The sequence below is a fragment of the Robinsoniella sp. RHS genome (assembly GCF_001029355.1).
In the GTDB taxonomy this organism is placed as follows: Bacteria; Bacillota; Clostridia; order Lachnospirales; family Lachnospiraceae; genus Robinsoniella; species Robinsoniella peoriensis.
Genome location: NZ_JNGB01000016.1, coordinates 173015 through 230685 on the forward strand (window position 1 = coordinate 173015; position 57671 = coordinate 230685).

The 57671-nt window shown below is 39.7% G+C and carries 43 protein-coding genes and 1 pseudogene (1 of these 44 cut by a window edge); 6 read left to right on the forward strand and 38 right to left on the reverse strand.

Annotated features, from left to right (window positions below; translation table 11 throughout):
- Positions 1-171, reverse strand: the 5' portion of a protein-coding gene (gene nadA, locus RHS_RS09190; RefSeq protein WP_047833004.1) for a quinolinate synthase NadA. The gene continues 738 nt to the left of window position 1, outside the view; 171 of the gene's 909 nt are visible here — the first part of the coding sequence; it begins with the start codon at positions 169-171; its stop codon lies off the left edge, out of view.
- Between the two features lie 222 nt (positions 172-393).
- Between nadA and RHS_RS09195 the strand changes: the two genes are divergently transcribed.
- Genes RHS_RS09195 through RHS_RS09205 form a run of 3 tightly spaced genes read left to right on the forward strand, consistent with a single transcriptional unit; the run spans position 394 to position 2284 of the window.
- Complete coding sequence (locus RHS_RS09195; protein WP_242849195.1) at positions 394-765, forward strand: GntR family transcriptional regulator; 372 nt, start codon at positions 394-396, stop codon at positions 763-765.
- Positions 762-1634 carry an ABC transporter ATP-binding protein gene (locus tag RHS_RS09200; protein ID WP_047833005.1) on the forward strand — a complete coding sequence of 291 codons (873 nt, stop codon included), beginning with the start codon at positions 762-764 and terminating at the stop codon, positions 1632-1634. Before RHS_RS09195 ends, RHS_RS09200 begins: the two co-directional genes overlap by 4 nt.
- Positions 1634-2284, forward strand: coding sequence for a hypothetical protein (locus RHS_RS09205; RefSeq protein WP_027296833.1), 651 nt, complete (start codon positions 1634-1636; stop codon positions 2282-2284). Before RHS_RS09200 ends, RHS_RS09205 begins: the two co-directional genes overlap by 1 nt.
- Positions 2285-2364: 80 nt before the next feature.
- Here the strand turns inward: RHS_RS09205 and RHS_RS09210 are convergent, their stop codons facing one another.
- The 21 genes from RHS_RS09210 to RHS_RS30665 all read right to left on the reverse strand — a co-directional run bounded on the left by RHS_RS09210 (position 2365) and on the right by RHS_RS30665 (position 31455).
- A complete protein-coding gene (locus tag RHS_RS09210; protein WP_395021886.1) occupies positions 2365-3252 on the reverse strand; it encodes an alpha/beta hydrolase in 888 nt (295 codons plus the stop codon).
- A 57-nt stretch (positions 3253-3309) separates the two neighbouring features.
- Complete coding sequence (locus RHS_RS09215; protein ID WP_063837266.1) at positions 3310-4407, reverse strand: glycosyltransferase family 2 protein; 1098 nt, start codon at positions 4405-4407, stop codon at positions 3310-3312.
- A 149-nt stretch (positions 4408-4556) separates the two neighbouring features.
- On the reverse strand, positions 4557-4901 hold the full coding sequence (locus RHS_RS09220) for an EamA family transporter (RefSeq protein ID WP_047833007.1): 345 nt from the start codon (positions 4899-4901) through the stop codon (positions 4557-4559).
- Positions 4894-5259 (reverse strand): transporter, encoded by a 366-nt coding sequence (locus RHS_RS09225; protein WP_044296660.1) that lies wholly within the window; start codon positions 5257-5259, stop codon positions 4894-4896. Before RHS_RS09225 ends, RHS_RS09220 begins: the two co-directional genes overlap by 8 nt.
- Complete coding sequence (locus tag RHS_RS09230) at positions 5249-6454, reverse strand: ATP-grasp domain-containing protein (RefSeq protein ID WP_047833008.1); 1206 nt, start codon at positions 6452-6454, stop codon at positions 5249-5251. The genes RHS_RS09225 and RHS_RS09230 overlap by 11 nt, the downstream gene beginning before the upstream one ends.
- Positions 6455-6538: 84 nt before the next feature.
- On the reverse strand, positions 6539-7684 hold the full coding sequence (locus RHS_RS09235) for an acetyl-CoA carboxylase biotin carboxylase subunit family protein (protein ID WP_047833009.1): 1146 nt from the start codon (positions 7682-7684) through the stop codon (positions 6539-6541).
- Between the two features lie 176 nt (positions 7685-7860).
- Positions 7861-8985, reverse strand: coding sequence for an RNA polymerase sigma factor RpoD (rpoD, locus tag RHS_RS09240; protein ID WP_027296827.1), 1125 nt, complete (start codon positions 8983-8985; stop codon positions 7861-7863).
- 62 nt (positions 8986-9047) lie between these two features.
- Positions 9048-9506 carry a signal peptidase II gene (locus tag RHS_RS09245; protein ID WP_027296826.1) on the reverse strand — a complete coding sequence of 153 codons (459 nt, stop codon included), beginning with the start codon at positions 9504-9506 and terminating at the stop codon, positions 9048-9050.
- Positions 9507-9510: 4 nt separating this feature from the next.
- Positions 9511-10986: an ATP-dependent Clp protease ATP-binding subunit ClpX gene (clpX, locus tag RHS_RS09250; RefSeq protein ID WP_081999006.1), complete on the reverse strand. Its 1476-nt coding sequence runs from the start codon at positions 10984-10986 to the stop codon at positions 9511-9513.
- 146 nt (positions 10987-11132) lie between these two features.
- Positions 11133-12251, reverse strand: coding sequence for a S1C family serine protease (locus tag RHS_RS09255; protein WP_395021904.1), 1119 nt, complete (start codon positions 12249-12251; stop codon positions 11133-11135).
- Between the two features lie 73 nt (positions 12252-12324).
- Positions 12325-12909: a hypothetical protein gene (locus RHS_RS30660; RefSeq protein ID WP_395021890.1), complete on the reverse strand. Its 585-nt coding sequence runs from the start codon at positions 12907-12909 to the stop codon at positions 12325-12327.
- A 255-nt stretch (positions 12910-13164) separates the two neighbouring features.
- The gene (gene glmS / locus RHS_RS09260; protein WP_027296824.1) at positions 13165-14991 is read right to left on the reverse strand and encodes a glutamine--fructose-6-phosphate transaminase (isomerizing); all 1827 of its coding nucleotides are present in this window, start codon (positions 14989-14991) and stop codon (positions 13165-13167) included.
- Positions 14992-15014: 23 nt separating this feature from the next.
- A complete protein-coding gene (locus tag RHS_RS09265) occupies positions 15015-15953 on the reverse strand; it encodes a glycosyltransferase family 2 protein (RefSeq protein ID WP_027296823.1) in 939 nt (312 codons plus the stop codon).
- A 4-nt stretch (positions 15954-15957) separates the two neighbouring features.
- Positions 15958-17385 carry an LCP family protein gene (locus tag RHS_RS09270; RefSeq protein ID WP_395014211.1) on the reverse strand — a complete coding sequence of 476 codons (1428 nt, stop codon included), beginning with the start codon at positions 17383-17385 and terminating at the stop codon, positions 15958-15960.
- Between the two features lie 25 nt (positions 17386-17410).
- Positions 17411-18811: an undecaprenyl-phosphate glucose phosphotransferase gene (locus tag RHS_RS09275; protein WP_027296822.1), complete on the reverse strand. Its 1401-nt coding sequence runs from the start codon at positions 18809-18811 to the stop codon at positions 17411-17413.
- Between the two features lie 100 nt (positions 18812-18911).
- Positions 18912-19874 (reverse strand): glycosyltransferase family 2 protein, encoded by a 963-nt coding sequence (locus RHS_RS09280; protein WP_027296821.1) that lies wholly within the window; start codon positions 19872-19874, stop codon positions 18912-18914.
- Positions 19875-19967: 93 nt separating this feature from the next.
- On the reverse strand, positions 19968-21977 hold the full coding sequence (locus RHS_RS09285) for a glycosyltransferase (protein WP_047833010.1): 2010 nt from the start codon (positions 21975-21977) through the stop codon (positions 19968-19970).
- Positions 21970-23154: a dTDP-4-amino-4,6-dideoxygalactose transaminase gene (gene rffA, locus RHS_RS09290; protein WP_047833011.1), complete on the reverse strand. Its 1185-nt coding sequence runs from the start codon at positions 23152-23154 to the stop codon at positions 21970-21972. Before rffA ends, RHS_RS09285 begins: the two co-directional genes overlap by 8 nt.
- 4 nt (positions 23155-23158) lie before the next feature.
- The gene (locus tag RHS_RS09295) at positions 23159-25897 is read right to left on the reverse strand and encodes a YfhO family protein (protein WP_047833012.1); all 2739 of its coding nucleotides are present in this window, start codon (positions 25895-25897) and stop codon (positions 23159-23161) included.
- A gap of 31 nt (positions 25898-25928) precedes the next feature.
- Entirely contained in the window at positions 25929-28373 is a 2445-nt protein-coding gene (locus RHS_RS09300) for a glycosyltransferase (protein WP_047833013.1), read from the reverse strand.
- Between the two features lie 37 nt (positions 28374-28410).
- Complete coding sequence (locus RHS_RS30665; RefSeq protein WP_395021894.1) at positions 28411-31455, reverse strand: glycosyltransferase family 2 protein; 3045 nt, start codon at positions 31453-31455, stop codon at positions 28411-28413.
- On the opposite strand from RHS_RS30665, the pseudogene RHS_RS30670 reads away from it, so the two are divergent.
- Positions 31433-31504 (forward strand): annotated as a pseudogene (locus RHS_RS30670) (hypothetical protein); the annotation flags it as partial. The gene RHS_RS30665 and the pseudogene RHS_RS30670 overlap by 23 nt on opposite strands.
- A 26-nt stretch (positions 31505-31530) precedes the next feature.
- On the opposite strand, the gene RHS_RS09310 reads toward RHS_RS30670, so the two are convergent.
- From RHS_RS09310 to RHS_RS09375, 14 genes are all read right to left on the reverse strand, one after another.
- On the reverse strand, positions 31531-32451 hold the full coding sequence (locus RHS_RS09310) for a bifunctional 2-polyprenyl-6-hydroxyphenol methylase/3-demethylubiquinol 3-O-methyltransferase UbiG (RefSeq protein WP_027296817.1): 921 nt from the start codon (positions 32449-32451) through the stop codon (positions 31531-31533).
- 83 nt (positions 32452-32534) lie between these two features.
- On the reverse strand, positions 32535-33830 hold the full coding sequence (locus RHS_RS09315; RefSeq protein WP_047833014.1) for an ABC transporter ATP-binding protein: 1296 nt from the start codon (positions 33828-33830) through the stop codon (positions 32535-32537).
- Positions 33831-33845: 15 nt separating this feature from the next.
- Positions 33846-34652: an ABC transporter permease gene (locus tag RHS_RS09320; protein WP_027296815.1), complete on the reverse strand. Its 807-nt coding sequence runs from the start codon at positions 34650-34652 to the stop codon at positions 33846-33848.
- A gap of 13 nt (positions 34653-34665) precedes the next feature.
- Positions 34666-35217 (reverse strand): dTDP-4-dehydrorhamnose 3,5-epimerase, encoded by a 552-nt coding sequence (gene rfbC / locus RHS_RS09325; protein WP_047833035.1) that lies wholly within the window; start codon positions 35215-35217, stop codon positions 34666-34668.
- 165 nt (positions 35218-35382) lie between these two features.
- Positions 35383-36252, reverse strand: a complete 870-nt coding sequence (gene rfbA / locus RHS_RS09330) for a glucose-1-phosphate thymidylyltransferase RfbA (RefSeq protein WP_027296813.1) — start codon at positions 36250-36252, stop codon at positions 35383-35385.
- Between the two features lie 64 nt (positions 36253-36316).
- Positions 36317-37393 carry a dTDP-glucose 4,6-dehydratase gene (gene rfbB, locus RHS_RS09335; RefSeq protein WP_027296812.1) on the reverse strand — a complete coding sequence of 359 codons (1077 nt, stop codon included), beginning with the start codon at positions 37391-37393 and terminating at the stop codon, positions 36317-36319.
- Positions 37394-37562: 169 nt separating this feature from the next.
- Positions 37563-40310, reverse strand: a complete 2748-nt coding sequence (locus RHS_RS09340; protein ID WP_047833015.1) for a YfhO family protein — start codon at positions 40308-40310, stop codon at positions 37563-37565.
- A 140-nt stretch (positions 40311-40450) separates the two neighbouring features.
- Complete coding sequence (locus RHS_RS09345; protein ID WP_047833016.1) at positions 40451-43177, reverse strand: YfhO family protein; 2727 nt, start codon at positions 43175-43177, stop codon at positions 40451-40453.
- A gap of 116 nt (positions 43178-43293) precedes the next feature.
- A complete protein-coding gene (locus RHS_RS09350) occupies positions 43294-44892 on the reverse strand; it encodes an MBOAT family protein (RefSeq protein WP_044296669.1) in 1599 nt (532 codons plus the stop codon).
- Positions 44893-44895: 3 nt separating this feature from the next.
- Complete coding sequence (locus tag RHS_RS09355) at positions 44896-45129, reverse strand: acyl carrier protein (protein ID WP_044296670.1); 234 nt, start codon at positions 45127-45129, stop codon at positions 44896-44898.
- Position 45130: 1 nt separating this feature from the next.
- Positions 45131-46015, reverse strand: coding sequence for a formyltransferase family protein (locus RHS_RS30675; protein WP_377139529.1), 885 nt, complete (start codon positions 46013-46015; stop codon positions 45131-45133).
- On the reverse strand, positions 46008-47531 hold the full coding sequence (locus RHS_RS09365; protein ID WP_044296671.1) for an amino acid adenylation domain-containing protein: 1524 nt from the start codon (positions 47529-47531) through the stop codon (positions 46008-46010). Before RHS_RS09365 ends, RHS_RS30675 begins: the two co-directional genes overlap by 8 nt.
- A 235-nt stretch (positions 47532-47766) precedes the next feature.
- The gene (locus RHS_RS30680; RefSeq protein ID WP_395021898.1) at positions 47767-49506 is read right to left on the reverse strand and encodes a hypothetical protein; all 1740 of its coding nucleotides are present in this window, start codon (positions 49504-49506) and stop codon (positions 47767-47769) included.
- A 57-nt stretch (positions 49507-49563) separates the two neighbouring features.
- Positions 49564-50505 (reverse strand): glycosyltransferase family 2 protein, encoded by a 942-nt coding sequence (locus RHS_RS09375; RefSeq protein ID WP_047833017.1) that lies wholly within the window; start codon positions 50503-50505, stop codon positions 49564-49566.
- A gap of 181 nt (positions 50506-50686) precedes the next feature.
- Here RHS_RS09375 and RHS_RS09380 point away from each other — a divergent pair, with 181 nt between their 5' ends.
- A complete protein-coding gene (locus RHS_RS09380; RefSeq protein ID WP_047833018.1) occupies positions 50687-51607 on the forward strand; it encodes a sugar phosphate nucleotidyltransferase in 921 nt (306 codons plus the stop codon).
- A 129-nt stretch (positions 51608-51736) separates the two neighbouring features.
- Positions 51737-54556, forward strand: coding sequence for a lectin like domain-containing protein (locus RHS_RS09385; RefSeq protein ID WP_047833019.1), 2820 nt, complete (start codon positions 51737-51739; stop codon positions 54554-54556).
- Positions 54557-54772: 216 nt separating this feature from the next.
- Here RHS_RS09385 and RHS_RS09390 read toward each other — a convergent pair whose 3' ends face one another.
- Together RHS_RS09390 and RHS_RS09395 are read right to left on the reverse strand one after the other, a co-directional pair.
- Positions 54773-56596 (reverse strand): hypothetical protein, encoded by a 1824-nt coding sequence (locus RHS_RS09390; protein ID WP_047833020.1) that lies wholly within the window; start codon positions 56594-56596, stop codon positions 54773-54775.
- A 74-nt stretch (positions 56597-56670) separates the two neighbouring features.
- On the reverse strand, positions 56671-57621 hold the full coding sequence (locus RHS_RS09395; protein WP_047833021.1) for a glycosyltransferase family 2 protein: 951 nt from the start codon (positions 57619-57621) through the stop codon (positions 56671-56673).
- Between the last annotated feature and the right edge of the window lie 50 nt (positions 57622-57671).

Sequence of the window (57671 nt, forward strand, 5' to 3'; positions counted from 1 at the left end):
GCAAAGTACCAGCACTTTTTCTTTTATCTTGGTGGCAATTTCACTCAGATAATAAGAATCTCCTACATAGTCTGCAATTTCCTGAACCTCATCATTTACATAATAGTGTGCGAGGATCACAGCATCTTTTTCCTTTTTTAATTCCTGGATTCTTAATTGCTTCTCGTTCATCTTGACCTCCCTTTTGTATATGTTTCGATGAATTAGTATACCACAAAACTTTACAGGTGACAAGACAGTTGTCATAACTTTTTGGGGCAGCCTGTAAAAGAGGATATAATACAAGTAATACCTACCTCCCTTAAACAAAAGATTTTTGAATATTACAATTGACTTTAAACCGTGTCTATGGTATAGTCACAGTAAGAACGGAGGCGATTACGATTGAATATTATGATCTCACCTATTTCTGAAATTCCGATTTATGAGCAGATAAGGGAACAGGTAACGGAGCAGATCTTAAGTGGTAGAATTCCACCAGGTACCCAGCTTCCCTCCATCCGTATGCTGGCAAAGGAATGCAAAATCGGAATCATTACGGTGAAACGGGCTTATGAAGAGCTTTGTAAATCCGGAATAGCCGTCAGTATTAATGGAAAAGGCGTCTACGCCGCAGAACTGGATGCCTCTTTCATTAAAAATTCCTATCGTATGCAGCTGAAAGAGCAGCTGAAAGACGTTTATCACTACGCAAAAACAATCAGTTTTAGTAACGAAGATTTTATGAATCTGGTTCGGGAACTTGTAGAGGAGGAATCTATATGACATCATCCGCACTTATTTTAAATGACCTTGAAGTTCGCTTTTATGAAAATGATTTTAAATTATCGGACATCAATCTGGAGATAAAAACTGGTACTATTACCGGCCTGATCGGCAGAAATGGTGCCGGTAAAACTACTTTACTGAAAGCAATCATGGGACTTCAAAAATACCAAAAAGGGACCATCACTTATTTTGAAACTGACAAAAGCCTTAAGAATCCCCTAATCAAGGAGCGGCTTAGCTTTACCTCAAATGCCCTCGCTTATAACCCGCGGTTTTCTCCGGATCAGATCGCAAATGCAGTTGCACCCTTTTATAAGAATTTCAAATATGATTTGTTTGAAAAATATTTAGATCTGTTTCATTTGAATGAGGATCAGAGACTGGCAAACTTCTCCACAGGTATGCAGCGGAAATTTCAGGTCTTGCTGACTATTAGCTGTAATCCTGATTTACTGATACTGGATGAACCTACAGCAAACCTGGATACCGTGTCTAAGGATGATATTTTAGATATGGTGATGGATTTTATGCAGGATGAGGAGAAATCCATTCTTTTCTCCACCAATCTGACTGTGGATGTGGAACGGATTGCAGACTATGTTGTTTTTATGGAAAAAGGCAGAATTATATTTGCAGAGGAAAAAGATACACTACTGGAACAATACCAGCTATTCCACTGTCCAACGGAATGTATGACACCGGAATTCAAAAAAAATATTGTGGGTATGAAAGAAACCGCTTTTGGATATGAAGGTTTGATATCATCCAGCCATTCCGATATTGCCGGAACGAATACAGATGAAATACGATTTGTAAGAGCGGGATTCGATGATTTTATGAGATATTTTTCAGAGGAGGGTGCGTAATGGTAAAGGATATTTTAGCCTATCAGAAAATGGAGCGGGTTGCAGATGTGGGGCATACGCAAATTTTATCCTATATTTTGGTATGTTTTCTACTGGCGCAGACATTTTTCTTTGGAAATGGAGTTTTCTCCCTTACTTTATGGGTATTTATATATACAATACAGAAACTGAGAAGAGTTTACTTCGAGGAGCATTCCATTATGCGGTACGCTCCGCTGCATCAAAAAAGTATTGTACAAAACTTGCTGATTAAGGGCTATTTGTATATTTTACTTACATGTATATTTGACCAAACAGTTTTTACATTTGATTATCTAATATACATGTATTCACAGAGTTCACTGCCCGGTTTGATCAGTTCCTTACTCTTTTATTACTTTTCCTTTATTTTTGCCTGGTATGTTGCACTGATGATACTAACGATAGATAATAAGATTGTTCGCTACACACTTTTTATTGGTGAGGTAATATGTCTAATCATTGCCGTTACAGTAATTTATCCTACCCTTCACCAAAAATCCGGAGACTTAATTCTATTAATAGCCCAGTCTCCTTACTTTTACATTTACCCAATTATTACAGGCATTCTGGCGATTGGTACATCGGCTGCTGCCATCTGGCTTTTTACTTCAAAAATATATCAGACGTAAGTTATGTCTGACAGACCCTTTATCGTAGAGGTCCACAAGCAAATACACCCAGCTTGTGGACCATTTTAATTTCTATGCTTTTACTTAATATACTTTTTGGCAAATTTATCAACTGCATCCCAATAAGTCTTGCTGTCGGTTTTTCTGGCTTCACCGTGAGCTGCTCCGGGTATCACAAGCTTTTCTTTTTCACATACTGCTGCTTCATAAAGCTTATCCAGCATTGCAAAGGGTACAAAGGTATCCTGATCACCATGAATAAACATCGTTGGGGTATGGCTCTTTGCTACCTGCTTTACTGCACTTGCTTCTCCTAAAAAATATCCGGCACGGATTTTAACTACCAGAGAGGACACATTCAGTACCGGGAATGGAGGCAGCCCAAACATTTCATTTAGCTGGTGATCAAACTCATCCCAGACGGAAGTGTAACCACAGTCTTCCACCACTGCTTTTACCTGGGCGGGAAGATCTTCTTCTCCGGATGTCATCATCACCGTTGCCGCTCCCATAGAAACTCCCATCAGAAGTATCTGTGCATCTTCCTCTTCCGATATGATGGTATTCATCCATTTAATGATATCTCTTCTCTCCGGCCAGCCCATACCGATTAATTTTCCTTCACTCTGTCCATGGGCTCTGGCATCCGGTATTAAGACATTATAATTATTTTCATAGAAATGTTTTCCATAAATGGCCATATCAGCTGCTTCGCCCTTGTAGCCATGGCAGAGAACGACGTATTTGTTGGAAGGCTTTTTTGCATCTACTTTATATGCATGAAGCTTTAAGGAATCATCACTGGTCATCCAGACATCCTCGGCTTCCCCGGAAAGCCAGGATCCGGCAGCATCCTTTTCATCATCATCCGGCGTTTTTTCCATCTCATCATCAGATTCAACTCCATTGGTAACGCTGGGATTTAAGGCATAATCGCAAAAATAATTGCCTATGAATCCAAGAACCACTACTATCACCAGTACAAGAACAGTAACAATCCCAATGATCAGTTTCTTTTTTTGTTTTCATTCTGTTTCTCCCCGGTCTGTGGTTGCCGCTACTTCGTTTTCCTGATATTCTTTCGTTTCTATTTCTGTCCGGACTTGTGACCTCATTTCCACATCTACTTGTGGTTTTATTTCCGGTTTTATTTCCAGTTTCATTTGCTGTTCCATCTCAGGTTTTATTTCCGGTTTTTTCGCTGTCACGTTGATTGTCTCACGGACGACATATTGGGGGGTTTTATTCAGATTCAGCATAATTTTCCCAATATACTCTCCCACGATCCCCAGCATAAACAGTACGATGCCAAAGAACAGGAACATGGCGCACATAAGGGAAGACCAGCCCAGAACCATCGTTGGATCTAAGATCCGGCGCACAAACACAACCAATGCCCCGATTACACCGATAACTGCAAAGATGCCTCCCAGCAACATGGAAATCCGCAAGGGGATTACCGTATAATTAATACAGGATAAGAATAACCGGAATAACTTTTTGAAGGTGTAGTTGGAAGTACCCACCTCACGGCTGAAATGTTCGATATCCACATTTGCAATGTGGTTTGTGGTACGGTAAAACAATACCTGCAGGTATAAATTATAGTTGTCATATTTGATAATTTCATCTCTGACATATTTCTTGGCAAGCCAAAAACTGCATGCCGTAATGCCCTTTGGTCTTTCGATCATATGCCATACAATAAAATCACTGATTTTGCTGGTCAGATTTTTAAGCCAGGAAAATTTCCGGGTCTGATATCTGCCATAGACCAGATCATAGCCTTCATTCATTTTCTCGATAAACTTATGGATCTGGGACGGATGCGTCTGCATATCATCGTCCATTCCCATTATCAGTTCGCCGTTTGTATGCTGAAGGCCAGCCATGATCGCATTATGCTGTCCAAAATTCTTAGCCAGATCAATTCCTTTCACAAAAGAATATTTATCGGCACAGCGTTTAATGGATTCATAAGTTTTGTCTTTTGAATAATCATTAACCAGTACGAATTCACACTCGTAACCATCTATTTTTTTAAATTCCTCTACGCATAAATCCACTACCTTCTCAATGGTATCCTGGGAATTATAGCAGGGAATCACAATCGATATTAACATTTAAGTACTCCTTTATTTCTGCTTGCAGAGAGCCAAACAGGCATGCCTGCATTTGCTTTTTGCGGCTGCAGCGAGGGACTTTTCCCAACCGCCTGCGGCTGCATATTTAACGTCCCGCCAGCTTACTGCGGGTATATGACCTGTGTCAGCTACATAGAAAATACTAATATTCCCACGAGTATGACCAGTATTCCGATTAATTTTTTCTTTGGAAAGCGCTCTTTCAAAAAGAAATAACCCATTACGGATACAAATATGTAACTGGTAGATTCTAAAATGGGTGCCATGGAAAGCGGTACATAGCGCAGTGCGAACATGGTCAGCAGCGTTGATAAAAAGAACAGCCCGTATGCAAAGATAACCAGGGGATTCAAATATTCAAATAACATGCTCTTATGCTTCTTCATCGTAGCCTTCTTCAACATAATCTGGGAGATTGCAGAAATCAGAACCGATGATAATAAAATACAGATGGAAATATTGAGCTTACTCATCAGAAGTCACCACCAGATATATTCCAAAAAAGATAATCCCTGCTCCCAGCAGCATGTTCCATGTGATTACCTCCCCAAATATTATTTTACCGAAAATCATTCCCCAGATCAGAGTTACCGGCTTGTTTGCAAAAGCTACCGTCAGCGGGATACGCTTTAATATCTGCTGCCAGATAAATGCATAAACGAACATAATCACCAGTACAAGACCATAGTAACCGCAAAATTCCAGAGATAAAAACTTCTGATTTGCAGCCATCTTAGATGCCACTCCGCTTAAAGAACTAAACAGCAGACTGATATGCAGAACCGTAAATAATTTTATATAGAACCATTTGTTTTTTGTCTTATCTGCCATATTCGTTATCCACTTCTATGGTGATTTTGGACATCACTTCTTCTAAACGCTCCCTGCATGCCTGCAAGGTATCACCTTTTATAATAATCTGACCGATCCTGTCCCTGCCATTGTTATATTTATTCACCTGATCCCCTTCCCGGATGTTAAAGGACAAATCTATAATATCCTGGGAAGGCTCATTTTCGTTTACAAGTCTGGTAACCGTTCCGGTCTTATCGGAAATTAATATCTTTGAAAGATTCGGCACCGGACGAATCATGGAAGCACGAATAAACAGAGCCCGGACATCCAGTCCCATTGCCAGCATGGCAATGATTTCATAATAGTGTATCCCATAGTATATACTCACTAATTCCGGCAGGCAGGTAGCTCCTGCTCTTGCAGTGATTTCAATTACGTATACTTTTCCATCCTTCAATATAAGATCACAGTTAACCGGGCAATTGTCAATTCCCAGTGCACGGACAGCTTTTCCTACTTCCTTTGAAATCTGGGGTGAAAGCTGGTTAATATTCTCAAGGGGTACATAATGTCCAACAGGGGTAGGCGTAAAACCCTGATAGGCATCAATTCCGTTTGGAAGCATAAATACAAGTTCTCCGTCCTGAATCATCGCCTCAGTACCGAAAATTGTACCTTCAATAAACTCTTCCACCAGACAGTAATCCTTCCCGGTTGCTTCCATTGTTTTACCGTAATTTGCAATGGCTTCCTCTTTTGTATTACTTCTAAAGATTCCTCTGCTGCCCATCAGGTCAACTGCTTTCACAATAACAGGAAAGCTAAGTTCCTCTAATGCCCTTTCCAGTTCCTCCTGATTTTTCACCAGTCGGAACCGGGCGGTACTTACAGCTTCTCTCTCGAAAGCTTTTTTCATTTTCCATTTATTTACAGAGCAGCATGCCGTTTCGTATCCCGGTCCCTTAAGTCCCATCTTGTCACATACATAACCAATAGCCGGCACCCCGGTATCCAGGCAGCAGGTGGTAATTCCATCTATCTGTAACTTCCTGGCATATTCCAAAACCTCCTCCGGCTTTGAAATATCGGCATAGCAGAACTCGTCTGCCTCTTCAAAACCAGGAAAATCACCTGGTATGCTTGCGGCGATTGTATAAAATCCCAGTTTTTTTGCCGCCCTGATTAGCGGTACCTGAGAATAGCTTGCGCCTAATATCATTAATTTTTTCATATTCTTTTCCTCGGTTTCCTGTCTGTATTAATCCCCTGGAGCATGTTTGCAAATACTTCCTTCTAATAATGAAGAATCCAGTTTTTATAGGAGCGCTTCAATCTCCTGCATATGGGAAAAGTCCCCGGTTTTTATAATGTAAAAGCCAAATCGGCTTCCACTGTCAACCACCTTATGAGAACCAATTTCCCCGATCTCGCTGGTAAATACTATATTTTTTGGATATTTTGCTTTTATATGCCTGTATTTCTCCAGATCACCGGTTCCTAAAATAAACTGGATTCTGGCAAAGTGATTAAGCGGCTCTTCCAGCAGCCTGGGTCTTTCACCCAAAGCAGTCTGAATAACCATTTTCAGATAATCCTGTCCGGTGGAAAGTGGAACGAGATGGGAACCGATACAATCTCCGCCCATACGTGACCCTATTTCAATGATTTTCACTTCCTGCCTGCTATTAATTCGAAATTCCGAGTGGGATGCCCCATTTCGGATTTCAAGGGCATCCAGAGCCATTCCAAGCTCCCGGAATACCTTCGCTTCTGTCTCAGGGGGCAGACCGGAGGGTTCCAGGTGACCTGTTTCAATAAAATGAGGTGCCCCGGTAGTATACTTTCTGGTAATTGCCAAAAAGGTATGCTGTCCTTCATAGCTGATTCCTTCACAACTGAATTCTTCTCCGTCAATATACTCTTCTAAAATCGCCTTCTTTTCAAAAGAATTTGAGATGGCTGCCGTAATTGCCCCTTCTAGCTCTTCTTCCCGGAAAACCTTGGTAATCGCCCTGCTGCCGGACCGGTCCGTGGGTTTGACGATAATTGGAAATGTCATGCCCTGGGGCAGTTCCACATTTCGTTTCTCATCCACCACCGTAAATAACGGCGCCGAAATATGATTTTTTACAAATGCCCTGCGCATTTCATATTTATTAGTGGAATACAAGATACATCTGTCGCTGTTTGCACAAAGTCCCAGGCGTACCGCAAGATACTGTACGGTAATATTCGCCAGGTCAGAACCGATACTGGCTACCGCATCCGGTCTGATCTTTTTGCATTCCTTCAGTATTACATCTTTTTCCACAATACTTACCGGATAGAAATAATCTGCTGTCTGTTCTCCGACAGCCCCTTCCTTCCATGCAAACACATGGGTCTGGTATCCCATCTCTTTCGCTTTTAATATCAGAGGGTTTTGAAAATCATTTGCTCCGATAATGACAATTTTTTTCATAATAACCTTTCCTATGATTATTCATCCACACATTATAACCAATGACAAACCGTATCAGTACAACAAAAGCGGGACCAGGGAGCTTCTGTAATGAGGCTCCCGAATCCCGTTATCTTGCTCAAAAGTGTATTTGAAATTCATTACACCAGCCTGCACGCCCAAATGCTGTCTAATCTTTAAATAAGAAAATCTTTAAGTCTTTTACTACGAGACGGATGACGCAGCTTGCGCAGTGCTTTCGCCTCTATCTGCCTGATACGTTCTCTGGTAACGTTAAATTCTTTACCGACTTCTTCCAGTGTTCTTGCTCTTCCATCTTCCAGTCCAAAACGCAGTTTAACTACCTGACGCTCTCTGTCCGTAAGGGATTCCAGTGCAGTGCCAAGCTCTTCTCTAAGCATGGAGAACGCTGCAGAGTCTGCAGGTGAAAGTGCTGAATCATCTTCTATAAAGTCACCTAAATGACTATCATCCTCTTCACCTATGGGTGTATCAAGAGAAACCGGATCTCTGGAAATTTTCAGAACTTCTCTTACTCTTCCAACCGGAACATTCAATCTCTCCGCTACTTCCTCAGCGGTTGGTTCTCTTCCTAATTCCTGTAACAGGGTTCTGGTCATACGAAGGGTCTTGTTGATCGTCTCTACCATATGTACCGGAACACGAATGGTTCTTCCGGTATCGGCAATACCACGTGTAATCGCCTGACGGATCCACCAGGTAGCATAAGTACTGAACTTATATCCTTTGGTATAATCGAACTTGTCCACAGCCTTCATAAGCCCCATATTTCCTTCCTGAATCAAATCCAGGAAAGGCATACCGCGGCCAACATATTTTTTAGCAATACTGACTACCAGACGCAGATTTGCCTCTGTCAGTGATTTTTTAGCTTCTTCATCGCCATTTTCCACACGTTTTGCCAGTTCTACTTCTTCTTCTGTACTAAGCAGAGGCACATTACCTATTTCCTTCAGATACATACGTACCGGATCTTCTGTACTGACGCCTTCCAGGACATCAACATCATCGATAATTTCAACTTCCTCTTCTTCACCTAACAGCAGATCATCATCATTTTCAATCAGTAATTCTTCTGCTTCATCTTCTGCAGAACCATGTAATACATCAATATTGCTCTTTTCCAAGTATTCTAATATTGCATCCATCTTGTCTTCACTGAGCTCAATTCCTGCAAAAGCATCATTGATTTCTTTGTATTCAATTACATTTTTTTTACCTTTTGCTTTTTCGACAAGTCCCTTTAATGCTTTTGAAAATTGTTCTTGTAATTCATCCATAAACTTTCTTTTCTCCTCTATGGTATTCCTACAGATTACCATAACATTTTTGACATATCCTGTCAACTTTTGTTCCTGAGATTCCACAAAATAAATAAAAAAGATCCCGCAAAAATGCATATATCCGATATATTAAACACAATTTGGCGAAACTTTTTCCATTTTGTCTGAAAGCTGAAGTAGTCTACTACGTATCCACGCTTTATCCTGTCGTAAATATTGCTTGCTGCACCTCCGAGCACCAGGGCGAATCCGGTTTTTAATAACCCCATTCCTTTTTTACCCAGAAGCCAGAGATAAGCGAACAGGACTCCCACCGTCATCCCGGTGGAAAGCCCGGCTACAAACTCCTGCTTTTTATCCAGAAAATTCAACATAGCGCCTTTGTTATGGTATTTGTGAAGAATGATTTTACCACCCAGTATTTCTTCATCTTCTCCAATTTCTCTGGTTTTCTCAATTTTGTCTTTTATTAAAAAATCAGTGATAAATATAATTACCGGTATCAGAATGTATATCATAAGCTTATCCCTCCAGAGCAGGCACTCCGCGCATGGTGATCAGCGGTCCTCCCGTATGTTCAATATAAGCTTTCGTAATTGTTACATTGCCTATATTATCGTCTTTTGGAATCTCATACATAATATCCAGCATAAACTCTTCAATAATAGCCCGAAGCGCCCTGGCTCCTGTCTTCTTTTCCAATGCTTTTTTAGCGATGGATGCCAGTGCTTCATCATCAAAATCCAATTTCACTTCGTCTAATGCAAGCAGCTTCTGATATTGTTTTAAAATAGCATTCTTAGGCTCTTTTAAAATTTGTACAAGCATCTCCTCTGTCAATCCCTGTAAGGTATATACAATAGGGAGACGCCCGATAAATTCAGGGATCATGCCAAATGTTCTGATATCATCCAGCGTCACTTTTTCCAGGATGTTGGGATCCTCATCATATTTGTCTTTCAGATCCGCACGGAAACCAACCGATGCCTGCTTGTTTAACCGTTCTTTGATAATGTCTTCCAGTCCCGGGAAAGCTCCGCCACAGATAAACAGAATATTTCTGGTGTTTACCGTTGTAAGAGGTACCATGGCATTTTTACTGTTTGCCCCTACCGGAACTTCTACATCCGCACCTTCTAACAGTTTTAACATTCCCTGCTGTACGGATTCTCCGCTGACATCTCTCTGATTGGTATTCTTCTTCTTGGCAATCTTATCAATTTCATCTATAAATACGATTCCTCTTTCCGCTTTCTCCACATCATTGCCGGCAGCCGCCAGAAGTTTGGAAATTACGCTTTCGATATCATCGCCAATATAACCCGCTTCCGTCAGGGATGTGGCATCTGCAATGGCAAGGGGAACATCCAAAAGCCTTGCAAGGGTTTTGACAAGATATGTTTTACCACTGCCGGTAGGTCCGATCATAAGCATATTGGACTTCTCAATTTCAATGTCATCCATATTTCCGGTTGCCACTCTCTTGTAATGGTTGTATACCGCAACGGATATTACTTTCTTTGCCTTTTCCTGACCAATAACATATTCGTCCAGACTGGCTTTGATCCTGTGAGGTGCGGGAATTGATTTTACATCAAATTCCTTCTTAGGCTCCTCCTTGGGCTTTTTCTTCTTGACCTTCTGCTGGTTTGGTATTTTATTCGTAAGCTCTGACAGATTTACCATATTAATGTTTGACATATTCATCAGATCATTATATGGAATATTTCCATTGTTCATGGTATCAAATGCCTTCTGCATACATTCCGAACAGATATGAATACTGTTGGGAAGATTTACCATTTTTCCGGCTTTGCTTTCCGGCCGTCTGCATATAAAACAGACCTCTTCATATTCATCGTCATCCGGTTTTTCTTTATTTTTTTCTGTCTTTACTTTTTCCTCAGTCTCTGTAATATCTGCTGTTATATCTTCATCATCAGAGTCAACAGCATCCACTACATCTTTATCATATATTTCATCTTTTTTATCTGACATATTATTTCCTCTCTTTTGCACAAACTACTACAAGTAACTATATCATAGACAAAAAGCTCGCACAAGTGAAGATTTTATAAAATCTATAAAAAACCGTTCCAGGATCTCCAAATCCTGGAACGGTTATACTATTCTGCTAATGACACTTAATTATTAAAGTTGAAGAACTGCTCCATTCCATTACCGCCCTGATTTGGAATCATTGGGGTCATCTGATCCTGCTGTGACTGCCCGTTTGAGGAATCTTCACTCTGGGGATTTGTATTATTGCTGGTTGTATCAGCACTCTGCTTATCTAATGTGATGCTGACTGTTCTGGCTTTGTATTCACCGCCATCGGCTGCCTGAACCTCTAAATCAATTGTTTCCCCTGCTTTGTAATAATTCATTCTGTCATATAAATCATTCGCAGATGTTATGGAAATACCGTCAATCTTTGTAACAATATCCCCTTTTATCAGACCAGCTTTTTCTGCTGCTGAACCTTCTACTACTTCATATAAAAAGGCACCGGACGGCATATTATATACCTGTTTTGCTTCTTCAGAAACATCCACCGGTTTCACACCCATATAACCTTTTTCGCTGCTTTCCACTTTTGATCTGGTAGTACGGTTCATTAAATCATCTAAGATCGGTTTTGCAGTATTAATCGGTATCGCATATCCCATCCCCTCTACTCCTGAAGATGCTGCTTTTACAGAATTGATTCCGATTAACTGACCGTTGATATTCAATAAAGCACCACCGCTGTTACCGAAGTTAATCGCTGCATCTGTCTGGATCAGACTGTTGGTAACTGTTCCGGATGTAGTCTCAACACTGACTTCACGGTTTAGTGCGCTGATAATACCGGATGTAACGGACTGTCCATAGCCAAGTGCATTACCAATTGCAATTGCCTGCTGTCCAACCTGTAAGTTATCAGAATCACCGATTTCAGCTATTTTAACCTGATTTAATACATCTGCCGGAATATCACTTAACTGTACTGCTACCATTGCCAGATCATGTTCCGGATCCGTTCCTTTTACCTGTGCCTGAACTACTTTATCTTCCTGATTTTCCACATTTACAGTAAAACATACGGTCAGGTTTTCGGAACCCTCTACTACATGGTTATTTGTTGCAATCAGTAACTCCTTGTCATTTTTACCAATGATAATACCGGAGCCGCTGCTCTCTTCTTCCTGTGCCTGAGTTCCATAAAAATATGTCTGTACTTCTTTTACCGTTTTACTGGTAATTGCTACAATGGAAGGCATTGCATTTTCGGCAACCTTTGCCACATCAGTGGATGATGTACTGACTGTGCTGCCTTCTGCAGTCTTATTCAGCTCATTCACTGTTCCTGTTGAACTGATTTTCGCTTCTGTTTGCTTTGTCTGCGGGAATACTTTTCCACCTACATAATCTGTAATCTGGAAGGATGCGCTTGCCACTACACCGAATACAACTGCTACCGATGCTGCCACTGCAATTTTGGACATCATGGATTTTTTTCTTTTTCGGTTTTTCATAGCGGGGCGGATTCGGGTTCTGGCCGCCTGTCTGATAGGAGCCATAAGAGTGCTGCTGTTGTCCCTGCTGATCCTGCTGCTGTTCTTCTTCCTGTCTGTTATCCCGGTCATAAGCGTAATGATAAAATGAATTATTCTGAGCCTGCCCGTTTTGATTCTGGGAACTTGTCATTTGATTATCTGGCTGTGCATATGCCTGTTCCTCAGCTGTGTCAGCAGTTTCTGATGTTTCCGGTGATTCTATGGTATCTGCAGTCTCATCTGCATCGTAAACCATATTCTCGTTTGATGGCTGTGCATCACTTTGTTCATACACTTCGTCCTGTCTGTATCCTTCTCCTGAATTAGAAGGAGTACCTCCTGTTACATTGTTTTGTTCTTTATCGTTAAATTCATCATACATTTGAATTACCTCCTCGTATTTTTCCTCTTTGTTATTTTCTGGTATCAGTTTAACAACCAAATGTGTTCAATCTGTGATAAATGTTTTAAAAAAATTTGAAACGACAAAAATATCAAAAAATGTTGAAAATAAATATGGACGCAGTACTTTAGGAGTTACGGACTGCATTTAAAATCCTGTATTTCCTATTGTACTGCGCCCGTACTGATTCTATACAGGAACAATATACGAATGCATATACTTACATTTATTCCACTATTCTACGGTAACAGACTTTGCCAGATTTCTCGGCTTATCTACATCACAGCCTTTGCCCAGAGCTACATAATAACCGAACAGCTGCAGCGGAATAATCGCCAGTGAATTGGCAAAATACTGGTTTGTCTTCGGTATGTAGATTACATAATCAGCCGTTTTCTCCACATCAGTGTGGTCTGCATTTGTAACTGCCAGAAGGAATGCCCCTCTTGTCTTTACTTCCTGCATGTTACTGATCATTTTTTTGTAAAGGTCTTCCTGGGTAAGCACTGCTGCTACCAGCGTTCCCTCTTCAATCAGGGATATTGTGCCATGCTTTAACTCACCTGCTGCATAAGCCTCAGAATGGATATAGGAGATTTCTTTTAACTTTAAAGAGCCTTCCAGGGAAATGGAATAATCAATTCCTCTTCCGATAAAAAATACGTCTTTTGCGGCAATATAACGATTAGCAAAACGCTGAATCTTTTCTTTGTTGTTTAAAAGCATTTCAATCTGCTGAGGCAGCCTTTTCAGTTCCCTGATGTACTCTTCCATCTGGCTGTCTGTCACTTTACCTCTTACATGGGCAAATTTTAATGCCAGTAAATACTGGGCAATCAGCTGGGTGCTGTATGCTTTCGTGGTTGCTACTGCTATTTCCGGACCAGCCCAGGTATACATTACATTGTCCGCTTCCCGTGCTATGGAACTTCCCACTACATTTACAATTCCCAATACCTTAATGCCATGCGCCTTTGCCTCACGGAGTGCAGCCAGAGAATCTGCAGTCTCACCGGACTGGCTAACGATAATTGCCATGGTATCCGGCTCAAAAATCGGATTGCGATAACGGAATTCGCTGGCCAGATCTACTTCTACCGGAATTCTAGCCAGACCTTCAAATACATATTTTGCAGTGACACCGGTGTGATAAGCGGAACCGCAGGCAATAATATAAATTTTACGGATTGCCTTAATTTCTTCTTCGGTCATTCCCAGTTCTTCAATTACAATTTCATTTCCTTTAATTCTTGGATTCAATGTATCGGTAACCGCTTTTGGCTGTTCATACATTTCTTTTAACATGAAATGCTCATATCCGCCTTTTTCCGCAGCACTGATATCCCATTGTATTTCTGTTGATTCTTTATCGATCTCTTCTTCATCAATATTATAGAAGGTCATGCCATCTTTCGTCAGCATAGCTATTTCTTCATTTTGGATAAAATAAACGTTTCTGGTGTACTTTAACACTGCGGGAACATCGGATGCAATCAGGTTGCCATCTTTGCTGTGTCCCACGATTAAGGGGCTGTCTTTACGAACGGCATAGATTTCGCCCGGATGTTCTTTAAACATGATTCCAAGGGCATAAGAACCTTCTACACGGTGCATAATCTTAGTAATCGCCTCTAACGGGTCACCTTTGTAGTAATAGTCCAGAAGATGGGCAATCACTTCCGTATCTGTCTCAGATAAAAATTCATACCCTTTAGACTGGAGCTTTTTCTTTAACTTTAAATAATTCTCGATAATTCCATTGTGTACAACTACGATGGAAGCATCTTTATTAAAATGTGGATGTGCATTCACATCAGACGGTGAGCCATGTGTTGCCCATCTCGTATGTCCGATTCCTGCCATCCCCGGCATAGTTGCGCCGCCGTGTGTCAGTTCATCCAGAATCTTCAGACGCCCGGTGGATTTCTTCATTTCAATTGAGGTACCGTCATAAACTGCTATTCCAGCAGAATCATAACCACGATATTCCAGTTTTGACAAGCCATCCAATAAAATTGGTGCTGCCTGACTCTCTCCTATATAACCAACAATTCCACACATAGTTGTTCCTCCTCATAATTCATTTAGCGGTTGCTTTGTTGTTGTTTCCAGTAATTAGGACTCATAGTGCATTTCAAAACCAGCCATTTCGGCAATCTCCTGTATCGTTTTCCTAAAAAGTATCCCAGGTATTTAAACCCGCTTTTCATTACCAGATCAGCGATCAGCCAGGGTTTATGGATTTTCATAAGATATGCAGCGGTCTGCTTTACCATTCGCATTCCCTCGCTCTCGGAACTTGCCATTGAAAATATCTGTGGATGGTCAGCCTGGGAGACAGCCAGATCAAAATTACGCTTAAACTGCATCATATTCCCATAGTTATGAGAGTGATATACCATAGCTTCTGCCACATATGCAATCTCTCTGCCGGATTTTATCATCTTTCCTGCCATAATCATATCTTCATTAAAGATTGTATGCTTTTCAAAACCTCCAAGTGCAGCGTACAGCTCCCTTCGGTATGCGGCACACACATTGGAACAAAAAAAGGTTTTTATTCCCAGAACGGGAAGATCCTCTTTTGATTTTACAACACTTTTATCTCCATAGTTAAAGGATCTTGTATAACGTTCAATAATCTTACAGTCATCGTTTGGAAGCTGCCTGGCATAGGCCGCACCCACAGATTCACGCTCGAACGCTTTTACCAGGGACGAAACCAGAAATTCATCTTTTGGCATGGCATCCTGAGTCATGAACAATAAAATGTCCGTATCAGACATCGTGGCGGCTCTATTTCTAGTGCCGCCATGATTAAATTCTTCTGCAGATAAATGGTGGATTTCCACCCCCGGCATTTTCTCATAAATCCCTGCTTTCGGGAAATACTTTTTCTCTGTATTCATAATACGAATACAATGTATGGGATAATCCTGCCTGGTTAATATCTGCATCAGCATATGAAATTGTTTTCCCGGCTTATAAGTCGGGATGATAACATCAACTGTATAATTTTTCATAGGTTTATTGAATTCCTGTTTCGTTAATGATCTTGTTACTGATTTCCTGTACCGTATTGGAAGGTGTATAGCCATCGCTGCCGAATAGATACGTATGAAGTTCTTTTACATTCTGGGCCAGATTAACAGGTACTACACAGTCGCCTGCGGCAATATTAGCCGGCATCTGCTCGAACGGGAAACCGGTCGTATCACTCATGTTATAAGAAGCGATGTCTTTTGCAAGACTAGCCATCTCGGTAACACTTAAACTTGTGGAAATATTATCAAACACACTGTCTATAATTTTATTTAATTCCAAAAGATTTGCTGTTTTTGCCTTTTTAAAGATCTGCTCTAATACAGTTCTCTGACGTTCTGTACGCTTAAAGTCATCTCCAGCTGTATAACGGATTCTGCAGTAAGATAATGCCTGTAAACCATTTAATGTCTGAAGGCCTGTTGTTTCCACGGGGACAATTTCCAATCCCGTTACTTCGGATCCTTCTACCTGATAATTATTCAGGTGAACAATCTCATCTTCCTGTATATCGATTTCCACACCGCCCAGTGCATTTACCACTTCTGCAACTGCATTGAAGTTAACCGTAACATAATCGGTGATATCCATGTCCAGATTTTTATTAATCATATTCATAGAACGTTTCGGTCCGCCAAACTGATAACACTCTGTTGCTTTCCGATATTCACCGTTCGTGTTGTCTAAGTAAGTATCGCGGTAAATAGAAACCAGTTTAATGTCCTTTGTTTCGTTGTTAATACTTGCCACCATAATCGTATCACTACGGGAGTCTGTTGTAGACGCATCCCTGGAATCCACGCCAAATAGAGCTATGTTCCGGTAACCCTTCATGACCGCTGCCTGCTCAGAAGGAATCTCTGAGTTGATAATAATATCGCCTTCTGCAATATCTTCTGTTTTTAATTTACTGAATTTAGCAGCAACAAATAATCCTACTGCAAGTACCAGCAGAACAAGTATTTCAATTACAAAAATGATTCTTCTTCTGGTTTTTCTCTTGGATGACTTCTTATCCTTTCCTCCCGGATATCCACCGGCAGGGGCTACATTGCTGTTTTTCGGTTTTCTGCCCTTTGGCGCACCATTACCAGGCCCATTGTAAGGTCCGTTCTGATAAGGTCCATTCTGATATTGTCCGTTATAAGATCCATTCTGCTGGTACTGTCCATTGTTATACGGACCGTTTCCAGGACCATTGTACGGACCATTCTGGTATCCGTTATTCGGACCATTGTATGGGCCATTTTGATACTGCCCGTTGTTCGGACCGTTGTAAGGTCCATTTTGATAGGGACCATTATAAGGTCCGTTCTGGTATGGGCCATTATTTGGGCCGCTCTGATACGGACCATTATTCGGACGGCCCTGGTTTCTATTCTGGCTTTCGCGGTTTTTCTTTCGATCTGACATTTCATTCCCCTTCTCTAATTAATCTTTAATATGCATTTTTATTAACAAATCCTTTGAAAATCGTCAAAAAAAGGATTTTAATATCCAATCCCAAAGTCCAGTTCTCAATGTAGTACAAGTCATAATCTATACGGCGTCTGATAGAGGTATCTCCACGGTAACCATTAATCTGTGCCCATCCGGTCATCCCGGGCCGTACCTGATGCTTTATCATATAACGAGGTATTTCTTCTCTGAACTTTTCTACGAATTGCGGCCGCTCCGGCCTTGGTCCCACCAGGCTCATATCTCCTTTCAGGACATTAAAAAGCTGCGGAAGTTCATCAATACTGGTTTTCCGCATAAATTTTCCGATACCGGTAACACGCGGATCATTTTTAACCGTCCATGCGCGCTGTTCTGTGTTTGGCTTTTGTACCTCCATGGACCGGAACTTGTACATCATAAAAGGCTTGTTATGAAGCCCTACCCTCTCCTGCTTAAAGATAAGGGGACCCGGAGAAGTCAGCTTGATTACCCCGGTAACGATTAACATGACTGGAGAAAACAAAATAATTGCACAGGTTCCTCCCAGAATGTCAACTGCTCTTTTTACCATCATGTTAAATGTATTCGTAAGCGGGACGTGGCGGATATTAACAACCGGAAGTCCCAGAAGATCTTCTGTATATGGCTTTGTCGGAATTATATTATTATAATCCGGAATAAACTTTGTATGGACACCTGACTTTTCACATAAGGAAACAATACGTTCCAATTTGTAATATTCATTCAATCCCAGAGTAATCGCTATCTCATCCAGCCTGTTTTGCGGAAGTATTACCAGCAGATTATCTATTCGCCCAATAACCTTAATACCTTTATACATGGTTCCGCTTTCCACATTATCATCCAGGATACCGCGGATCAGATAACCCCATTGCGGATTTTCCTTCACCCGGTCTACAAACTCCTCTGCTGCCCGGCTGTATCCGACCAGAATAATATGCTTAAGATTCATTCCCTTTGCCCGCATATTCATCAATACTTTACGTATAAAATAACGGACCAGAATTTCCATGCCTATATTTAAGCCATAGAAAATGAAAAGCATCTTTCGCGAAAAGTTGTTTTCATGTATCATATATAAAATAAGTATAAACAGCAACAGTGCAATACTGTTTGCTTTCATGATATTACCAAATTCTAACCGCCTGCCCTGCACTCTTTTCGGAGTATAAAGGCTGAAAGCATAATAAAGCAGCAGCAGTCCTGGTATTAATGGAATTAATGCGGACATATAAGTTTGCACCGGAAGCTTACCTATATCCGGATCCTCCAGCAGCCAAAACTGGATAAACCATGCCGCTACGTAACTGACCGCAATAACACAGCCATCAATTACAACATGAAAGCGATTTAAATACTTTTGATTATCTTTAATCACTAATCTTCACTCCTCGCTTTATCCATACGTTCTATAATACAATATCTCCCTAAAAAGGGCAACTGTCATTTTTCGATTTGATATCTAACTTTTTTAGAACTTATCTCGTATTTTTCAGACGTTTTATGATATTAATCCACAATTCAAATTGTATTTTAACATAATTCTTGAAATTTTTCTTTTTAAATTTAACTTTACTTCCTTTTTCCGCCAATGCGAAACCTTTTCTAATTCCCTGTATATACTCTTTAAAATATCCTTTACTGCCAAAAAATACTGTTTTCACCAGAATTCCCGTTATTAAGAATGGTATATTTAATAGTATTTGCAGAAAAGGCATGTTTTTATAAATTAAATAAATATTATTTCTGGCTGAGTAGCCGATTTTAAATTCATTGTATCTGGAACCGGTGGTTCCGCTTCCTACATGATGCACAACTGCCCCAGGTGCATAGCGGTTCTCATATCCTTCAATCCTTGCCCGGTATCCGATATCGATATCTTCCAGATATGCGTAATGCCGTTCATCGAAATATCCAATCACCGAGAAAATACTTTTTCGGTAAATTGCAGCACATGCACAGGATGCAAATATTCTACGGGGTTCATCATACAGATTTGCGGGCATGTCTTTTCCCCAGGCGAATGCCCAGCCTAAAGAACAGTAATAATTTCCACCATCGTCCATCAGAGCGGGATTATGCATCTGCAGTATTTTCGCCTGGCTGGAAAAACAGTTTGGATGCATTTCTATATCTGCAAGCAGGGCCCTGACGAAATCCTCTTCTGCTTTTGTATCATTATTTAACAGGATCACGTAAGGTGCCTTTGCTTTCTGAATCCCGATATTAACCGCCCGGCAAAACCCATAATTTCGTTTTAATGCTATACATCTTACTTCCGGATATTTCTCTTTTACAAATGAAATGCTCCCGTCACCGGATCCGTTATCCACCAGCAGGATCTCAAAGTCTTTCTCCGTCTGCCTGCGCAGTGCGCTCAGGCAGTCATCCAGATAAATCATTCCATTATAATTTGGTATCACAACTGATACTTTACACATAAACTATTCCTCTTGCGACATTTCCGGCCAGTACAGCGCTGCATCAGTTTTTGCCATTCAATACCAGTCTGTGGAAATTGCGCGGTTGCTGTATTAAAGCCTGTTTGAAAATTCATTTTTCAGTTCATAATTCCAGGTTTTCAAAGAAAAATTAGGGTTATAATAAGGATCACCCTGTTTCAGGAGGGAAATCCAATGACTTCTCATATATTCTATCTCTGATTGAAAACGTCTTACTTTCTCTTTTGTATCTTCCGGTCCGCGGGTCTTTGACTCGTGATGGTACATTTCCACAAAGGGGTCATAAACCACAAGATAGCCTGCTTTCCCAACCTTCAGACAAAAATCCACATCGTTAAAGGCAACTGCCAGTTTCTCTTCAAATCCACCCACTTCTTCATAGACACTGCGGCTGACCATCATACATGCAGCTGTCACTGCGCTCATATCCTGCTGCAGCCTGGCTTTATGCAGATAACCGCTATGGCTTCTGGGCAGTCCCACAAACATACTGCCTGCTATTCCGCCGATCCCCAGTACAATACCCGCATGCTGAATGGTATCATCCGGGTAATAAAGCCTTGCACCGACAATGCCGACTTCTTCTCTTATTGCATGGCCTAAAAATTCTTCAATCCATCCCGGTGTTATTACTGTTATATCATTATTCAGGCAGATGATATATTCCCCTGAAGATTTTGCTATTCCAAAATTGTTAATAGCCGAATAATTAAATTTGGAAGTATGGCTACCTTCCGGGGAAGGGCTACATTCCGAGGAAGGGCTACATTCCGAGGAAAGTCTACATTCCTTGTCCCAATATACTACTTGAATCCGATTTTGTCCATCCAAATTTTTATAAAATGCAAAAGTTTCTTCCTCTTTACTATTATTTTCTACAATAATAACCTCATAATTCGGATAAGTTGTCTTTTCTTTGATGGAATTTAGACAGCTCTGCAAGATATCTGCATGATCTTTATTGGGAATGATAATCGAGACAAGCGGTTTATGGGTCACTTCATAGGAAACCCGGTAAAATCCCATATCTTTTGTCTGGCTAACACTTCCTTTTACTTTGCATCGGTTCAGATGTGCTTCAATTGCCCGTTTTCCTGCCTCAAAAGCATAGGCCTTACTTGCGGGATTGTCTGCTGTGGAAGCTTTGTGAATTCTCCAGTGATAGAGTACCTTCGGGACATGTATTACTTTAGACCCTCTGCATATTGCAAGGCGGCCTGCGATACTTCCGGAACCAGCTGTATCAACATGGTTTTTGTTCACACTCTGATCATGCATTTCCCCTTTACTTGCCTCTTCGATGCACCGGAAAACAAAATCATAATCCTGGGCGCCTTCAAATTCCCTGCGAAGCCCTCCTGCTTTTTCTACCAGACTTCTCTTTACCACAAACAGATGACAGATATAATTGTTCGACCTCAACAGATCCAGGTTAAAGTCCGGCTTAAAATGCGGCTGGAAATGTTCCGAAAGATCCGATGTCACTTTATCTTCATCTGTATAAATAACTTCTGCTTCCTGATTTTCCTCTATCGCCTTCGCCACTTCGTACAGCGCATTTGGTGCCAGCAGGTCATCATGATCAAACAAAACAATGAACTCTCCTTTAGCCATCGTAAATGCCGCATTTGTATTATCTGCAATCCCCAGATTTTCTTCCAGTTTCTGATACCGGATTCTGGCATCACTTTTCACATATTCTTTTATAATCTTACCCGTCTGCGTGTCGTCTCCGCTGCCATCAGCAAGACACAGCTCCCAATGAGGATAACTCTGTTCGCAGACCGATTCGATCATCTGGCGCAAAAAATCTTCCGGCGTCCGGTAAACAGGAACTACCACGCTGAATTTCACCGGATTCTTCCAGTTTTGTTCTCTCTGCCGTTCCAGTTCCTCTGCCGATGCTTTGTGCCTGTCAAACCAGACAGGATAGTCCACATCCGAATGTTCAAAACGCTCTGTAAGTTTTACCGTAAACTCCTTGAAGCCATAGTGCTTCAGATACAGACACGCTTTTTTAATATTATATGGAGAAAGTCGTTTTACCAGCTTTCCCCAGGAAATCTTTGCATGTTTACTCATTTTTGTCCCCTTGAATAGCACAAGCAGGCTGACCTGCAAAACTGCTGTCTCCTGTGAAAAAACTTTTTATTGTTTTTACCACATGTTCCAAATCCTTTTCCTCCAGACCATAATACATCGGAAGCCGCAAAAGGCGTTCACTCTCCAAAGTGGTATAGCGGTCTTCTCCGCAGAAACGTCCGAATTTCAGACCTGCCGGAGCAGTATGCAGAGGAATATAATGAAACACACTATGTATGCCATTATCATGAAGATAGGCGATTAATCTGCTTCTCACTTTAAGATTCTCCACTTTAATATAGTACATGTGGGCATTGTGCACCGCATATTCCGGCACCGATGGCTGACTTAAATATCCCTGATCCGCCAATCCCTTCAGGCCCTCCTGATAGTATGCATAGCTTCTCATTCTATCCTTTGTAATTTTATCTGCGATTTCCAGCTGGGCATAGAGATAAGCCGCATTCATATCGCTAGGCAGGTATGAGGAACCATAATTCACCCAGGTATATTTATCTATCTGTCCCCGGAAAAACTTACTCCGGTTGGTTCCCTTTTCTCTTAGTATTTCCGCTTTTTCACGATATTCATCCCCCTGGAATAATATCGCTCCGCCTTCACCCATAGAATAATTCTTGGTCTCATGAAAACTGTAACATCCAAAATCCCCGATTGTACCAAGGGCTTTGCCTTTGTAGTAAGCATCCACACCCTGCGCCGCATCTTCAATAACAGCCAAATGATGTCTCCCGGCAATTGCCATAATCTCATCCATGGCACATGCCACCCCGGCATAGTGAACCGGTACAATGGCTTTTGTCTTCTCCGTTACCGCCTGTTCAATCAGACGTTCATCTATATTCATGGTGTCCGGCCGGATATCTACAAATACCAGCTTTGCGCCCTGGAGTACGAATGCATCCGCAGTGGAAACAAATGTATATGCCGGCATAATCACTTCATCCCCCGGCCGGATCTCTGCCAGAAAGGCCGCCATTTCCAGGGCATGGGTGCAGGATGTGGTAAGCAGAGCATGTTTTACATGGAAACGCTCTTCCATCCATTGGGAACACCGCTTTGTAAACTTTCCGTCACCACTGATTTTCCTTGCGTCAATCGCCTCTTTTATATAGTCCAGTTCTTTTCCTGTAAATGGTGGTACATTAAAATCGATCATTTTACTACTCTTCTTTCCTATTTCTGCTTATCCTTATGTTCCATACCAGCATTGATATAAATATGATACTGCTTATGATGCTTACAATGACTCCTTCTTTAAATAAAGGGGGATCAAATACTATTTTCACCTCATGGCTTCCCGCTGGAGTTTCAAAGGCAATAAAGCCATAATCCGCCCTTTTTATTTCCTGCCTGTTTCCGTCCAGATAAACGGACCACCCTTTTTCAAAAGGAATTGCCAGCATCACCATACCATTTACCGGTGCTTCAATTTTACCTGTAATCATACTGTCCCGCTTCGGATCTGTAATTTCAATATTTGCTTCTTCATCGTATACAATAGAGTCTTTATATCCGTAAGCGTTCAAATTTGTCAGCTTTGCATTTACTTTTCCTTCATTGATCTGTATCGTAATATTTTCCGTATCCGGCAAAATGTTTAATGCTATATTCTTCGGTTCGTCTTTTCTCACATACACTCTGTAAGGGCGGTCATCGTTTGTACTTATTTCCACATAGGTCGGGAAATCTACCTCGATTGTAAATTCAAGCTTTGCTCTCTGGTATTTTTGTAATGATTTCTGATTAACCGGAAGATGAATAAAGTGCTGGTCATAGGTTGTAATTTCATGATTACCTGCCTGGCATACGGACGTATCTATTTTATCATACGCAATCAAATCTGCTGCTTTTTTCTTCTGATATTCCTTTAATTGTTTGTCAGAAATCCGAAAAGCGCTCTTCTTTTGGCTTTCCGATTCATCCAGTACCAGAACCTCCGACAATAAACCTTCTACATCAAACTGGCTTCGCTTTGCGGTAAATGCATCTTCGTCCATGGTCTTTGTAAAGAATTTACCAAGGGAGGAGGTTTTCTGATTTCTATAAATATAAATATCTCCCACTTCACGCAAAAACTGATAGCCGTCCACATTTAAATCCTTTGTCTTAGTCAAAATGTATTTCACATTACAAAGAGCTGCCAGATCACTGTCATGAACCGCATTTTTAAACTGGTAATGATTGATATCCCCCAAACTGTACAACTGAGGCCATACACGGTCTACAAATGCTGCTATATTTCCATTCTGGGTAGAATTATAAGTACTGACCCCATGATAATACTGCGCCAGCGAATCCATACTGTGGGAAGCAGAGATAAAATCCTTTTCTACTCTGTAAAAAGAAGAATCAATAGATTTTAAATATGCCAGCGCTTCCTCTACGGAAGAATGATATGTGCCTTCAAAATAAGAAGTATCATCTTTCTTTACCGTATCCCTATTCTTATAATTTAATGCCGTATCACTGGTGACATTAAAAAATAACAGAACCACCAGCATTAAATAGAGATTACCGGAAGGTATCTTCCATTTTTTCTGAACAAACAGCCACAGGACAACTGCCATGCCTATTCCTGTCACAAGCATAAAAAAGGCATTTTCACCATATCCTGCTTCTTTCAGATATGTATAGGCCTTCCCATATACCGCAATAATTCCAATACATGCTGCAGCCAGCCCCAAAATATTTAATTTTCTTTCTTTTATAATCCGGTCCAGCATCATCCCGCTGACCAGTGCGAAAAGCGGCATAAATAAAAAGCTGTGCCTTGAGAATTCATAAGAAAATCCATTGAATATAATACTTCCGCATTTCAGACCAATGCTGACTGCAATCAGTATAACTGCCGCATATTGGGTTATTTTATGCTTTTTATCTGTATTCTGCCTGTGAATAGTAAACAAATACTGAAATAACAATATTACAAACAAGGTAGATAAAAACAGGTGGATATCTTCATAATAATTTGAAAATCCACTGTAAGAATATGTGGATCCCGACTGCAGGTTACTGGAAAACAGATTGTATAATGCTGTCTTATAGTAATCTTTAGGCCAAAGACTGAAAGAAGCCAGCAACCGCTGTGAAAGGCTCGTGGTGGAGGCCAGCCTTGCACTTGTTCCAAACAAAAGTGCGGCAACCGGAAAAAGATTAATGGCTCCCATTCCCACGCCTAACAGCATAAAGCATCCATCACTGAATAAAAGCATGATTTTTTCTTTAAGCTTCCATCCATTCAGCTGAATCAGCCGGAAACATAAATATATGCCGCCTCCAAGCAGACACATATATCCCCAATATAAGCTTCCAAATACAATAATACCGGAGACTGCGGCAAGAATCAGTTTGTATTTTTTACATACCAGTGTTTTTTCTATGCAGAGTAAGAGCAGGGGAAAGAAGACAACTACCGTAGCAAATTGATAATGCTGCCCCCAGACCACCATGAAGCCGCTGAATGCATACATAAATCCTGCAATAGACTTTGCATATTCTGAAAGTGAAAAGCAGGATAAATAATAATAGACTGCGATACCTGCAAGAAGTATCTTAAAAATCTGGAAATATACCAGATACGAAGCCAGATGCTCCGGTCCAAACACGACACCCAACAGGTAAAGCACCATCAAAAAGGGATCTGTCAGGTTCAGTCCAAACATATTTACCCCAAAACCATTGTTGAAATCCCACAGAGAAAAACTTCCGTTTCGCAAATGATTCACAATAGTATTATACTGCATCAGATACTGCTGCTTTGTATCAGAACCTATGTCTCCAAAGACAAAGGTTTCATTTCCAAATATATAACTCTGAAAAATAAGAAGACAGGCACCTAAAATGATCAGGCTTAGAATCCCTGCCGTCTTAAAACTGCTTGTATTTTTTTCCTGTATCATACGTTACTCCCCTTGCTGAAATTCTCCCTAATTAAATCTTCAACGAGAAATCCGCCTTGTCTAACGATAAATTCACATTATAATAAGGATCCCCTTTTTCCAGGATATCCGGCCACTTAGCAAGAAACCTGTTGGCTTCCCTGTTAAACCTCTGGACTTTATCGGGGGTATCCTCATATCCCCTGGACTTGGACTCATAGTGGTAAAGTTCTGCATACGGGTTATACACCACTAACTTACCAAGTGCCCTGACTTTCAGACAAAAATCTATATCATTAAATGCAACCTGAAGGTTCTCGTCAAACCCTCCGGCTTCTTCAAATACACTTCTTTTTACCATCATGCATGCCGCTGTTACTGCGCTTAAATCAGCCGCACAGATAATTCTGGAAAAATATCCATTATCATCACGTCTGCTCCCGATAAATGCATGCCCTGCAATCCCGCCAAATCCAATGATAACGCCTGCATGCTGAATGGTATTATCCTCAAAATACAGTCTGGCTCCTACGGCTCCCACATCATCCCGCATACAGTAGCCCAGCATTTCTTCCAGACAATCTTCATTAATAATCTCCGTATCATTATTTAAAAACAGTAAGTAGCTTCCTTTTGCATGTCTCACACCAAAATTATTGATGCTGGAGTAGTTAAATACATCTTTCCAGCAGACAACATGCGCACATGCAAGCTCTGCTTCCAGTTTTCGGTAATAATCAAATGTTTCTTTTTCACTGCTGTTATTTTCCACAATAATAAATTCTATATTAGGATAAGCCGATTTGGTTAAAATGGAACGGACACATTTATCTAAATCAGCAGAATGGTCTTTATTCGGTATGATTACTGAGATCAGAGGTTTCTCCTCCGGCATTACAAACCGGGTCTTATAAAGCCCCAGATATGCTCCACTTGAAACAACTGCTTCGATGCCAAGCCTGTCGTAATGCGCCTGCACTGCCCGTGTTCCCGCCTCAAAAGCATAAAGCTTGCTCTCGGGATTCTCAGCAGTGGAATCCTTATGTGCACGCCAATGATAAAGTACTTTCGGTATATGCCAGATCTCTTTTGCCTGCTCTGCACATCTTAAAATAAAGTCGTAATCCTGTGCTCCGTCAAACTCCTGACGCAGGCATCCCACCTGTTTTAAAAGTTCTTTTTTTACAACAAATAAATGACTGATATAATTCATACTGCATAGTAAATCAATATTGAAATCTGATTTGAAATGAGGCTGGAAATATTCTTTTCCATTCATAGTAATTTTATCTTCATCCGAATAAAGCACGTCAATACGGGGATTTTTATTGATTGCTTTCACACACTCAAACAGCGCCTCCGGCGCCAGTAAATCGTCATGATCTGCAAACGCAATATAATTTCCCGTAGCAATCTGAATTGCATAATTAGTATTTTCTGAAATCTGCATTTGCTTTTTCGGATAAATGACCTTGATTCTGGAATCCTTTTTCTGCATTTCATTTAATGTTTCAGCGAGAGGCGAATCCTCCCCGCTTCCATCTGAGAGACATAGTTCAAAGTTCTCGTAAGTCTGGTTTTGTACGGATTCCACAAATTCCTTTAAATAAGGAAGGGGTGTCTTATATAATGGTACTACGATACTGATCAGGGGTCTGAGCCCGAACTTGGTGCGCCTTTGTTCTTCCAGTTCTTCTCTGGAAATCAAATGTTTCCTGCGCCATTTTCCATAGTTTTCTTCAATATTCATATCCACACGCATTACTTTTTCAATCGTACGTTTCATGGCACGCTCCAGACCGTTTCGTTTCAGATAGGCGATACCTTTTGTTAAATACGATGGCTGTCCTGATTTTCCGGCAGCAGAAGAACCCACCGTATAGCCGGAACTAAGCCCACATGCTGTAACGGTAATCTTCACCTTCGAAGCCGGTTTCCTATATTCCAGCTGGAACCCGGCCTGATTGCAGAGATGCCCCTCAGGAAAATTACCAGCCAGATCCACACGCTCGTGGAATTTTATTTCTGCATCTATTTCACAGCCTTTACTGTCCTTAAGTTCAACTTGATAAGGTTCTATCGACGCTGCCCAGCCACTTACGGACATTTTCCCATCCGCTCCTGCACGAATAGCATCAATACAGAAATTCACTTCTTTTTGCTGCTTTAAAAGGTTGGAAACAGGAAGCCTGTAAATCCGCTTCTGTTCCTCCTCTGTCTTTTGGAAAACGGATAACTTTTTGTGGGAGCCCATTTCTTTCGGAAGTTTAATCCATATAAAATATTCCCGGTCTATTTCCAGCCCCTTTGCCAGATACTTTTTCCGTACCTCTATCCCCGATAAGTTCGTAACTTTCACAGGAAGCCGCTTCCGGTCCATAAATGCAGAAATATTTTTATCGGTGATTTCATCTCCTTCACAAATTCCCTGCAATACATAGCAGTCCCTGTGTTCCAGATGAAATCTGGCTATCTGTACATTAAACAATCTGTCCATCCGTATCCTCCTAAATTCGTCACCCCATACTGCCTGATTACCAAAGGGTAAATGGCGCACGGTTTACTGAGAAATTCTGATTGTAATAAGGATCACCCGCATCTACAACCGGGCCCCAAACAGAACGGAACTTCTCTACTTCTTTCTGGAAACGCGCCTGTTTTTCCGGCGTATCCTCGTAGCCTCTGGACTTGGATTCATAATGGTGCCACAGTGAAAAAGCATTATAAACAATCAGATACTTTTTCGCGCGCACTTTCATACAGAATTCCACGTCATTTAATGCTACTGCAAAATCTTCATTAAAACATCCAACTTCTTCAAAAACCTCACGGCGCACCATCATACATGCAGCCGTAACGGCACTATAATTACAGTTAATTACAGGGCGGAGCATAAAACCTAAGTCATCCTTCCCGATACCGGAAAAGACGTGTCCTGCAAATCCGCCAAATCCCAGTACAATACCGGCATGTTGAACCGTATCATCTGCAAACAGCAATTTCGCTCCTACGCATCCAACTTCTTCTCTCATACAGCAGCCCAGCATTTCACGAATGCCATCCGGACTGATTAATTCCGTATCGTTGTTTAAAAACAGCAGATAATCTCCTTTTGCATGCTTCACACCAAAGTTATTGATGGCGGAATAATTAAATCCGCTCTCCCAGGTAATCACATGAACATTTTTAAATTCCTGGGAAAGCTTCTCGTAATAGGAGAAAGTATCTTTCTTCTGACTGTTATTTTCCACAACAATAAATTCAATATTTTTATAATTACTTTTCTCCAGAATAGAGCGCACGCAAAGATCCAGATCTTTTGTATGATCTTTATTTGGTATAATAATGGAAACAAGGGGATCACCCGGCGTATGATATTTTACATGATTCATTCCCCAGAGATCCATTCTTTCCACATCCGCTTTAACTCCCACCCGTTTCAGGTGCTCTTCGATCGCTTTTCTTCCGGCTTCATATGCATACATTTTGCTTTCCGGATTCTCAGCAGTAGAATTGCTGTGCATTCTCCAATAATAAAGAATTTTAGGAACATGCTTGATCACTTTTGCCTTTTCGATGCACCGGAACATCAGATCATAATCCTGTGCTCCGTCAAATTCTTTACGGAATCCTCCCACTTCATGGAATATAGAACTTTTCACTACAAAGAGGTGGGTGATATAATTATGGGAGCGCAAAAGGTCAAGGCTAAAGTCCGGCTTCAGATTGGGATCCATATGTTCGGTCAAATCTGCATTTACCTTATCTTCATCCGAATATACAATATCTGTCTTCTTATCCTGCAGTGCCTGCACCATTTCACTGAGCGCATTGGGTGCCAAAACATCATCATGATCTAAAAGTGCTATATAATCACCGGTTGCCAAAGGGATTGCCCCATTGGTATTCTCAGATATTCCTTTATTACTGTCCAGCAAAACATATTTGATTCTGGCATCCTTTTTCGCATATGACTCAAATGCCTCTTCCAGTTCTTTATTTCCACAGCTGCCGTCTGCAATACATAACTCCCACTTTCCATAGGTCTGTGACTGTACAGATTCTATCATCTCATGGAGATATTTCAGCGGTGTATTATACGTGGGAACCAAAATACTGATCACTGGTTTATAGAGAAACTGATGCTTTCTCTGGCTTTCTAACTGAGCCTGTGTTGGAAGCTGAGCCTCAAACCAGTTCTGGTAAGGTGTTTTCGGTTTTACAGCTTCTGTGTCCGGCTTTTGCGGCATCATCTGCTTTGCCTTAAACTTGGCATAATTTCGTGCCGTACGCATTTTTTCCATCGCCTGAAAGCCTTTTGTCTGTCTCAGGGCATGCAGCTGATCCTGCAGCTCTTTTCCCTTGTCATGATAGCGATGGGCCTTTTCACGCAGCTCTGTCAGCTCTTTTCTCTGTGCTTTCAGATTTTTAACCATTTCTCTTTCATCCAGGATATCGATATGTCCCTGAATGGTAATGGAACGCAATTCTTTAAAGTTGCCATGGATGATATAAGCCGGGTCATAATCCCAGAAAACATCTCCATCTCCCTGATGGAATCCGTTCATAGGTTCTAACTGTGTCATACACTCAGAAATGATGTTATCTATTCTGCAGCAGCAGATTTCCCGTTCCAGAGGGTCCCACCTGAGCATACCGATATCTCCCGGATTCTCAATTTCAAAGGTAACCGAAAAACTGCCTTCTTTATCTAAATATAATTTCTGATGTAAGGACCGCTCCTCTGAAAAGACTTCTCCCCCGGAATAATACAAGGTGCTTACAAACTTTGTCTTTGGATGATAGTTAACTCCCAGACCGTCCCCTCTCAGGTCAATAAATCCCTGAGAAATAGAGCTGTACATCTCACGAATTGGTACATGTCCGCGAACTACATAATCCTGAAAAGATTTCTCCATCTCCAGATAAACCGGAATTTGGTCCGGACAGATACCTTCCTGCCGGTAATATTGTGTCAGATCATTCTTCGATATATCTTCATTTCCGTGTAAAAAATAATGAAGAACACGGAAAATCACAAAGTCTACCGGAATCGGAAAAGCAAAGGTCCATTCATAATCAATCAGATTCCAGCCTTTGCCCACCAGAATATTACCCAGTACCATATCGATATTGGATACCGGCATAGAATACTGATTCTCCGGAAGACAAGGATTGCCGAATATTTCTCTGAATTCTTCCGTCATCCGAAAGGGCTCTGTAGCACTTTCACGTATGATCTCAATATAGATATTCAGATACTTCATCGCTTTATCTTTTTTACCGGACTGCCAAAGTTGATGCAGCCCCTCTTCTAAAGTATACATCCCCTCCAGATATTCCAGTTCGACACCTTCTTCAGTCAATGCACAATGATTAACCGAAATCTTCGTACCATGAAACATCTGTGACAGTTCATCGTACCACCTCTTTATATTATTCACATGAGGAATTCCCTCCTCATAGCAGGGTACCTTACGGACCGTTTTTTTCTTATGTTCGTCAATCAGGATATCTGTACGAATATCAAATGCTTTACTTCTTTCATTTGAGAATTTGGAATATACCACTTTCTTCATAATAATTATTTGTTCCTTTCTGATTTGGCAAATTCAGACCGCAAAGCGGGGCATGCAGATGACGGGAATGAATTTTCAAACACGCTCTAAGATAGCCAGGTATGAATTGGAATACAACGGAAACAATCGGCTGTCTATCAAAGAATCAAAAACTTTTTCTTCATCGAATAAAAGGAGCCGTTCTCTGTCAAAATTCCAGATATTTGTATTCAATTCTCCTTTTTTCGGGAGATATTCATCTGAATATATTGTCATCGGAAGCTTGTAGTCCGGATATGGATAATAGAAATCCGCCTCAGCAAAACCAGCCTCTTTAAATATATCTTCCAGTTCCGGTTTGGAAAAAGTATGCACTCCGCTGGTATTGGGATAGTTTTCCAAGCCTTCAAAATAAGTTCCTACATGGTCTTCTCTACAGCCTGCCCAGTATTTCAGCCCCAAACGGTTTTCAATAGCAATAATCACTTTCCCACCTGGTTTTAAATGGCTTCCGATCAAACGCAAAAACTCTGTGTATGGTTCATCCGTTCCAATATAGCCTTCCGCATACTCAAATACACCAATCAAAGTTATATAATCAAATTTCTTTTCCAGACTTTTTTCTATATCCTGAAAATTTCCAACACATATATTAATATTGTCATAATGCCTGTTACGGTTAGCATTGATCAGGCTTCTCTTTTTGGACAGTTCTATGCAGGTAACTTCTTTTGCCCTGCGTGCCAATGCCCCCGTAATCGCTCCGCATCCGGAGCCGATTTCCAGAACCTCTCCCTGTTTATGAAACGGAAACCAGTCAATGATATTTTGTCTGATATGAGACATATGGTATAACACCGACCAATCCCTGCTGTCTGCAATTACCTGATTTAATTCCTCTTCTTCATAACGGCTTGCAATTTCCAGAAGCATATCTTCAATTTTGCCGTCGCTGTACAAATCTTCACCCGGATAATATTTATAATCCAGACGAACTTTTCCCACCTGTTCCTGCATTGTCAATCCTTTCCCCTTCCCGTATCGGATGTATCGTTATTCGAAGCACACATCCAGAGCATAAAGCCTGGATCTTCCACGCTCTAATTCAATAACGCAACTTTTGAATTCGCATCATAGAAACCAACTGTGTTCTTGGTCGATACGATTGTCAGATTGCATACCTCATACAGCCTGTGATGTACAACAAAATCTACCTGGTCATATCCCGTGCATCCAAGGGAAAGCATATATTCCCCGCCCTGCATATCCATACGCTGGGTAAATGCAATTTCCTGATACTCTCCCGGTCCTTTACTCTGTACATTTACTTTTTCAAATAAGCTGTTGGTTCCGGTAATATCTGTCCCTTTCAGATCGGTAATGGTAAATGCATAAATCGGATCATGAATCTTATCATGAAATTTCACACGCATCTGAATCGTGCACAAACTTCCTTTTTCAATGGTGTTGCTGGACATTCCTTTTTCATCTAATATATTAAATCCGATTATTTCGGCCTTCTTATCACCATATTCATTAATATGCGGATTCACATCAAAGGACGGATTCCATTCTTCCTGATTCTCTATATCCGATGCTAAAACAGGTTTTTTCTCCGGCACAACTTCCGTCAGCTTCCCTTGTGCATCCAGATCCAGTTGGTTTACCAGAACCTTCTTATACATGTCCACCATCTGTTTTGGCACGCCTTCTGCAAGCTTCTTGCCTTTGTTTAAAAGAATAACCCGGTCACAGTATTTGCTGATGCTGCTCAGATCGTGGCTTACCAGAAGAATCGTCTTCCCCATCTTCTTGAAGTCTTCAAACTTACGATAACACTTCGTCTGGAAAAATACATCTCCAACGGAAAGCGCCTCATCTACAATCAAAATCTCAGGTTCTATATTAATCGCTACTGCAAATGCCAGACGGACAAACATACCGCTGGAATAGGTTTTAACCGGCTGATGAATAAATTCACCAATATCCGCAAACTCCAGGATATCATCCATCTTTTTTTCAATCTCTTCTCTTGTGAAACCGATCATGGTTCCATTCAGATATATATTTTCAATACCAGTGTATTCCATATTAAATCCGGCACCCAGCTCCAACAAAGCCGAAATTCTGCCGTTTACCGTCAGGTTTCCGCCGCTTGGATTTAACACACCTGTGATAATCTTTAAAATCGTAGACTTACCGGAGCCATTGGTTCCGATAATACCTATCGTCTCACCTTTTATTACATCAAAACTGACATGCTGCAGTGCATAATGGTCTCTGGAAAGGACTTTTTTCTTGCTAAGGCCCAGTGATTCCTTCAACCGGTCGGAAGGCTTGTCATACAACTTATATATTTTCGTAAGGTCTTCTACCTTAATCGCTATTTCATCCATTTATTCTACCTCTTCCTACAAAACATCTGCAAAATGTACCTTTAATTTTCTAAAAAGCTTGGCACCTATTAAGAATATTACTGCTGTAAAAACCCAGAAATAAAGTGTCTGCCAGGGATGATTCCAAAAGCCTACTTTATCAATTAAAGCTTCGCGGTAGCCAAACACAATATAATACATTGGATTCAGTTTAAAGATCACTGCCAGTATCCCTGTTATGCGCAAATCCTCAAAATTCCACATAATCGGTGTCATCCAGACTCCTACCTGTAAAACAATATTGATAATCTGGGTTAAATCCCTGAAAAAAATAACAATTGCACTGGTTACATAAGACAGTGCCAATACCATTACAAACATACAGAAAGTATAATAAATAATCTGCAGAGCATAAAGGGTTGGATAGTGTCCCGACACCGTATACATAAAAAGAACCACTAAAATAAAGAACAAATGTACAAACAATGCAGATATTACTTTTACAACGGGAAGAATACTAATCTTAAAAACTACTTTCTTAACCAGATAGCTGTACTCGATAAAAGCATTCGTCCCATTGTTTAGTCCGTCCGAAAAGAAAAACCATGGCACCAGACCAGCAACCAGCCATAAAACAAATGGCACGTCCCGCACCGGTCCGGATCTTAATTTGGAAAATACAAACGCATATACAAGAACTGTTACAATCGGCTGGACAAATGCCCAGATAATCCCAAGATAAGATCCTGCATATTTCGTTTTAAAATCATTTTTTGCCAGCTGCATTACCAGTTTACGATTCTGGTAAAGTTCCGCCGGCAGGGAAAATATTCTACTTAACATTTAACTACCTCTATTATTTCTTCAGTGTCGCAATGCCGCCCCACTTCTGATCTTTGTCAGAAATAATGAGCTGCATATCAGCAGGAATCGGCCATTCAACCCCAATTTCAGAATCGTTCCATGCCAGTCCGCCTTCATCATTCGGATGATAAAAATCCGTACATTTATAAGCAAACTCTGCAGTGTCAGACAATACAACAAAGCCATGTGCAAAATTCTTCGGTATAAAAAACTGCTTTCTATTTTCTGCCGAAAGCACTACACCAAACCATTTTCCATAAGTTTTAGATCCTTCCCTTAAGTCCACGGCAACATCAAATACTTCGCCGGAAACAACACGAACTAATTTGTCCTGAGGAAAATTAATCTGAAAATGTAAACCACGCAGTACACCTTTTTTAGACATTGACTGATTGTCCTGAACAAATTCCATGTCAATCCCTGCTTCTTTATAGTCATTATAATTGTATGTCTCCATAAAATAACCACGTTCATCGCCAAAAACGGCAGGTGTAATCACTTTTAAACCTTCTATATCACATGTCTCTACTGTAATCTTACCCATTTTTTTACCCATTGTATATTGCAGGCAAGCCTGCAATACTGCCACAATAATACACTGAAAGAATTACATCGTGGCTTCCTTTCTGTATCATAATTTTCTTTCAGCCTTTACCTTTTTCATCTGCGTAAAAATCTTAATAATAAAATATATGGACTGCCGGAAATTTTACAGACCGTTTGCAATCTCCATAAGATACTGGCCATATTCCGTCTTGAGAAGCGGCTGAGCGAGTTCAATCAACTGCTCTTTGTTTATAAATCCTCTGCGGTAAGCAATTTCCTCAATGCAGGAAATATAAAGGCCTTGACGTTTCTGGAATGCCGCAACGAAATCTGCTGCATCCAACAGTGAATCATGGTTTCCGGTATCCAGCCACGCAAATCCTCTACCAAGGGTCTCTACATGAAGGGTACCTCTCCTTAAATATTCATTGTTGACACTGGTGATTTCGATTTCCCCTCTGGCTGACGGTTTTACGTTTTTCGCAATTTCCACTACATCATTGTCATAAAAATACAATCCGGGAACTGCATAGTTCGACTTTGGATGTTCCGGTTTTTCTTCAATAGATAAAGCTTTCCCATCTTCATCAAATTCTACCACACCATATTCTCTTGGATCTCTGACATAGTATCCGAAAATAGTAGCACCTTTTTCTCTTGATGCTACATCTCTTAAAATTTTAGAGAAACTCTGACCATAAAATATATTATCTCCCAAAATCAGCGCAACACTATCTTTTCCGATAAATTCTTCACCAACAATAAAAGCATCTGCCAATCCTCTGGGCTCCGTCTGTACAGCATAGGACATCTGGAGTCCCAATTGTGAACCATCTCCCAGCAAATCTTCGAAAACCGTAATATCCCTTGGTGTAGATATGATTAAAATTTCTTTGATTCCGGCCAGCATCAAAATGGACAACGGGTAGTAAATCATCGGTTTATCATAAACCGGCATAATCTGTTTTGAAATTGACTTTGTAAGCGGATACAATCTTGTTCCGGAACCGCCTGCTAATATAATACCCTTCATTCTATAATCCTCCTATTTAACGCAAACGAGCAGTGCCTTGGTACGGGCACTGCTATATGCTTTCTTATTTGTACATTTCTTGGTAATATTTCTGATAATCACCACTGGTCACATTTTTCATCCAATCTTCATTTTCAAAGAACCATTTGATTGTCAGCTTAATGCCATCTTCAAATTTCGTCTCCGGATACCAGCCGATTTCAGCTTTAATTTTATCCGGTGCGATTGCATATCGTCTGTCATGTCCTTTACGGTCTTCCACGTAAGTAATCAGATTTTCACTGACTAATTCTTTTCTTGGATCCCCTTCGGGCAGCATTTCCTGCAGCGTGTTCAGGATAATATGAATAATCTCTATATTCTGTTTTTCGTTGTGTCCGCCTATATTATAGGTTTCAAAAAGTCTTCCCTGTTCCTGAACCATATCGATTCCCTTTGCATGGTCTTCTACATATAACCAGTCTCTTACGTTCTTGCCGTCACCATACACAGGAAGTTTCTTGCCCTGCAGGGCATTGTTGATAATCAGCGGAATGAGTTTTTCCGGGAACTGGTAAGGTCCATAGTTATTACTGCAGTTCGTAATATTTGCCGGGAACTTATAAGTATCCATATAAGATTTTACAAGCATATCGGAAGAAGCTTTACTTGCGGAATATGGGCTGTGCGGATCATAAGGAGTTGTCTCATAGAAGAACTCATCCTCTTTTTCCAAGGAGCCGTATACCTCATCCGTAGATACATGCAGGAATTTTTTGCCTTCCTTAAAAGTTCCGTCCGGGAGCTCCCAGGCTGCCTTCGCCGCATTTAACATCACCAGAGTTCCTAACACATTTGTTTTAACAAATACTTCCGGGTTCTTAATACTTCTGTCTACATGGCTCTCCGCCGCAAAATGAACCACACGGTCAATATCATTTTCTGCAAAAATCTTCATAATGGCATCACTGTCACAGATATCAGCCTTTACAAAGGTATAATTATCACGGTTTTCTACACTTCTTAAATTCTCAAGATTTCCTGCATAGGTCAGACAGTCCACATTGATGATACGAATTTCGCTGTCATATTTCTTAAACATATAATGAATATAATTAGAGCCTATAAAGCCTGCCCCTCCTGTTACCAGATATGTTCTCACTTTTTATTCCTCCAAATTTTGTTTATAAAGCGCCAAAATGCGCTGTTTTGAATTGCGCTACGGGTATTATATCAAATATTGCAGGTTACAGCAAGGAATATTTGTTTTCGGCAATTTTTCACACAGTCTGCCATTATCTATCCCATTTCTGTTTTCCGTTTTTGATAAGTTACTCCGATTTTCTATCAGTACTCACTGATTTTTTCTTTTTATGATAAATAATAATAACTGCCAAAAAAACCACTCCCATCAGTGTACACAGCAGCCCTGCCTTAAGTCCTGGTGTAAAGTATCTTAATTCCACTACGTGCTTCCCCGTATTCAGTACAATACCACTATACATGGTATTCGTACGCAAAATTTCAGCTTTTTTACCATCCACATAAGCTGTCCAGCCTTTTGAGTACGGTATCGTCAGACAAAGAAGCTTTGAGGAAGCAAGGTCAATGGTACCTGAAATTTTGTTGGCAGCAAATTCTGTGTTTTCCAGATGGTCTGCTTTCAGTTCTCCTGCCTGGGCAGGGTAATTATCCATTGGCTGGCAGATAACTTTCATGTCTTTAAATGAATATTTGCCTTTATTTTTGAATTTCACTTTTATTGAGTTCAATGAGTCTTTACTATAGCCAAGGTTCACAGCATGGTCCCGTATTCCCTCAAAAGATCTTCGATCAGGTGACAGCAAATATAAATACTTGTGTATTCCATTAGCCCCTACGCTGACTAATGCCTTCGAATTACGCTCATTGCCTCCTTCAAAAAGCAGATCCTTAAAATAAAGATATGTTTCGGATGCTTCTGCTCCCTTAAATTCTATGGTCACGGAAGATTCCTTCTTCACTTTAAATACACCATCTTTGTATGTAACATTTTTAGAACACTTTACTTCAAATGGTATTTCCTTCTCCGTAAACTGCGGCTCTGCCTCATTCAGATCTGTAACCTTCTGCTCTAACACCGCTCCCTGCATCATCGCTTCCTGTCTTTTTAGAGGGCTCAGGCTATCAAACTGTTCCTTTGTTATATAGCCGGAATAGGTGTAACCAAAAGGAAGACTGTATTTATTTTTATAGATCTGATAATCAAGCCCATCCGTCTTTTCATCCGTATAGGTTTCATATCCATAGAATATATTATCGGATTTGCCCTTTTCCACTATCTCATATTTTACATTAGATAAAGTACCGAGCATTGCACGGTTATCCAGACTTTTATAGGAAAAGCTATGGTAAAAACGGTTGGCATTTTCACTTAAAGCATTGTATACGTTACTGTCAGACTGACTGAGGTAAAAACTGGTTCCGCTGACACCATTCAGCATTGCCATATTTCCAGCTGTAGAACTGGGGGACTGATCCAGAATTTCAAAGCGGTTAAACTCTTTGTCTCCTATCTTGTTCGCTGCCCCGGCCTGTCCATTTACCACTTCATGGTAAGCTTCTCCTCTTGTTACATAAATATCCAGATTACCCTTTCTCGGAAAATAATCCAGATTGCCATACACTGCTATACTGGCTACCGTCACAGCAAGTACGGCGAGATAAGACAGATTCTTTGGACTGCATTTTAGAATATTGTCTTTCTTCTTATTTAGAGATATGGCAGCTAATACTCCAAGGGTAATAAATAGTATAATCCACGATGGAACTAAAGATTTATCAATCCCCCTGTTTATCGTCAGGAGCAGGTAGATCAGCAGGTAACAAAGAATTCCTCCGGAAATGAATGCTATCTGCTTTTTCTTTAAACATAGTAAATCGGGCATCATTGTTGTCAGAATAAATGCCAGCAGGAGGCAGTACCCCCACTCCCATCTGTTCGAAGCATAAGAAAAACCATTCATTGCCCGTCCAATAATCGGAAACATAAAAAATACAGACAAAACCACAAACCCAATTGCCAGTTCTTTATGTTTTTTCCATTCCAGAATTAACAAAAATACTGCAGGTATTACAATAACCGCACAGCCAAGCAGCGTCCAATTACCGATCATTTTATTTGATAACAGATTAAATGGCAGCGCTTTATAATACTGGCTGTTATAAAAAAGTTGAAAAGCACGGTCTACACTAAATCGTTCACTGGACATTAACGCCAGTGCATTTGGCAAAAACAGAGCACACGCCATCAGCGCTCCGGTAATATAATACCCCGCAAAATTTCTAAGACACAAAAAGAAATTCTTGATCCTGTGCTCCTGGTATATGAAAAAAAATCGGATAATTGCATAAACTACAATTAATATACTTAACATATAAAAAAAGTAAAAATTACTAATTCCGGATATAAATACCATAGCAATAAAAAAATAGGGTTTTTTCTTTGCAAATATTTTTTCTATTCCAATCAAAAGCAGCGGCAAGTATATCATAGGGTTGATAAAAAACGGATGTCTCCCTGCTGTATACAGAGCAAATGTGCAAAAAGCATAGGTAAAAGCTCCGCAAAGCGTTGCAAAACGCCCCTTATTCATCATCCTGCAAAAAGCAGAAAATCCAATTCCTGCAAGATACATTTTTAAAAGAATTAAAAACTCATAAAGGTAATCCGCTTTTGATGCAGGAACAAAAACTGCCAACAGGTTGAGTGGATCCCCTATTGCATAGTAATTCAAGGTATTCAATACATCTGATCCATATCCTATATGCGGATCCCAAAGAGGTATAGACAATTTTCCTGTGGAAAATAATGTAGAAATAATACTTCTTAAATATTTTCCAAAATACGCCAGTGAACTGTAATGCTGATTCAGTCCGTCAACTTTCCAAATCATTGATTTCCCATCTAGCAGAAACCCAAGGAAACATGCAAAAGCAATTGCGATAAACAATATCGTATAAATTACATAATAATTGATACGTTGATTCCTCAAACTTTTGGAATCATATTTCTTTAACTTACTTACTATCCCATCCATTTCATAACCTCACTTCTAATATCTAATGCACACTCTTCTCTTTTGTAAGTAACTTTCAAATATCATAATTCTATCAAATTAATTAAAAACATGCAATCTGTCTTTTCCTTTTTAAGAAATATTAAGAAAAACTGCCGTGATTATTTATTCATTTTCCATCGCTTTCCCTTTTTGATTCCTATTAGAATAATCACACCTATCGCACTACAAAAAAGTCCAGCCTTAAGTCCTGGCGTAAAATATTTTAATTCTATTAAATGTGCTCCCTTGCCCAGCATAATTCCACTATACATGGTATTCGTACATAAAATCTCTGTTTTGTTACCATCTACATAAGCGGACCACCCTTTTGAATATGGAATGGTCAGACAAAGTAACTTTGGCGAATCCAATTCCATCGTTCCGGAGATTTTATTCGCAGCAAACTCTGTGTTTTGAAGATAATTTTCCTTTAATGCTTCTACGTGTCCAATATAATTATCCATTGGCTGGCAAAGCACTTTCAAGTCTTTAAAAGAATATTTTCCCTTATTCTTAAATTTAATTTTGATGGAATTCAATGCCTTTTTATTATATCCCAGATTAACAGCATGATCGCGTACCCCTTCAAAATATCTGCGATTTGGTGTTAATAAATATAAAAATTTCCTTATTCCATTTGCTTTTACACTGACAGATGCCATTGAATTGCCGTCACCTTTTCCATGATATAACAGACTTTCAAAGTAAAGATAGGTTTCAGAAGCATCCACTCCTTCAAATTCTATGGTTACCGTTGATGGCTTTTTCACCACAAACACTCCGTTTTTATAGGATATGTCTTTCGAGCATTTCATCCGAAACGGTATTTCACGTTCCGAAAATCGGGGGACTGCTTTATTGAAACCTGCCGGTTCCTGCTCCAGAACTGCTCCCTGCATCATTGCCTCTTGTCTTTTTAACGGACTCATATTCTCATACTCATCCTTAGTTATATAACCGGAATAAGTATATCCAAAAGGCAGGCTGTAATTGTTTTTATATATCTGGTAGTTCAGTCCCTCCGTATTTTTATCACTATAAGGTTCATATCCATAAAAAATATTATCTGATTTCCCCTTCTCAATTATTTCATATTTTACATTTGATAAAGTACCCAGCATCGCACGGTTATCTAGACTTTTATAAGAAAAACTGTGGTAAAAACGATTGGCGTTCTGGCTTAAAGCCCTGTATACATTACAGTCTGACTGGCTAAAATAAAAGCTGGTTCCAGCGACTCCATTCAGCATCGCCATATTTGTAGCCGGAGAATTAGAATCCTGATCCAGAATTTCAAATCGATTAAACTCATCGTCACCGATCTTGTTTGCTGCCCCTGACTGGCTGTTTGCCACCTCCTGATAAGCCATTCCTTTTGTCACATAAACATCCCAATTATTATTTCGCGGAAAATAATTCATATTACCATATACTACTATACTGGAAACCGTTACAGCAAAAACGGTAAAATAAGACCATATTTTCATCCTGTTTCGGCAAATCCTGCCTTTTGTGTACATCACAGATAATACTGCCAAAACAACAATTGTAATTACCACAATAATCCAGGAAGGTATCAAAGACTTATCTATACCTGTTTTTCTTGTTAGAAACAGGTATAGCATCAAATAGCAGACTAACCCGGATGACAAAAATATAATCTGCTTCTTCTTTAATTTTAATAAATCCGGCAGCATGGTTGTCAGTATGAATGCCAGTAAAAAGCAATATCCCCATGACCACCTGTTTGAAACATAAGAAAATCCATTCATAACCCGTCCAATCACCGGAGATAAAAAGAATGCAGACAACACCACAAAACCGATTACCAGCTCTTTATGTTTTTTCCATTCCCAAAACAGTAATAGTAATGCAGGTATTACAATAGCTGCACACCCAAATAGTGTCCAGTTCTTTATCATCTTATAAGACAGCAGATTAAAGGGCAGCGATTTATAATAATCGATATTATAAAACCATTGAAAAGCTCTGTCCACCTGAAAACGTTCACTGGACAATAAAGCCCGTGCATTGGGCAAAAATACCACACATGCCAGCAGCACCCCTGTCAGATAATAACCCGAAAAATTTCTCAGACACAAAAAGAAGTTTTTAACACGATGCTCACGATAAATGAAAAAGAATCGGATTACCGCATAGATTACTATGAGGATACTTAGCATATAGAAAAAATAAAAATTACTGATACCTGATATAAAAACCATACCTATAAAAAAGAAAGGCTTTTTATTTGCAAAAATCTTTTCAATTCCAATTAGCAGCAACGGCAGATATATCATTGGATTAATAAAAAACGGATGTCTTCCGGCTGTATAGAGTGCAAAAGCGCAAAATGCATATGTAAAAGTCCCGCAAAGTGTTGCGAATCTTCCTTTTTTCATCATTCTGCAATATGCAGAAAAGGCAATACCTGCCAGATACATTCTCAGGAATATCAAAAATTCATATAGATATTCCACTTTGGATTCCGGCACAAATACGGACAAAAGATTTAGCGGATCGCCAATGACATAATAATTTAAGGTACTTAAAACATCGGAACCATATCCTATATTAGCGTCCCAGAGAGGTATGGATAACTTCCCCGTTGAAAACAAAGAAGAAATAATACTTCTTAGATAATTCCCAAAATAAACCAGAGAACTGTAATGCTGATTCAGACCATCAACCTTCCAGATCAAGGATTTACCATCTAACAAAAAACCAAAAAAACACAAAAAAGCCACCGGAATAAACAGTACTGTATAAATCGCATAATAATGAAACCGTTGATTCCTTAAACTTCCGGAATCAGCGCTCCTTAACCCACAAAATATTTTATTCATTTCATAACCTCACTTTGGTATTCTCATTCTCCCCTATTTCTTTTCCTGAAATGTTAAGAAAAGGCTACCTTTCACAAAAGCCCCTGCTTCTGATTCCAATAGCCTTTCAAATCTCGTTAAAATTGTTGATATATAAATTCTGCTGCTGAATAGCCCGGACCATATATCCCGAATACTAATACTAGTATAAGTGCACCCAGATATATCATCCACCGGAAATACAGGTTCTGTCTTGCAATTGATTCCCGGATATGTATCCCTTTTTCCTGAAGATTTCCAACAATTAACATTACAATTATCATAAAAATCAAAACTAATATGTTATAAATAGATAATCCCAGATTTAAAAGCGTTCCATCGAATAACACCCAGGGATTAAATTCCGTGAATGTTCTCTTAATCATATCGACAGCAACTAAAAATGACAACCCTCTGGAAAAAAATCTTCCAAAGCTGCAAATCAAAAATGTACGGACCATCTGGAAAAACCGCCATCCAAAACACTCAGTGTTTACTTTGAATTTCTGCGCCACGCTGATATAAAATGGCTCCAGTAAAATACTGCTGACAATGATAACAGCATTCCAGAGTCCATATCCCACATATTTCCAGCTTGACCCATGCCAGACACCTACCAGCATAAATACAATAAACATGCTTAAAAATGTTGGCAGTTTTTTGCCAATATAATTACCAAGAATTTTTCTTGTAGCTTTCCCCAGCTTAGAAAACTGTTTTGACAGGGATAACGGATAAAATACGTAATCCTTCATCCAGCTTCCAAGAGTTATATGCCATCTGCGCCAGAACTCCGCAAGAGACCGAGCAAAATACGGGCGTTCAAAATTCAGAACCAGATCTATGCCAAGGATCTGTGATACTCCACGCGCAATATCCATACCGCCTGAAAAATCTGCATATACCTGAAATCCATACCCTGCTGCTGCGATAAACAGTAAAATTCCACCATAATTTTGATAATTATCAAAAATGGGATTCACAATTACAGCCAGACGGTCTGCTATTACCAGCTTCTTAATAAATCCCCATAGAATCAGCTGCGCTCCTTGTGTAACACGATTATACTCGAATTTATGGGATTCATAAAGCTGATGCGCCAGCTGATCATAACGGGCAATTGGCCCTTGAACAATCTGAGGGAAATAAGACATAAACAATGCAAATTTTGCTATATTTCCGTCCGGTTCATACTTCCCTCGATACACATCTACCACATAAGCAATAGACTGGAGTGTGTAGAAAGAGATTCCAAGCGGAAGCAGCAGATTCAATACCGGAATCTTAGCATTACTTCCAAACAATGAAATCACTGAATTCACATTTCCTGCCAGGAAGTTAAAATATTTCAAAAAGATCAGGATACCCAGATTCACCAAAACTGCGTAAAATAATATCCTTCTCTTTTTTGTAGTCTGTTTATTTTTATATTCTTTCTTTTCTTCCCTGCTGAGATTTTTCTTCTGTGCAGCCAGGTACTGGGAGGTTTGTTGATTTACCTTCCCCAGTAAACGTCCCGTCATAAAAGTTACAAGTGTTGTCAGAACTAAAAAAAACAGTAACTTTACACCTGAAAATGCATAGAAAGTATAGCTGGCAATCAAAAGCACGACCCACTGGTATTTCTTCGGTGTCAGAAAGTATGCCGTAAATACTACGAAAAGGAAAACCAAGAATGAGCCTGATACAAAAGCCATATTTTAATCCTCTTCTTGTAGGGAAGTGATCAGCTGAAGCATTGCTTCCACATTATTAAAGTTTTCCGGCATTAAATGTTCTACATTAATTTCAATATCGAATGCATCATTTAGTTCTCCTACCAAAGATACAATATCAAAGGAGTCCAGTACTCCATCGTCAATCAGCTTTGTCTCTGCTTCAAACTCTACATCGGGTCTCAATTCTGTCAAAATCTCCATTAATTCTTCTTTCATGCTATTTACTTCCTTTCTCTGTCTCAAATATTTTTTTTAATGAAATGCTATATCCGTCTTTATCTATATGTAAGCAGTCATCCTGCATTACAACGGAATCTTGTCTGGTACTCTCTCTTTCAATCTTGTACTTTTTCCAGGCATATGTCTTGCCTTCAAATTCAACTTTAGGGGTTCCAAGTGTTTTTAAGACACCATAATCCATCGTTCTGAGAAAGCGGCTTATCTGCTCCCCTGTCCACTGCAGGTCCAGATATCCTCCTCCCGGAACATTTTTATTCAAATTTATTTTGCTGTCGCCGGGAATTATCTGTTTTTGGTATTCGGCTTTATCCGTAAGCAAATCCACTAACACTTCCGTAAATCCTTCATAAGCAAGCCTATTCTGCAGACGCAGCAATTTTATGGAGGTCATGTCTTCTGTAACAGGTGTTTGTTTTTGAATCACAATATCTCCATCGTCTACACCGGGTGTCACACGATGCCAGGTTATACCGGCTTCCTGATCTCCTTCATAAACAGCCCATGCTTCGCCATTACGCCCTCTGTGACGTGGCAGCAATGCATGATGCAGGTTGATGATATTCAGATTACTGTTATCCACCACAGCAGCCGGAAATAAATATGGATTCATAATACTGAAAACCAACGTTTTCGTACCCCAGTTTCTCAGTTCATCCATTATCTCTTTTTTCGATTTTGTGGTATAGGATATATTATCCTTCCTGAAAGATTCCTGCACAATATCGCTGGCTTTCTCTCCTGTATCCCAAAAATAAACCGAAATATCTTTATTCATTTCCCGCACAAATGAAAGACATTGACCGGCGAGCTGGGTTGTTCCCACCACAATAATTTCCTTATAACAAATATTCATCTTATTCATTTTCCATATATTCCTTTTTTAACAATACGCGGTCAATCTTCCCATTTTTGTTAAGCGGCAATGATTCATAATATTTTAATTTATTCGGAAACATATATTTCGGGAGACTCTGACCCATAGATTTAAGAACATCTCTGTCACACTTTTCTCCCGCCTGATAAAACATAACAATTTTCTCTTTTATCTCATCATATATACAGCATGCCGCATCCAGAACCGGAAGTGCATTGGCTACTACTTCTATTTCACCAAGTTCAATTCTGTGTCCCATATGCTTAATCTGATAATCTTTTCTGGAAAGGAACATCAAATTTCCCTCTTTATCATATTTACCCAAATCTCCGGTGCGATAAATTATTTCCGGATAAACATTATTCAGTGGATTCTGGCAAAATGCCTCCCGGGTTTTCTGCGGATTATTGTAATATCCCAGTGCAAGAGAACTTCCTCTTACACAGATTTCCCCTGTCTCATCTTCCTTTGCCTGTTCATTTTTGTCATTCAGCAACAGGATACCGGTGTTTTCGAAGGGTTTACCTATTGGAAGGACCTCTTCATCCTGAAATGCTCTGTCTACCTTATAAAATGTACAGTTACATGTAATTTCAGTAGGACCATACAGGTTAACATACTGAACATCCGGCAGATAGTTCCGCCAATAGTTCAATACACGGTTCGGCATCACTTCACCGGAGAACATAATTGTACGCAAGTGCCGGGGTAATTCCTTATCAAGGGCTTTGAGATTCTGCACAATACGCAGGGCTGATGCAGCCCAGATTACTGTATTCACCTTCTTCTCATTCAAATATGTAATCAATTTTCCAGGAAATGAAAACATTACTTTCGGAATAATATACATAGTCGCTGCATTTTTAAGTGTAGAATAAATGTCTTTTACCGACACGTCAAAGTCAAATGGCGCCTGATTTCCAAAGATACAATCAGGACCAAAATGAAACTCATTGGCAAAATTGTCAACCAGATCGATTACGGAGTGGTGGCCTACCAATACGCCTTTTGGTACACCGGTGGAGCCAGATGTAAAAATAGAATACAGGGGATCCGTATCCAGCCCCGCTTTTCTGATTCTCGCCAGTTCTTTTTCATTAACAGGCTGGCAGCTTAATTCCCCTAAGGCATAGACCTTACATTCATATGGAACATCTGATAAATTTTTTCTCAACTTTTCTGGTGCTATTATTATTTCAGGCAATAAAGTTTCCAGAATCAGTTCAATACGCTTAGCAGGCATTGTCCCATCTACCGGAACATAAAAATTGCCGCTGTAAACCACAGACATAAACGCAATGATACTGTCAACATCCCTGTCAATTAAAACAACGACAGGCTTACCTGTTCTGTTTCCCATTTCTTCTGTCAATCGGCTTCCTGCCGCTTTCGCCTGCTCTTGTAATTCTCTATAGGTAATACTTTTTAATTCATCTGAAAATGCTTTTTTCTCCGGATACTGCAGTGCAGCGTTCTCCAGAAAATCCAAAATATTCCTCTGCATTATGACCTCCCTGATCAAACATGATTCATACTACAATAACATATTTTTAATATATTTGCAATATTTGTAAATCATTTTCCTCATGCAAATGAATAATTAACCATTAATGATTTTTTGATTATAATCAAAAAACGGGTGCAGAAGTCTGCGCCTCCTACACCCAATGTCTTTGCTTTTTAAATTATCCTTTTATATCTACGGATTTTTCAATTATTACAAATATATGACAAAAATATTACAATTCCTTGTTTTCGTCTGTTTCTTTCTGATCTAACCTGCGCCTTCTTCTGCGCCTGTCTTTAATAATACGACGCTTCCTTCTCCTAATGGTCAAAATTGTATATCCAATTACCAGTATTAGAATGACTATTCCAATTATTATACACATAGGAACGAAATCAGATATATAAATAACATGTATTTTATGATTTTCCTGGATATTTACAAATTTATACGAATCCTGAAATTCACTCCTGCTGACAAGTCTGCCATCCACCAGAATTCCTAATAATACGGCATCTTCTTTTGGTTGATATTCCACCTTGAAGCCTGTATCCCGGTATACCTTCGCGGCGCCGTCACTTATCTTTCCGTTGGTCACCTTTGTAGTAATTTCAAAAGTAGGTATTTCCTTAAATTTCACCTCGATACTATGCTGATCCTGTACATTCTCAAAAGTATACTCTGTTTCATGGCCTTTAATGTCAATCGCTTTTCCATCCACTACTATTGACTCTAATTCATAATGCTCGTCCGGCTGGTAGGATACTGTATAACTCTTATCCCGATATACGGATTTTGTCTTATGTATAGTACCGTTCGTAACCTTTGTGTCTATTTTATATTTTGGTATTTTTGAAAATTCTACAGAAATACTATGATCTTCATTCACATTCGTAAAGGTATATTCTGAAGGATATTTTTGAATATCAACTTCTTTTCCATCTACTGTAACGCTTTTCACCTCATAATTTTTATTCGGCTGGTAGGTCATTTTGTATTCCCCACCTGGTTCTACCTGAGCATTGCTTTCACTTACGGTGCCATTCTGCGCTTTCGCTTCTATATTATATACAATCGGAACGGTTGCTGAATAAAACCGGATTCTTCTGGGGGAAGCAACCCCCGTACTAATAATAAATTTTCCGGGTTCCACCATACAGATATCCTCTGCTTCCCGCTTCTCTTCATAATCTGCAAAATCAATATAATACCTGCCTAACAATTTTCCCTGAGAAATGGAATAGACCTGTATATAATTATTCACTCCGGAACTCAATTCATATGATACACTGATAATATAATCTCCCGAAACACAAAAGTCCTGAAACGTGGTTCCTGTCGTACGTTTCACACCTTCAATTTTAGATAAGATCTTGAAATCTGCATCCGTTACCAAAAAAGAATATCCTCCGGATCGTCCCATCTGTAATATATACTGGTTCGTCTGAGGATTATAATCAACTCCCGAAAAAAATATCTCTTCATCTAATATTTTTATCGTTCTCTTATATTCCAGCGTATCTGCATCTGCTACCATAAGACTTCCAAAGTTATCCGGATTATCGGGATTTCCTGTAGCAATGTACAATTCATTTGTATTGGGATTAAATGTCATCCCGTTTCCGTGTTCATAGTCCGTCACTCTGGTATGACGTGCATAACTGTATTGTGGTACAGTATAACCATCTTCATCTTTATCAGTCTTATAAAACGCTATCAGCGTATCCGGTTCCCCTTTTTGTCCGTTTTCCAAACACACCAGATACTTATCCGTAGCGCACATTGCCTGTGTCCATCCATTCTCATCCACAACAGAAGCTTCATGATCGTACTCCCACTGTATGCCGTCAAATCCATCCGGACTTTTCAATGTAGCCGCAAAAACGTTCCTTATGGGATATAGCAGAAAGACAATCACTGCTATCCCAAAAAACAAACCTAGCAATCTGCCTGTTTTGTTACTTAAAATCATTTTTTCCCCTTTAGTTACATCCTTTTCTAAATGACCTGCTTAATCCGCATCATTTATTTAATCTTCAGTTACGCTTCCCTGTCCGCCAACCTTCTTCGATATCAAATATCTTGGTCTTCCCTTTACCTCTTCATAAATCTTAGAAATATAATAACCAATGATACCCAGACTCATCATAATGATACTGCCAATCAGCAATATTAACAGGATTACAGTGGTAAATCCCTCCACAGCATGTCCTGAAAAATATTTATACAAAGATTGAATTCCAAGAAAAACACCCAGGAAAAACACAAAAACCCCTGCTACTGTTACAAACTGCATGGGTGCTGTCGAAAAAGCCACAATATTTGTAACTGCATATTTTATCAAAGACCAGGTAGACCACTTAGATTCCCCATCGATTCTTTCATGAACATCAAATTCTACCGTGGTTCCCCTATATCCTACCCAGGAAGACAATGCCCGGAAAAATGCATTTCTTTCCGGCATATTCAGCAGAGAATTAACCGCCTTGCGATCCATCAGTTTATAATCCGATGCCCTGGACATATCAATCTTTACTGCACGTGACATAATCTTATAAAACATCCCCGCACTGGCCTTGTGGAGTACACTCTCCCTGCCTCTGCTTTTTTTAACACCTTCAACAATTTCATACCCCTGTTCCCACAGATGGTACATTTCTACCAGAGTCTCCGGCGGATGCTGCAGGTCACAATCCATCACAACACAACAATCCCCGCCAGCATTGGCCAGCCCTGCAAATATTGCAGATTCTTTTCCAAAATTTCTGGAAAAATGAATTCCAATGATGTTTTCTTTTTTCCTGCTCAGCTTTTCTATTTCATTCCAGGTTTCGTCCTTTGATCCATCATTTACAAAAACAATTTCATAGACTATATGTTCTTTTTCCAGTACTTTTCCAATCGCTTCTGCCGCTTTTGACACCATGCGTTCCTCATTATACGCTGGAATAACTACGGATAATAAAGCCATAATATTATATTCCTTTCCAAATTTAGTTATTTAGCATTTGGATTAATATTACACCAAAAAATTGGCATCGTCAAAGAATTTAACATTAATTTTTCTTAAGATACCCTTTTTGGATGTTCATTTCCATTTTTATATGCTATACTGACTATATTATGAAAAAACAATATCAAGGAGAAGAATTATGAAAGACACAACACTGGTAATCATGGCTGCCGGAATCGGAAGCCGATTTGGAGGAGGTATCAAACAACTGGAACCTGTTGGACCAGCTGGTGAGATCATCATGGATTATTCGATACATGATGCCCTGGAAGCCGGATTTAATAAAATCGTATTTATTATCCGAAAAGATCTGGAAAAAGACTTTAAGGAAATCATCGGCAGACGTATCGAAAAAATTGCTGATGTATCCTACGCCTTCCAGGAATTAGACGATCTTCCTGAAGGATTTACCAAACCTGCTGACCGGACAAAGCCCTGGGGAACCGGACAGGCAATACTTTGCTGTAAGGGTTTGCTCAATGACCCATTTATCGTTATCAATGCAGATGACTATTATGGAAAAGAAGCATTTGTAAAAATTCATGACTATTTAGTAAACTGGGCTCCTGTCCCCGGTAAGTTTAATTTCTGTATGGCAGGCTTTATATTAGGCAATACATTAAGCGACAATGGAGGCGTAACCAGAGGCGTTTGTAATATTGACCAAAATTACCATCTCGTAGATGTAGATGAAACTTCGGACATCATCAAAACAAAAGAAGGTGCTGCGATCTGTTTGGAAGACGGTACACAAAAACCAATTGATGCCAAGAGTTATGTTTCCATGAATATGTGGGGCTTTACACCGGATTTACTGGACGAGCTGGAAACAGGTTTTGCAGAATTTCTCTCCGGCATAAAAGAAGGTGATTTAAAGAAAGAATACCTGCTTCCGATTATCGTTGATCAGATGATCAAATCTGGCAAAGCCCAGGTAACTTTATTAGAAACAAATGATAAATGGTTTGGTGTTACATATAAAGAAGACAAAGATACCGTAGTAGCATCTTTCCGGAAACTGATTGCAGACGGCGTTTATTCAAACCCTTTATTACGGTGAGCAACGAACCAAATAGATACGCTTACGGGAACAGTTGGTGACTGCCGTGAGGATCACACCCCTGTTGCAATGTAACAAATTTTATGCCCCGTTGCCTTCGGCGGGGTTTTTGACTTTAGGAGTGATTTAATGAAAAAATCAAAATTAGCAATATCTCTTATTTTGAGTATTTCACTTTCTACCATGGCTCCGGCAGACACTGTTTTGGCTGCCGGTACGCCGGAAAGCGTCAATATTCAAAAGCAAAAAGCTTCTGCTTCGCAGATTGCTGAAAACGAATCTGAAACATTAGCAAACAATAACAAAGATAAAATATCAAACAATAACAATACCACAGATAAAAAAAACAACTTAGAAAATAACAGTGGAGCTGAAATGAACAGCGAAACTGAAGTAACGAATACATCAGATGAATCCGATATATCGGAAGAAAACATAACGACTACAGAAGCTCCGTCAATGAGTACAGAAACACCGGAAACTGATTTACCAACTTCTGCAGAGACTTCCGCTCAGACGGAACCACAGACAATTACCGAGCCACAATCTGACACAATATCAGAGCCTCAATCAAACAAATCCGGCTCATTGAAGAAGAAATCCAATCGTGCTGGTAAAAAGGAATCCGAAACAGAGAAAATTCCAGATCTGGATTACGTGCTTGGAAGACCCATGACCCAGGAAGAACTGGATCAGCAGCAATCCATGGCTCCCCAGCTGATAACGCTTCCATCCTTTGGCATGCCCGCCTTAAATGCAAATAGCGGCACTGCTCCCCGAGCCAGGGCATCCTTTCCTTCTTATTACAGCAGCCGTGATCTGGGATTTGTAACGGGCGTGCGGGATCAGCGGCCATGGGATACCTGTTGGGCATTTTCTTCCCTCGCCTGCGGTGAAACATCCTTATTAAAAAAGGGGCTTGCTACATCATCCCTGGATCTTTCCGAACGGCATCTGGCATACTTTTTCTATAATACGGCGAATGATCCTCTTAAACTTACACTCAATGACAGAAACCTTCCTATATCTCCAAACCTAAACTATCTGGAGACAGGTGGTAACAATTTATTTACCATATTTACCCTGGCCAAATGGGTAGGTGCAGCCGATGAATCGGTAGCTCCTTACAGCAATGATCCATTCAAATTTCCCGGCGGCTTAAATTCCGATTTAGCCTATTCTGATAAAGCACATTTGCAAAATGCATATATTATCCCATCGGCTTCCATGGATGACATGAAATCACTGATTCTGTCCCAAGGTGCCATCGCAGCAAATTTGTACATTGACCCCAATAATTACTTTAACTATTATAACCCAAATACTGCTTCCTATTGTTATGTGGCAAAAGGAGCTGTAAACAGCCAAAACCATACAGTAGAAATTGTTGGCTGGGATGATAATTATAAGAGAACGAATTTCCTTTCCGGAAAGCAGCCATCCCGCAATGGTGCATGGCTTGCCAAAAACAGCTGGGGCAGCAACTGGGGGAAAGAAGGCTACTTCTGGATTTCTTATGAAGATGCTTTTATTAGCAGCGGAGACGGGGATGCAACAGGTGTTGCATTTGATTTTGGATTAGTCGATAACTATGATCACAATTACCAGTATGATGGATCCAGCGGAAATTCCTATAACATGTATAGTGGAACCACTTCCGTTTCTAATGTTTATACTGCCATGGGGAATGCTAAGGGAGCGGATGAACTTTTAGAAGCCGTATCTTTTGCTCATTATACTCCCGGTGTAAATTATTCGATTCAGATATATAAAAATCTCAAAGATGCCTCCAATCCAACCAGTGGTACAAAAATGTTGTCGAAGCCGCAAAAAGGAGTAAGTCAGTACGCCGGTTATCAAACAATTACGCTGGATAAGCCGGTAACACTGTCTAAAGGAGAAACCTTTGCTATTGTAATTCAATTAACACCCCCCGGCGATTCCCCGTTGTATATTTTCATGGACCGCACATATACCAATGGCTCCTGGGTGAGATTTATTTCCACCTCAAATAAAAATCAAAGTTTTATCCAAAAGGATTCCGATAAAACCTGGCAGGATGCACATAGTATGGCCGGTTCCAAAGGTGATACGGTACGTATAAAAGCATTTACATCTGATCTGAAAACAGTTTCACCTAAAAATTTATCATTGAAAGCAAGTAAAACATCTACTTATGTAGGCAGAGAGATCAGCATAGATGCTGCATTTTCCCCTAAGAAAAGCACGGTTTCTTCTGTCACCTGGAAGTCATCTAATTCAAAAGTTGTCAAAATAACTTCTTCCGGTGGTAAAAAGGCAACTGCTGCTGCCGTTGGATATGGAAGCGCTAAAATAACAGCAACCACATCAAATGGTCTGTCAAAAAGTATTACCATCAAAGTAACCCGGCCGAATTTTGAAAAGGTCACTGCCAGAGGATATAAAAGTATTAATTTGAGCTGGTATAAAGTGTATGGTGCAAAAGGCTATGCAATTTATCGCAGTACAAGCAAAAATGGCACCTATAAAAAAATAGCTACAATTAAGAACCCCGGAACAACCACTTATATCGATAAAGGGCTGACCACAGGACGAACCTACTACTACCAGCTCCGCTCTTATAAGGTATCCGGTGGCAAAAAAGTATACAGCAACCGCTCCTATATCAGTTCCTGTAAGCCGGCTCCACAGGCTCCCAAATTAAATGAACTTACCCTATCAGGCAGCTCTAAAGCAAAAGTAACCTGGAAATCTGTCTCTGGAGCCAGCGGCTATCAGGTATACCGCAGTAACGCTAAAAACGGTGAATATAAGCGCGTTCGAACAACTACCGGCAAAACAAGTACTACTTATTATAATAATCTGATAGATAATGGAACGTATTATTATAAAGTGAGGGCTTACAGGGTTGTGAAGGGTAAGAAAGTATATGGGGCATATTCAGTGGTTAAGAGTATTACAAAATAAATGAAATGCAGGTATGTTTATAGTACTCATATTTCGGAGTGATATTTTAATACTCTTTGTATGGTACTATATCAGATATTTCTTTATTAAGTCAGGATTATGTATGCCTCACATTTGACATACTTATTTGACGCTTAATATATAAGTAAAATAATGGGTTGGCAGATAATATTAATTATTATCCGCCAGCCCATTTATTTTATTTAGAATGATTTTTTACTTTTTCCAATACTTCTGTATTTCACCTGTCCACTCGCTCTTGGCATAGACAAATTCATTTTTATCCAATGGAATACACTGATACCCCATTTGGTACAGCTTATCCACTTCAGCGCTATTGCTAAAAACAATTGCCTGGTCATCTTCTCTTTCAGGAAGCTCCGGTATCACTTCATAACGGTTTAACATAAACTGATAAAGATAAAAGATCTGGTGATCTGTCTTTTTTGTGGCATCATAAACATATAATTTCTTTGGCAATTCAACTTTATCTTCCATTTTCTGTACTAAAGCATATCCGGCATTGGCCTTCTTCATATTCTTTTTAGACGCATATTGATCAAAATAGACGCTGGTATATACATACTGGAACATACAGAGACCACACACAATCATTACCGGGATAATCGTTTTATTTTTTTTATATAAATAAATAATCAGTAAAAATACGACAATCGTTATTACACCACCTGGCAAGAAAGTCATTAAATCTACTTTTTGCCCTGGTTTTGAGAGTGACAAAGCAATAAATACTTCTTTTGTAACTCCATTATTTTTTATAAATGGTAAAATTGCACCTGACCAAAATACCTGCAGTATGATAAAGATAATTAATGCAGGTTTAAAATAACGTTTAAACCAATCCAGATTTTTGTAACCACAAACAAATCCAACCATGATTCCCGGACCGAGATAAGGACCAAAGTAGCGGATGTACGTGATTGCTTTCATTGCATATATTTCCGTACCAAAACCATCTTTGACTCCCTCAATTACACCGGGAAGCCAGCTGATTGTTTGAGCTACAATTGTCATTCCAACACAAGCTAATAAATAAACTGAAATTAGAAAATAAAGTTCTTTGTGCTCTAGTATCGTATGATTCTTGTTTTTTAACTTGTCCCGAAGCATACCGAAAAATAACCAGGTCATGAAGACAAAACACAGAATCATGAAACCTCCTGTGAAAACTGAAATAGTATTCAGCTGACCCAGGAACACAGCTAATGCTGAAAACCAGGTCGTAGGATCCAGTATTTTAAAGTTAATAGAAACATTAATCGCTCCGTTACGAACAGTCTCTCCATTTTCAGCTGCCCATACAGTCTTTTGTACCAAGGCTACAAACTGATTACCTCCAAAATAACCGATAATGCCGCCAAACAATACAACCAGCTTAGATACAAGCCAACTTCTATATAAATAAAAATATAGTAGTACCACAAACGCACAAGCAATCCATAAAGTCAATGCACGTGTATGAACTGTTAGACCATATGCTAGAGTTAACATTAGTATTCCTGTCAGGATACTTGTTTTAACTTTCTGTCCGATACTCTTTTTTAATTCTAAAAAAAGTAAAGTTACAATCCAGGTTAATAGTATCAAAATATGTTCATTATAAGTTCTGTTCGGAAACGTCACCACCATATAAGAACAAGCTATAGAAAAGACACATAGAACCTTTCCATTTCGGATCTCAAAATGACGCTGCATAATAACAAAAGCAACTACAGCAACAATAGCCTGCGCCAAAGATGCGCCAATCAACATGCACTTATATATTATGAAAGGATTATCTGTCAACTTAAACAGCCAGAAAAACAATCCATAAAATCCACTTCCATAATATCCAGCTTTCGAAATCACCGCTGACCAGTCTAATCCCGCAAAATGAGCTGCCCCTGACAGGGTTGCTATCTCGTCCGATATCATACGTACCGGATATTCCTGTAAGCACAAATATACCCTTGGTAAAAACGCTATTAAAAAAGCTATGATCAGATAAATATAGTTATGTTTAGTAATTGTTTTCTTCACAATCGTTTCCTTTCATCTATACAGCCTCAAACATGACACTCTTATATCAAAAATAATTATTACCATATTTTTAACTATTTTTCTGTCTCGTCATCCAATAAATTTGATTCTTTACAGATATAAATTGGCCGGTCTTTTACTTCTAAATAAGTCTTTGCCAAATATTCTCCCAATATTCCCATACAAAATAATTGTATGCCACCAACAAATAAGATAATACAAGCCAAAGATGGCCAACCTGCTACCGGGTCCTGAAAAATCAAAGCTCTTAGAAAAATTATTATAACAAACAAAAATGCCAATAAACAAAATAACAAACCTGAAATTGTTGCAATAGATAGTGGTACTATAGAAAATGCCACGATTCCTTCTATGCTATATAATAGAAGTTTCCAAAATGACCATTTGGTTTCTCCTGCAACCCGTTCTACATTTTCAAATTCCAACCATTTTGTATTATACCCAACCCAGCCGAATAATCCTTTTGAAAACCGGTTGTACTCTTTTATTTCTAACAGGCTATTTGCAAACTGCCTGGTCATTAAACGATAATCCCTGGCACCATCCACAATTTCTGTCTTTGATATTCGATTTATAATGCGGTAAAACCTCCGGGCGAAAAACGACCTTATAGGAGGTTCACCTTTTCGGCTTACACGTCTGGTGGCAACAGAATCATACCCTTCTTCTTTAATAGCTTTCATCATCTCAGGCAATAGACGAGGAGGATCCTGCAGATCCACATCCATAATTACGACATAATCTCCTGTCGATTTTGAAATACCGGCAAAAATTGCCGCTTCTTTTCCAAAGTTTCTGGAAAAAGAAATATATTTAATTTGATGATCCTTCTCTGCAAATTCTTTTGCAATTTTTAGTGTTTGGTCTTTAGAACCGTCATCTACAAAAATAATTTCAAATTCAAACTCACTCATATTTTTTTCGACTGCACATATTTCTTTGTAGAAATATGGTATCGCTTCTTCTTCATTGTAGCATGGGACTACAACTGATATTTTTTCCATTATCTACTCCTTGTATTTTGCACACTATTGTAATTAATATATTTAACCAT

What these genes read in the sequence shown, in the direction of transcription:
- RHS_RS09285 (WP_047833010.1), bottom strand. Translation starts at nt 21,977, where the DNA reads ATGAGTAAACATGCAAAGATTTCCTGGGGAAAGCTGGTAAAACGACTT.
- RHS_RS09365 (WP_044296671.1), bottom strand. Translation starts at nt 47,531, where the DNA reads ATGCAGAGGAATATTTTGGATTTTCTGGAGAACGCTGCACTGCAGTAT.
- RHS_RS09300 (WP_047833013.1), bottom strand. Translation starts at nt 28,373, where the DNA reads ATGGACAGATTGTTTAATGTACAGATAGCCAGATTTCATCTGGAACAC.
- RHS_RS09235 (WP_047833009.1), bottom strand. Translation starts at nt 7,684, where the DNA reads ATGAAAAAAATTGTCATTATCGGAGCAAATGATTTTCAAAACCCTCTG.
- RHS_RS09295 (WP_047833012.1), bottom strand. Translation starts at nt 25,897, where the DNA reads ATGATACAGGAAAAAAATACAAGCAGTTTTAAGACGGCAGGGATTCTA.
- rfbA (WP_027296813.1), bottom strand. Translation starts at nt 36,252, where the DNA reads ATGAAGGGTATTATATTAGCAGGCGGTTCCGGAACAAGATTGTATCCG.
- RHS_RS09395 (WP_047833021.1), bottom strand. Translation starts at nt 57,621, where the DNA reads ATGGAAAAAATATCAGTTGTAGTCCCATGCTACAATGAAGAAGAAGCG.
- RHS_RS09225 (WP_044296660.1), bottom strand. Translation starts at nt 5,259, where the DNA reads ATGGCAGATAAGACAAAAAACAAATGGTTCTATATAAAATTATTTACG.
- RHS_RS09215 (WP_063837266.1), bottom strand. Translation starts at nt 4,407, where the DNA reads ATGTTAATATCGATTGTGATTCCCTGCTATAATTCCCAGGATACCATT.
- rffA (WP_047833011.1), bottom strand. Translation starts at nt 23,154, where the DNA reads ATGATCGATTTTAATGTACCACCATTTACAGGAAAAGAACTGGACTAT.
- RHS_RS09220 (WP_047833007.1), bottom strand. Translation starts at nt 4,901, where the DNA reads ATGAGTAAGCTCAATATTTCCATCTGTATTTTATTATCATCGGTTCTG.
- RHS_RS30660 (WP_395021890.1), bottom strand. Translation starts at nt 12,909, where the DNA reads ATGTATGATGAATTTAACGATAAAGAACAAAACAATGTAACAGGAGGT.
- RHS_RS30680 (WP_395021898.1), bottom strand. Translation starts at nt 49,506, where the DNA reads ATGATTTTAAGTAACAAAACAGGCAGATTGCTAGGTTTGTTTTTTGGG.
- RHS_RS09385 (WP_047833019.1), top strand. Translation starts at nt 51,737, where the DNA reads ATGAAAAAATCAAAATTAGCAATATCTCTTATTTTGAGTATTTCACTT.
- RHS_RS09345 (WP_047833016.1), bottom strand. Translation starts at nt 43,177, where the DNA reads ATGAATAAAATATTTTGTGGGTTAAGGAGCGCTGATTCCGGAAGTTTA.
- RHS_RS09280 (WP_027296821.1), bottom strand. Translation starts at nt 19,874, where the DNA reads ATGTGTAAAGTATCAGTTGTGATACCAAATTATAATGGAATGATTTAT.
- RHS_RS09245 (WP_027296826.1), bottom strand. Translation starts at nt 9,506, where the DNA reads ATGATATACATTCTGATACCGGTAATTATATTTATCACTGATTTTTTA.
- clpX (WP_081999006.1), bottom strand. Translation starts at nt 10,986, where the DNA reads ATGTCAGATAAAAAAGATGAAATATATGATAAAGATGTAGTGGATGCT.
- RHS_RS09265 (WP_027296823.1), bottom strand. Translation starts at nt 15,953, where the DNA reads ATGAAAAATTATACAGTTGATGTTATCATCCCGACTTATAAGCCGGGA.
- RHS_RS09270 (WP_395014211.1), bottom strand. Translation starts at nt 17,385, where the DNA reads ATGTCAGATCGAAAGAAAAACCGCGAAAGCCAGAATAGAAACCAGGGC.
- RHS_RS09375 (WP_047833017.1), bottom strand. Translation starts at nt 50,505, where the DNA reads ATGGCTTTATTATCCGTAGTTATTCCAGCGTATAATGAGGAACGCATG.
- RHS_RS09380 (WP_047833018.1), top strand. Translation starts at nt 50,687, where the DNA reads ATGAAAGACACAACACTGGTAATCATGGCTGCCGGAATCGGAAGCCGA.
- RHS_RS09205 (WP_027296833.1), top strand. Translation starts at nt 1,634, where the DNA reads ATGGTAAAGGATATTTTAGCCTATCAGAAAATGGAGCGGGTTGCAGAT.
- RHS_RS30675 (WP_377139529.1), bottom strand. Translation starts at nt 46,015, where the DNA reads ATGAATAAGATGAATATTTGTTATAAGGAAATTATTGTGGTGGGAACA.
- rfbC (WP_047833035.1), bottom strand. Translation starts at nt 35,217, where the DNA reads ATGGGTAAGATTACAGTAGAGACATGTGATATAGAAGGTTTAAAAGTG.
- RHS_RS09195 (WP_242849195.1), top strand. Translation starts at nt 394, where the DNA reads ATGATCTCACCTATTTCTGAAATTCCGATTTATGAGCAGATAAGGGAA.
- RHS_RS30665 (WP_395021894.1), bottom strand. Translation starts at nt 31,455, where the DNA reads ATGAAGAAAGTGGTATATTCCAAATTCTCAAATGAAAGAAGTAAAGCA.
- RHS_RS09320 (WP_027296815.1), bottom strand. Translation starts at nt 34,652, where the DNA reads ATGTTAAGTAGAATATTTTCCCTGCCGGCGGAACTTTACCAGAATCGT.
- RHS_RS09340 (WP_047833015.1), bottom strand. Translation starts at nt 40,310, where the DNA reads ATGGATGGGATAGTAAGTAAGTTAAAGAAATATGATTCCAAAAGTTTG.
- RHS_RS09355 (WP_044296670.1), bottom strand. Translation starts at nt 45,129, where the DNA reads ATGAAAGAAGAATTAATGGAGATTTTGACAGAATTGAGACCCGATGTA.
- RHS_RS09255 (WP_395021904.1), bottom strand. Translation starts at nt 12,251, where the DNA reads ATGCCTTCCATTGTAGCAATTACCAGTAAAACGGTAAAAGAAGTACAG.
- rpoD (WP_027296827.1), bottom strand. Translation starts at nt 8,985, where the DNA reads ATGGATGAATTACAAGAACAATTTTCAAAAGCATTAAAGGGACTTGTC.
- RHS_RS09310 (WP_027296817.1), bottom strand. Translation starts at nt 32,451, where the DNA reads ATGCAGGAACAGGTGGGAAAAGTTCGTCTGGATTATAAATATTATCCG.
- RHS_RS09230 (WP_047833008.1), bottom strand. Translation starts at nt 6,454, where the DNA reads ATGAAAAAATTAATGATATTAGGCGCAAGCTATTCTCAGGTACCGCTA.
- RHS_RS09350 (WP_044296669.1), bottom strand. Translation starts at nt 44,892, where the DNA reads ATGGCTTTTGTATCAGGCTCATTCTTGGTTTTCCTTTTCGTAGTATTT.
- RHS_RS09200 (WP_047833005.1), top strand. Translation starts at nt 762, where the DNA reads ATGACATCATCCGCACTTATTTTAAATGACCTTGAAGTTCGCTTTTAT.
- RHS_RS09315 (WP_047833014.1), bottom strand. Translation starts at nt 33,830, where the DNA reads ATGGATGAAATAGCGATTAAGGTAGAAGACCTTACGAAAATATATAAG.
- glmS (WP_027296824.1), bottom strand. Translation starts at nt 14,991, where the DNA reads ATGTGTGGAATTGTTGGTTATATAGGAGAGAGTCAGGCAGCACCAATT.